Here is a 56,055-nt window from a genome sequence, read left to right on the forward strand (position 1 = left end):
CCGCTCCTCCGTGTTCGTCATGACTCCCATTGTCCTCCTCCGCACGGCCGCGGGGGCCGCCACGGGCCGGGCGGGGGAGGAGTACGGGGAGTCGGCGCCGGGGAGGAACGTCAGGACGCGTCCTTCACCATCCCGCGGACCGAGAGCTGGACGACCAGCGGCCGGTGGTCGCTCCCGGCGTCGTCGCGGTCGTCGACGACCTGGTAGCCCGAGACCTCCCAGCGTCCGGAGAAGAGGACGTGGTCGATCGGGGCGCCGAGCGCGGGCGGGACCGAGGACGGCCAGGTGCCCAGGGCGGCGCCGCCCGCGACGGTCCCCGCGTCGCGGCAGCCGCCCAGCGCGGCCGAGCCCGGCAGCCCGGTCCAGTGGTCGACCGTGGAGTTCAGATCGCCGAGGACCACGACGTCCTCCTCCGCGGAGCAGAGCGCGGAGACCGAGAGCAGATCGCTCCGCCACTCCGCGAGGCGCGAGGGGATCGGCGCCATGGTGTGCACCGCGGCGAGGACGGGGCGCTCGGGAGTGTCGGGGCGTGCGACGAGGGACGGTGTCGATCCGGTGACGACGGCGGCGGTGTCGACGCTGTAGCCGCCGAGCGAGGGGGAGAGCAGCAGGGCCGCCCCGTCGTCGGCGCCCGACCCGGCGTAGTGGAGGGTCATCGACATCCCCTGGGCGCTGAGCGCGTTCACGACGTCCTGCGCGTGCGTCTGCGAGACCTCGAGGAGGGCGATGCCGTCGACCGCGCTCTCCCGGGCGAGCGAGGCGATCGTGTCGACGGGCACGCCGTCGTGCAGCACGTTCCAGGTCGCGAGGCGCACGTCGGCGAGGCGGTGGGCGCGCGGAGCGGCGGAGTCGTAGCCCCGCGCTCCCTGCACTCCCGCGAGCACGAGCGCGAAGACGACGCCGAGCGCCGCGAGGGCCAGCGCGAGGCGCCTGACCGGAGCGACGAGGACCGCGATCACGACCAGGACAGCGGCGAGCCCGACGGCCGCCGCGCCCGTCGCGAGCCGGAACGGCACCAGCTGGGCGAAGGGGGCCTCCCGGGCGATCCCGAAGAAGCCGGGCGCCGCGACCACCAGCAGAGCGATCGCCACGATCACCGCCACCGCGGTCTTCACCAGTCTCGTCCCCATCGCCGCCCAGGCTACTAGGGCATCGGAGGGCTCGCAGGCGGCGCGTCTACGATGAGCGCATGCATGTCGACGGGGGCCGTTACGACCTCCACACCCACTCCGTCGTCTCCGACGGCACCGAGGCTCCGGCCGTCCTGGTGCGGGCCGCGGCCGCGGCCGGGCTCGCCGGAGTGGCGCTCACCGACCACGACACGACCGGCGGCTGGGCCGAGGCGCTCGCCGCGGCCGAGGAGGCGGGCATCGACCTGCTGCCCGGCATGGAGCTCTCCTCCCGCGTCGGCTGGGCCAGCGTCCACGTCCTCGCGTACCTCGTCGATCCGGCGGATCCGGGGCTCGTGGCCGAGACCGCGCGCATCCGCTCGGCCCGCACGCACCGCGCGGAGGCGATCGTCACCGCGATCGCGGCCGACTACGACCTCACCTGGGACGACGTCCTCGCCCAGACCAGCCCGGGCACGACCATCGGGCGTCCGCACATCGCCGACGCGCTCGTCGCCCGCGGCCTGGCCACCGACCGCTCCGCGGCCTTCGCGGGGATCCTCGACTGGCGCGGCGGCTACTACCGCCCGCACTACGCGCCCGACCCGGTCGACGCCGTGCGCCTGGTCCGCGCGGCGGGCGGGGTCCCGGTCATCGCGCACCCGGCCGCGAGCGCCCGCGGGATCGCGGTCGAGTCGATCCTCCCGCAGCTCGTCGACGCCGGCCTGTTCGGCCTCGAGGTCGAGCATCGCGAGAACACGGCCGACGGCAAGCGCCGCCTGCGCGAGCTCGCGGAGCAGTACTCGCTCGTCACCACGGGCTCGAGCGACTACCACGGCACGGGCAAGCCCAACCGCCTGGGCGAGAACACGACCGCGCGCGCGACCGTCGACGCGATCCGCTCCTCCGCCCGCTGAGTCGCGGAGAGCCGCTGACAGGCGGAGAGCCGCCGGATCACCGTGACCGCTGAGGGGCGAGAGCCGCTGAGTCGCGTGGGGACACCGCTGAGTCGCGGGAGAGCCGCTGAGACGCCGGGAGCCCGCCCTCCCGCGACGGATCGCGGGGGGACGGGCTCGGGGCGCGGAGGCTCAGGCCTGCGCGTCGGGGCGCGGCGAGCGGCGGCGCGACCGGGTGCGGCGGCGCGGCTCGCTGTTGCCGTCGTGGTGCTCCTTGCTCTCGCTCGAGGGAGCGGGGCCGGTCTGCTGCGGAGCGGTCGAGTCGGCGGAGTCGGAGCGGGTGCGGCGACGCGGCGGCCGGTCGCCCCGCTCGGAGCGCTCGCCCCGGTCCGGGCGCGCGTCGGCCTTCGCCTCGGCGGGGATCGGGGTCGGCTTCAGCCGTCCCTTGGTCCCCGCGGGGATGTCGAGGTCGGTGTAGAGGTGCGGCGACGACGAGTAGGTCTCGACCGGGTCGGGCTGGCCGAACTCCAGCGCCCGGTTGATGAGGGCCCACTTGTGCAGGTCCTCCCAGTCGACGAAGGTCACCGCGATGCCGGTCTTGCCCGCGCGCCCGGTGCGGCCGACGCGGTGCAGGTAGGTCTGGTCGTCGTCCGGGATCGTGTGGTTGATCACGTGGGTGACGTCGTTCACGTCGATGCCGCGCGCGGCGACGTCGGTGGCGATCAGGATGTCCTTCTTGCCGGCCTTGAACGCCGCCATCGCGCGCTCGCGCTGCTCCTGGTTGAGGTCTCCGTGCACGGCCGCCGCGTTGAAGCCGCGGTCGTTGAGCTCCTCGACGATGCGGGCCGCGGCGCGCTTCGTGCGGGTGAAGATGACGGTCTTGCCGCGGCCCTCGGACTGCAGGATGCGCGCGATGACCTCGTCCTTGTCGAGCGAGTGCGCCCGGTAGACGATGTGCTTGATGTTCGCCTGCGTGATGCCCTCGTCGGGGTCGGTCGCGCGGATGTGGATGGGCTTGTTCATGAAGCGGCGCGCGAGCGCGACGATCGCGCCCGGCATCGTCGCCGAGAAGAGCATGGTGTGGCGGGTGGGCGGCGTCTGCGCGAACAGCTTCTCGATGTCCGAGAGGAAGCCCAGGTCGAGCATCTTGTCGGCCTCGTCGAGGACCATCACCTGCACGTTGGCGAGCGAGAGCAGGCGCTGCCCGGCGAGGTCCAGGAGGCGGCCGGGGGTGCCGACGACGATCTGCGCGCCGGCCTTCAGCTGCTCGATCTGGCCCTCGTAGGCCTTGCCGCCGTAGATCGAGACGATCTTGGTCGGCCGGTTGGAGGCGGCCAGCTCGATGTCCTCGGTGACCTGCACGGCGAGCTCGCGGGTCGGGACGACGATGAGCGCCTTGACGCCCGGCTCCGGGTCGGTGCCGAGGGCCTGGATGAGGGGGAGGCCGAAGCCGAAGGTCTTGCCGGTGCCGGTCTTGGCCTGGCCGATGATGTCCTGCTTCTGCAGGGCCAGGGGGATCGTCTGCTCCTGGATGGGGAACGGCTCGAGGATGCCCTTGGCGGCGAGTGCGGCGACGATGTCGTCGTCGATGTTCAGATCGGAGAAAGTCACGGAGTGAAGCGCCTGTCGTGTCGAACGGTCTACGCCCCTGTACGACTCCGGGCGCAGGGTCACCGATCCAGCGCCGGTGACATCCCGGCGAGTCTACTGCTCCCGGCCCCGCCGGCCCCGGAACCCCGCTCCTCCGGCGCCCTATGCTGAGGAAATGGCTGCCTGGTTCCGACGTCGACGTCCCCTGCTCGAGGTGCCCCGCCTGACGCCCCGCGGGGAGTCGAGCCAGAAGCGCGACCGCGTCGACCTCGCCGACCTCACCCCCGAGGTGCTGCCCTACCTCGGCCAGGTCGCCTACCTCCAGCTCGCGGTGTTCGAGGTGCTGGCGCGCGCCGTCGCCGAGACCGACGACCTCGCGGACAAGGAGGCCATCTCCTCCGCCGCCGGCACGGCGCTCGCGAAGCACCACGCGGTCGTCGCCGAGCTGCGCCGCCGCGACGTGGAGCCCGGCGAGGCCATGACTCCGTTCCGCCCCGCGATCGACACCTTCGAGCGGCTCACCCGCGGTGCGGACCTCCACGAGACGCTGCTCTCGGCGTACATCACGGCGGGCCTGCTCGACGACTTCTTCATCCGCCTCACCGGCGGGCTGCCCACCGACGTGGGGCCGCGCATCGCGCAGACGCTCGGCGCGGACACGGGCGTCGACGGCGTGATCGCGATCCTCCGCCGCGAGATCGCCGCGGACGAGCGCCTGGGCTCGCGCCTGGCCGTCTGGGGCCGCCGCCTGGTGGGCGACACCCTCCTCGTGGCGCGCTCCGCGCTGATGGGGTCGGGCAACCACGACTCCGACGAGTCGCGGATCGAGCCGGTGTTCACCGAGCTCATCGCCTCGCACACGCGCCGGATGGACGCGCTGGGGCTCACGGCCTGACGGTTCCCGGCGTCGCACTGCCCCGGAATCCGGAACGACGGAGGCGCGGAAGTCCGAGGACTCCCGCGCCTCCGGCTCGGATCAGGGGGCGACGCGTCCCGAGAGCATCGCCTGCAGGGAGGCCTCGTCGCGGCGGGCGCGGCTGCGCCCGAGCGAGAGGCCGACCGGAACGACGACCACGGCGGTCGCGACGAGGGACAGGACCCAGATCAGGCCGCCGTCCCACGGCAGGCCCGCCCAGGTCAGTGCGACCCAGACGACTGCGGCGACGAGGCCGCCGATCGCCGGGACCAGCACGGAGCCGTGCAGGTGCCGGTGCGGCAGCCCGTAGCGCGCGGCGAGACCGATCAGGACCCCGAACAGGGTGATGAAGAGGAGCTCCACGACGTGTCCGCCCGGGACGCTCTAGGCGACGAAGCCGACGCGGCGCGACTCCTCGGAGCCGACCTCGACGAAGGCGATGGTGGCGGTCGGGACGATGTAGATCTTGCCCTTCTCGTCGCGGAGGCGGAGGACGGCGGTGCCGGCCTCGAGAGCGGTGGTCACCGTCTTCTCGACCTCGGTCACGGACATCGACGACTCGAAGTTGAGCTCGCGCGGGGTGTTGACCATTCCAATACGGATTTCCACCAGCAGTGCCTTTCGGGAGGGGACGAGGGTGTCAGGATACGGGACCGCGCTCGGACGACCGCGCCGGTTTCGCGGTGAGCGGAGCGGGCTGCCGGGGCTCCCGGCGGGGACGGGCGGGAGTGTCGGACCCGGTGGCTACCGTGGTCGTGTGACCGCTCCCGCGACCCCCGCTCCCTCCACCGCAGCCTCCGTCGGCGAGGCGCTCCCGGGCGAGCCCGCGGTCGTGCTGGACGACTCCCAGCGCGCGGTGCTCGCGCTGCCCGAGGGCCGCAGTGCCGCCGTGCTCGGGGCGCCGGGGACGGGCAAGACCACGACGGTCGTCGAGCTGGTCGCCGAGCGCGTCCTCGAGCGGGGGTACCCGCCCGAGTCGGTCGTGGTGCTCGCGGCCAGCCGCACCGCCGCCACCGCCCTGCGCGACGTGCTCGCCCTGCGGCTGGGAGTGCCGACCCGGGGCCCGCTCGCCCGGACCGCGACCTCGCTCGCGTTCGAGGCGGTCACCTCCTCCGCCAAGGAGCGCGGCCTCGAGCGGCCGACCCTCCTGACCGGCGGCGAGCAGGACGCACTCCTCTCGGAGCTCGTCGAGGGCCACCTCGAGGAGGGGACCGGCCCGCGGTGGCCGGAGGAGTTCAGCCCCGAGGTGCTGCGGCTGCGGACCTTCCGGACCGAGCTCCGCGAGTTCGGGATGCGGGCGACCGAGCACGGGCTCGACTCGGACGCGATCCGCGCCCTCGGGGTCGACGCCGAGCGCGGGGAGTGGAGCGCGGCGGCCGACGTGCTCGACGAGCTGCGCGAGGTGGTCGAGTGGATGGCGCCCCAGGCGGGCACCCGTCTGGACGCGGCGGAGTTCGCGGCCTACGCGGCCGAGGCGATCCGCGCGGGCGAGGGCGGCGAGCGGATCGACGCGCTGCGCCTCGTCGTCGTCGACGACCTCCAGGAGGCGAGCGAGTCGACGCTCGTGCTGCTGCGCGCGCTGACGGAGCGCGGGGTGACCGTGATCGCGCTGGGCGACCCGGACGTGGCGACCAGCGCCTACCGCGGCGCGGCCTCCGACACGCTCGGCCGGTTCGCCGCGAGCATCGGCGCGTCCGACGTCGAGACGCTGGTGCTCGCTCGGGTGCACCGCCACTCGGCCGCGCTGCGGGCGGTCGTGTCGGCGGCGACCGAGCGGATCGGCACCGCGGCGGCCGGCCGGCAGCGGGCGGCGGTCGCGGCTCCGGCCCCCGACGCGGGCCCGGCGCCCGTCCTGGTGCTGCACGCCCCGACGGCGGCGCGGGAGGCGGCGACGGTGGCGCGGCTGCTGCGCGAGCGGCGGCTGCGCGACGGAGTGGCGTGGCGGCGGATGGCGGTCGTCGTCCGCTCCGGAGCCGCGGTCCAGCCGCTGGTGAAGGCGCTCGCGGTGGCGGAGGTGCCGACCCGCTCCGTGCTCGCCGGGCGGGCGCTGCGCGACGATCACGCGGCCCGGGCGCTGCTCGTGCTGGTCGGCGTCGCGATCGGCGAGCGGCCCCTCGACGCGGAGCTCGCGGCGGAGCTGCTGCTCGGCCCGTTCGGCGGGGTCGACCGGCTGGGGCTGCGCAGGCTCCGGCTCGCGCTCCGGGCGGAGGAGCTGGCCGGCGGCGGCATCCGCGCGAGCGACCCGCTGCTGGTCGAGGCCCTCGCAGCGCCCGGCCGATTCGCGACCATCGACTCCGCTCCCGCCCGGCAGGCCGAGCGGCTGGCCGTGACGATCGACCGGGTCCGCCGCCTGCACGAGGAGGGGGGCTCGATCGAGGAGCTCCTGTGGTCGGCGTGGGAGTCCAGCCGCGTCGCGTCCTCCTGGCGCGAGCTCGCCCTCGGCACCGGCCTGACCGCCGCCGAGGCCAACCGCAACCTCGACGGCGTGGTCGCCCTCTTCAGCGCCGCGCGCCGGTTCGTGGAGCGGGCGACCGGGCACTCCGCGATCGGCTTCGTCACCGAGATCCTCGAGGCGGAGGTCCCCGAGGACACTCTCGCTCCGCGCTCCGTCGAGGACGCGGTCCTCATCGGTACGCCCTCCTCCGTCGTCGGCCTCGAGTTCGACGTCGTGGTGGTGGCGCGGCTGCAGGACGGCGTCTGGCCCAACCTCCGCCAGCGCGGCTCGCTGCTCGATCCGGACGGCCTGCTGCGGCACGCCCGCGGCGAGGGCGGACTGCTGCTCGACGCCCGCAAGGCCACTCTCGACGACGAGCTCCGGATGTTCGCCCTGGCCGCCTCGCGCGCTCGGCGGCAGCTGGTGCTCAGCGCCGTCGCGGGCGAGGACGAGACGCCCTCCCTCTTCTTCCGCCTCACCCCGCCGGACGCGCCTCGGCTCGATCCGGCCTCCGCGGTGCCGCTCACGCTGCGCGGGGCGGTGGCGGCGCTGCGCCGGACCGCCACCACACCGGACTCGACCGAGGCTCCCGCCGCCATCCGAGGGCTCAGCGCCCTGGCGCTCGCGGAGGTCCCGGGCGCCGACCCCTCCTCCTGGTCCGGGGTGCTCGAGCCCTCGACCACGGAGCCGCTCTTCGACGTCGGCGACCCCGAGCGTCCCGTCTCCGTCTCGCCGAGCCGCCTCGAGGCCTTCGAGCGGTCCCCTCTGGACTGGTTCGTCGACGCCGTCTCCGGCTCCACGACGAGCACGGCGATGGGGGTCGGCACCCTCGTGCACTGGGTCCTCGAGAACGCCGAGCGGCCCGATCCGCAGGAGCTGTGGGCGGCTCTCGAGTCGCGGTGGCCCGAGCTGGTCTTCGAGTCGCCCTGGCTGGGGGAGCGGCAGAAGCGCGTCACACGGCGGCTGATCGACGGCCTCGCGGGCTATCTCGCCGACTTCGAGCGCGGGGGAGGCGTGGTGCTCGGCCGCGAGCAGCAGTTCGAGCTCGACGTCCCGCCCGCCCGGGTGCGCGGCTCGATCGACCGCGTCGAGCGCGCGGCCGACGGCTCCGTCACGATCGTCGATCTCAAGACGGGCCGCAGCACCCCCCGCAAGGACGACATCGCCGAGCACGCGCAGCTGGGCAGCTACCAGCTCGCCGTCGCCGAAGGGGCGATCGAGGCGGCCGACCCGGCCGACGGGGGAGTCGCGAAGCTGCTCTTCGTGGCGACGGGCGTGCGCGGGAAGCCGTACCGCGAGGTGGTCCAGGAGCGCTTCGGCGAGGAGGAGCTGGAGCGGCTGCGCGAGCGCGTCCGCGCCGCGGCCCTGGGCATGGCGGCGGCGGGCTTCTCGGGCCTGCTCGACGCGACCCCGTTCTCCCCCGGCGACGCCCTGCGGTACCGCATCCACGCGGTACCCGAGGTCCCGGGGGACGGCCTCCTGGCGATCGACGAGGTCGACGAGTCAGAGGACCCGGAGGACTCCGAGGAGCCGGGTCCCGATGCGCCGGCCGATCCATCCGGCCCCGCCGACCCCGACCCCTCCGCCGTCTCCGAGGAGGAGCTGCCGTGATCGACGCCCTGACCATCGCCGAGCGCCTCGACCTGCGTCCGCCCACCGCCGAGCAGCGCGCCGTCATCGAGGCGCCGCTCGAGCCGGCCCTCGTGGTCGCCGGCGCCGGCAGCGGCAAGACCGAGACGATGGCCAACCGCGTCCTCTGGCTCCTCGCGAACGGCCACGCGGCGCCGTCGGAGGTGCTCGGCCTCACCTTCACCCGCAAGGCGGCGGCCGAGCTCGGCGAGCGCATCGGGCGGAGGATCGACCAGCTCGGCGCGGCGGGCCTGCTCCCGCTCGCGCCCGGGCAGTCGGCGCCCGACCCGTTCGAGGCCGCCACCGTCTCGACCTACAACGCCTTCGCGAACACGATCTTCCGCGACAACGCAGCCCTGATCGGCCGCGAGGGGGATGCGACCGTGCTCTCCGAGGCCTCCGCCTGGCATCTCGCGCGGGGAGTCGTGGCCGACACGGCCGATCCGCGCATCCTCGAGGTGGAGGCGGGGATCGACCGGCTGACCGACCTCGTCGTCTCGCTCGCGCACGACCTCGCCGACAACCTCGCCGATCCGGCCGCGGTCGCCGCGTTCGCCGAGGACTTCCTCCGCCTGGGCGAGCTGCCGCGCGGAGGTAGCGGCTCGGGGCTCTACCGCGAGCTCGAGAAGGCGCTGCAGGCCGTGGGCGCGCTGCCGGTGCTGACGGCGCTCGCCGAGCGGTTCCAGGAGGCGAAGGCCGAGCGCGGCTTCGTCGAGTTCTCGGACCAGGTGGCCCTCGCGCTGCGGATCGTCGACCGGGTGCCGCGGATCGTGGACGAGCACCGCGCGAGGTACCGGGTGGTGCTCCTCGACGAGTACCAGGACACCTCCGTGCTGCAGACCCGCCTCCTCTCGCGGCTCTTCGCCGGGCAGGGAGTGATGGCCGTGGGCGACCCGCACCAGTCGATCTACGGCTGGCGCGGTGCGAGCGCCGAGGGGCTCGGCCGCTTCGGCACCGATTTCGGGGGAGCGGGCCGCTTCTCCCTCAGCACGAGCTGGCGCAACGGCCGCCGTGTGCTGACCGCCGCGAACGCGATCGTGGAGCCGCTGTCGGCGAGCAGCGCGGTCGCGGTCGACACGCTGAGCGCGGGGCCTCAGGCCTCCGAGCACCCGGTCGAGCTCACCTTCCCCGAGACGATCGAGGAGGAGGCGGACGACGTCGCCGCCTGGTTCGCCGGGCGGCTGCGCGAGAACGCCGAGCCGCCGTCGGCCGCGGTGCTCTTCCGGGTGCGCGCGCACATGGACCGCTTCGCCGCCGCGCTGGCGAAGCACGGCGTCCGGTACCACATCCTCGGCATCGGGGGCCTGCTGCGGCAGCCCGAGATCGCCGACCTCGTCGCCGCGCTCACCGTCGTCGAGGACCCGGCCGCCGGCAGCGAGCTCGTCCGCCTCCTGGCCGGCGCCCGCTGGCGTCTGGGCGTCCGCGACCTCAAGGCGCTGCGCGACCTCGCCTCGTGGCTCGCGGCGCGCGACCACGCGCACCGGCTGCTCCCGGAGGAGGTGCGCGAGCGGATGCGCGCGTCCGTCACCGAGGGCGAGGGCGGCTCGATCGTCGAGGCCCTCGACTTCATCGCGGCGCGCCGCCCCGGCGACGACGGGCGGATCGACCACTCCGCGCTCGGCGGGTTCAGCGCCGAGGGCCTGCGGCGCCTGCACGAGGCGGGCACCCTGTTCGCCCGGCTGCGCGCCCGGGCCGGGCTCGACCTCCTCGACTTCGTCACCCTGGTCGAGCAGGAGCTGGGCCTGGACATCGAGGTCGAGGCGAACGAGTCGCGCGGGGACGGCCGCGCCAACCTCGAGGCCTTCCGCGAGGCGGTGGCCGGGTACCTGCAGACGGACGACCGCGGCGCCGGCACCGGCTCCTCCCTCCGCGGATTCCTCCGCTGGCTCGTCCTCGCGGACAAGCGCGACGGTCTGGCCCCGCGACCGGAGGACCCGGAGCCGGGGACGGTGCAGCTGCTGACGATCCACGGCTCCAAGGGTCTGGAGTGGGACCTCGTCGCCGTCCCGCGGATGGTCGACGGCGAGCTCCCCGGCACGCCGGTCGAGGGCTTCCGCGGGTGGGTCAGACTGGGCGCGATGCCCTACGCGTTCCGCGGCGACGCCGCCGAGCTCCCCGATCTCGCCTGGCGCGGCTGCAGCACGCAGAAGGAGGTCGTCGACGCGATCGGAGCGTTCGGCGACACCCTCCGCGAGCGCAACGAGGCGGAGGAGCGGCGTCTCGCCTACGTGGCCGTCACGCGGGCGCGTCACCACCTCCTGCTCAGCGGCTCGTGGTGGGCCGGCCAGGCCAAGCCGCGCGGACCGGGCGTCTTCCTCCGCGACCTCGAGGAGGCCGGCACGATCCCGCCGCTGCCGACCGAGCCCGCGAACGAGGAGAACCCGCTCGAGCGGGCCCCGCGCACGTTCCGCTGGCCCCACGATCCGCTCGGCTCCCGCGGCGACCGGGTCCGCGCCGCCGCCGCCCGGGTCCGCAGCGCCGAGCCCGCTCTGCTCGGGGCGCGCGGCGACGACATCCGCCTGCTGCTCGCCGAGCGGGCGGTGCGGCTGGCCGGGGGCGAGCGCACGCCGCTGCCCACCCGCATCCCCGCCTCCCGGTTCAAGGACATCGTCAGCACGCCGGACGAGGTCGCCGCGCAGCTGCGCCGGCCGATGCCGGAGCGCCCCTACCGGCAGACCCGGCTCGGCACGACCTTCCACTCCTGGGTCGAGAACCGCTTCGGCGTCCAGGGCGGGGCGGAGGCGGTCGACACCTTCCCCGACGAGCTCGACGACGCCGGCCCCGCGAGCGTCGAGCAGGAGCGGCTCGACGCCCTGATCGCCACGTTCGAGCGCTCGGAGTGGGCCGACCGGCGCCCGGAGGCGGTCGAGATCGAGATCCACCTCCAGCTCGCCGGCCACGTCGTCGTCTGCAAGCTCGACGCGGTTTACCCGACGGAGGACGGCGTGCAGATCGTCGACTGGAAGACCGGGCGAGCGCCGAAGGACGCTGCCGACCTCGAGCTCAAGCAGTTCCAGCTCGCGCTGTACCGGCTCGCCTACTCGCGCTGGCGGGGGGTGCCGCTCGAGAGCGTCGACGCCGTGTTCTACTTCGTCGCCGATGACCTCGTGCTGCGGCCCGAGCGGTTCTACTCCGAGCGCGAGCTCGCGGAGTCGCTCTCCTCGGCGACGGGAGCGAGCCCGCGGCCGTGAGCGGAGGAGCTCGTGCGGGCTCCCGGCGTGCGGTTGAGCAGCTCCTCGACCTCTGAGACCGCCAGCACCGGGCCGGTGTCGGTCGAGAGGGGCGCGGAGAGGTCGCCGAGCACGCTGTCGACCAGCGTGTCGAGCATGGCGACCGCGTCGTCCACGATGGCGGAGTCGTCGGTCTCGGTGCCGTGCAGCAGCCAGCGGGCGAGCTCGAGCTCGGCGTAGAGCTGGGCGCGCTGGCGGATCGTGCGGTCCACTGCTCCCGCGCGCATCCGGGAGTAGGCGGAGAGCGCCGTCTCGGAGCCCGGGGCGCTCAGCAGCCAGTGCAGGTCGCGGGCCGGGTCGCCGACCCGCAGCGCCGCCCAGCCGAGCACGGCCGCGACGACGTCGCCCGAGCGGAGGAAGGAGTCGGCGGTCATCGAGCCGTTCACCACGGTCGGGTCGAACTGCCAGAGCGCCTCGTCGGAGGAGGCCGACTCCCAGCGCGCGACGAGCGCCGCCGGGACGTGGCCGGTGTCGGCCGCGCGCTCGATCACCGCGACCGTCTCGTTCACGCTGTCGCGCGCGGTCGCGATCGGCAGGCCCGCCTCCTGGACGAACGACACCGGGAGCGAGTGGATCGCCCCGATGGCCCGGCCGATCGAGTCCGCGAGCCCGCTCTGCGCGGCCACGTCGTCGATGAGGACGCGATCTCCCTCGAGGTACTCGTAGACGACCGCGCGGGTGCCGTCGAACGGCGTCTGCCCGACGCTCTCCTGCAGATCGAAGGGCAGGCGGCTGCGGATGCCGGCGGTCAGCGCCCGGAGCGCGACGAGGTCGCCGAGCTGCTCCTGCTCCGCGAGCGCGGACGTGGGAACGCGCACGACGAGGCGGGCGCTCTCGCGCGTCGTCAGCAGGGCGGAGTCGAAGTCGCCGTGCGTCGAGGACGTGAAGGGGCGCGCGGAGCGGACGTCGAGGCCCTCGACGGCCGAGGTGGCCAGCGCGGCTAGAGTGAGATGGGATCTGGCCATGGTTTCCAGGGTAGGCGGCTCGTGCCCGGCCGGCCCGCCGCCACGCGCTGTCCCGCCGATGCCGTCGAAGGCCCGCGACAGCGGTCCTCGCGGCCCCCGTCACGAAATGAGCCCCGGATGTCACTGCCCTTCGCCGATCGCCTCCCGCTCTCGCGACAGGCGGCCGACCGCGACGGCGTCGGACGCTCACGGCCCGCGCTCTTCGACGAGCTGCTCGCCGATCCCGCCACCCGCGTGCTCGTCCTGCACCACGACCGGACCCTGGTCGAGGCCGACCGCCTCCTCCTGCGCCGCCCCGAGGACGTGACCGCCGGAACCCTCCGGATCTACCTCGGCCGCACGCTCGCCGAGGCCCCCGGCGAGCCGGTCGGAACCCCTGTCATCGCGACCGTCCTCACCGACGCGGCCGCCGCCGAGCTCGAGCCCGACGAGGAGCGGTGGAGCGGCCTGCGCCCGATCGCCGAGCGCCTGAGCGACCGCGACGCGGGCCTGTTCACCGAGGCTCTCGCCATCGCGAACTGGCACGCCTCGCACGGCTACTCGCCCCGCAACGGCGACCCGACCGTCGTCGAGCAGGGCGGCTGGGTCCGCCGCTCGCCCACCGACGGCAGCCAGGTCTTCCCGCGCACGGATCCGGCGATCATCGTCTGCGTCCTCGACGCGGACGACCGCCTCCTCCTCGGCTCGAACGCGATGTGGGGCGCCGGCCGCTTCTCCCTGCTCGCCGGCTTCGTCGAGCCGGGCGAGTCGCTCGAGGCCGCCGTGATCCGCGAGATCGGCGAGGAGTCGGGCATGCGCGTCGTCGACCCGCAGTACCTCGGCTCGCAGCCCTGGCCCTTCCCCGCCTCCCTCATGGTCGGCTTCACCGCCCGCCTCGCCGAGGACCAGTCCCCGGAGGATCTGCTCCCGGACGGCGAGGAGATCGTCGAGCTGCGCTGGTTCACCCGGCAGCAGCTGCACGACTCGCTCGAGTCCGTGCTGCTGCCCGGCCGCTCGTCGATCGCCCGCGCGATGATCGAGGACTGGTACGGAGGCGAGCTGGAGAACGGCCCGATCGCGTGACCCTGCTCGACGGACTCGACGAGGGGCAGCGCGAGGCGGCGGAGGCGCTGCTGGGGCCGGTCTGCGTCCTCGCGGGAGCGGGCACGGGCAAGACCCGGACGATCACGCACCGCATCGCGCACGGAGTGGCGACCGGCGTCTACACGCCCGGCCGCGTCATGGCCCTGACCTTCACCAGCCGCGCCGCGGCCGAGCTGCGCTCGCGCCTGCGGGTGCTCGGCGCCGGCGGTGTCCAGGCCCGCACCTTCCACGCCGCCGCCCTCTCGCAGCTCGGCTACTTCTGGCCGCAGCTGGTGGGGGGCACGATGCCCCAGCTGCTCGACGGCAAGGCCCGCCTGCTCGGGCACGCGGCAGAGCGGCTCCGCCTGAAGCTCGACACGGCGACGCTCCGCGACCTCTCGGCCGAGATCGAGTGGCGGAAGGTGTCCGCCCTCTCCCTCGAGCAGTACGCCGTCGCCGCCCGCACGCGCCCCCTGCCCGGACGGCTCACCCTGGAGCAGACGGTCGCGCTCGTGGACGAGTACGAGGGGCTGAAGGACCAGCGCCGCCAGATCGACTTCGAGGACGTCCTGCTCGTGACCGCCGGGATGCTCGAGTCCGAGCCCGCGATGGCGATGCAGGTGCGCGAGCAGTACCGCTTCTTCGTCGTCGACGAGTACCAGGACGTCTCGCCGCTGCAGCAGCGGCTCCTGGAGCTCTGGCTCGGCGACCGGAGCGACCTCTGCGTCGTCGGCGACGCCAGCCAGACCATCTACTCCTTCGCGGGTGCGCGGGCCGACTACCTCCTCGACTTCCCGTCCCGCTGGCCGGCCGCCACCGTGGTGCGCCTGGAGGAGAACTACCGCTCGGCCGTGCCGATCGTGCAGACCGCGAACCGCCTCATGCGGGGCAGGCCCGGCGCCCTCTCGCTCCACGCCGTCGCCGCCGCCGAGGCGCCGGAGCCCGCGATCGACGCCTACCCGGACGACATCGCGGAGGCGCGCGGGATCGCGGCGCGGGTCGCGGCCGACATCGAGGCGGGGGTGCGCCCCTCCGACATCGCGGTCCTCTTCCGCACCAACAGCCAGTCGGCGGTCATCGAGCACGCCCTGCACGAGCGTGGAGTGAGCGCGCACATGCGCGGCGGCAAGCGCTTCTTCGACCTGCCCGAGGTGAAGCAGGCCGTGATGCAGCTGCGCGCGGCGTCCGTGTCGATCAGCGGCGAGCCGCTGTTCAAGTCGGTGAGCGACGTCCTCCGCTCGCTCGGCTGGAGCGCCGAGCCCCCGTCGGCGCCCGGTGCGGTGCGCGACCGGTGGGAGTCGCTGGACACGCTGGCCCGCCTCGTCGACGAGGCCCCTGCCGGATGGACCTTCCGCCAGTTCACCGACGACCTGATCGCACGCCAGCAGGTGCACCACGAGCCGGACCGCGGCGCGGTCACCCTCGCCACGCTGCACTCGGCGAAGGGCCTCGAGTGGGAGTCGGTGCACCTGATGGGGCTCGCCGAGGGCCTGCTGCCGATCTCGTACGCCGCCGGCCTCGAGGCGATCGACGAGGAGCGGCGCCTCCTCTACGTCGGCATCACCCGGGCCCGCCGGCGCCTGCGCCTCTCGTGGGCGCGCTCGACGGTCGGCCGCGTCACGCGGAGGGAGCCGTCGCGCTTCCTCGAAGAGCTCGGCACGCGCACTCGGGGTGCGGCTCCCGCTCCCGCACGGTGAACGCTCCGGAGGCGTCGCTGTAGACCCGCTCGGCCGCGCGGAGCCCTCGCCAGCCCGCGAGGAGCCGCCGCAGCACGGCGTCGGCGGCCGCCACGGCGATCGCCGCGCTCGCGAGCGGCGTGCGGGTGGGGGCTGAGCGGCCGAGCACCTGGATCACGAGGCGCGCGCGATCCGGGTCGAGGTCCATCCGGTCCCGCTCGGCGCAGTGCAGGCACGGTCCGGACCCCGGCTCCACCAGGGGTCCGAGGCGCACCGATTCGTCGCCGAACACCACCGCCAGGTGCGGCACATCGGCCGCGAGCCAGTGCGCGGCGCGGGCGGGGGCGACCGCGAAGTCGGCGATCAGCACGGCGAGGTCCGGCGTCCCGTCGTCGGCGAGCAGCGAGCAGCCCTCGCTCCGGAGCAGCGTGCGCAGTGCGTCCGGTGCCGCGCCCGTCCCCTCGACGACGACCCGCGGTGCCGGGGGAGGGCCGGGCTCGACGCTGCGCAGCAGGACCGGCCGGAGCGCCTCGAGCACCTCGTCGACCCGCGCCTCGCTCGCTCCGGCGCGCGCCGCGATCAGGCGGACGGTGCCGGCGCTGGTGCCCACGCGGAGGGCGTCGAGCAGCAGCTCCTCCGGGTAGCCGACGCCGTCCAGGACCGCGTGCGGCCGGTCGAGGCCGAGCTGCACCGCGGTCGCGGAGCGCCAGAGCAGGGGGAGTCGGGGATCGAGCCGGAGCACCATCCGGCGATCATGGCCGAGACCGGCCCGGCGCCGCGCGAGTTGTCCACAGGCGGGCGCCGGACGGGGGGTCAGACGGGGCGGTCGCCCGTGGGGGAGGAGCCGCGGTCGTCGTCGTCCGGCGAGCCGGCGTCGTCGGTCGTGTCCGGAGCGTCTCCGGAGGCGCCGTCGCCCTCGCGCGGCATCGTGCCGTTCAGCAGGTCCTCCAGCGCGCGGTCCATCTCGTCGGGCTCCGGGGTCTCGCCGCGGGCCTCGGCCGTGAGCCGGGCGACGAGCGCGCTCGGGTCGTCCAGGTCCTCCGAGCCGGGGAGCAGGTCGGGGTGCGACCAGAGGGAGTCGCGGGCCTCGGGCCCGACGGCGTCGGTCACGGCCTGCCACATCGCGGCGGCCTCGCGGAGGCGGCGCGGGCGCAGCTCCAGGCCGACGAGGGTCGCGAAGGCGGATTCGGCCGGCCCGCCGGAGGCGCGGCGGCGGCGGACCGTCTCGGCGATCGCCCCGGCGCTGGGCAGGCGGGTGGTCGCCGCCGCGGTGACGACGTCGACCCATCCCTCGATGAGGGCGAGGACGGTCTCGAGGCGGCCGTGCGCGGCGAGCTGCTCCTCCGTCTTCGGCGGGATGAGCGCGCCGGAGGTCATCGCGTCGCGGAGCTCCTCGGGGTTCGACGGGTCGAAGCCCTCGGCCAGCTCCTCGAGGCGGGTGGTGTCGATGCTGATCCCGCGCGCGAAGTCGGTGATCTGCGAGATGAGGGCGAGACGGAGCCACTTGCCGTGCCGGAAGAGGCGGGCGTGCGCGAGCTCGCGGACCGCCAGGTACAGCTGCACCTGGTCCAGCGGGATGTCGAGGCCCTCGCCGAACGCGGCGACGTTCTGCGGCAGGATCGCCGCGTCGTTCTCCTCCAGCAGCGGGATGCCGATGTCGCCGCCCGAGACGACCTCGGCGGCGAGCTGCCCGACGACCTGGCCCAGCTGCAGGGCGAACAGGGTGCCGCCGATCCCGCGCATCATGCCCTCGGCACCGGCGATCATCGCCTGCATCTCCTCCGGGGCCTGCTCGCGGAGCACGCGGGTCAGCGCGTCCGAGATGCTCAGCGCCACCGGCTCGGCGAGCTGGGTCCAGACCGGCATCGTCAGGGAGATCCACTCGAGGCGGCTGATCGAGCGCGGCGTGCGGCTCAGCTCGGAGACGTACGCGACCTCGTCGAGCCAGAGCGCGGCGACGCCGAAGGCCGCGTCGATCGGAGCCCGCACGGAGTCGGACACCGGCGCGGACTCGGCGCGCGCGAGCTGCTTCGCCTGCTCGAGCGAGAGCGTCCAGTTGACGCCGCCGTCGCCGTTCTGCTGCATCGCGCTCTGCAGCTGCGAGAGCAGGTTCTGCAGGGCCACCGGGTCGTTCGGCAGTCCCGCCGCTCCGGCGAGCTGCGAGGGGTCGACCGGGCCGTTCCCCGAGAGGAACTGCCGCAGCATCTCCCGGAACTCGTCCTCGGAGCCGCCGCCCGCTCGGTCCGCACTGTCGCCATCGGCCATCGGGATCAGCCCTCCGTCGCTCACGTGAATCCGGTCGCCGCACCGCCTCCGCGGCCCTGCACAGGGCGCCGGTTCCGGCGCGACTCCCAGTCGTGCAAGCTACGTTAGCCCGAGCGCCCGGGGCCTCGGCGTGCAGAGCACCGCTCGGGCCCAGCCCGCTTCCGCCCGCCGCGAACATCCCGGCGGAGCCGCTCCACCCGTTGCCAGAAAGGCCCCCGTGTCGCTGTTCTCCGACGACCCGCGCCCCTCCTCCTCCCCGCGCCGCCCGTGGGTCGGACCGGTCGTCCTCCTCTCGGGTGTCGCCGTCGTGGTCGGTCTGGGCGTCGCGCCCGCCCCCTACGTGATCGAGCAGCCCGGCCCCGTGTTCGACACCCTGGGCAGCAGCAAGGACGTGCCCCTCATCTCGATCCCGGACCGCACCACCTATCCCACGGCCGGCACGCTCGACATGCTCACCGTGTCGGTCGTCGGCAACCCGCAGAGCCTGCCCACCTGGGTCGAGGTCGCGAGCGCCTGGTTCGACAGGACCAAGGCGGTCGTCCCGGTCGACGCGATCTTCCCTCCCTCCTCCACGGTCGAGGAGCGCGACGAGGCCAACCAGGCCGAGATGACCGACTCCCAGCAGGAGGCGATCGCCGCCGCGCTCACCGAGCTCGGCTACCCCGTCGAGCAGCGCGTCTCGGTCGTGCAGGTGCCCGAGGGCTCCCCGGCCGAGGGCGTCCTGGAGGCGGGGGACGAGATCCTCGCGGTCGCGGGCACCCCCGTCGCCGACGCGACCGCCCTGCGCGCGACCCTGCAGACCCTCGGCACCGGCTCCCCGGTGCAGGTCAGCATCGAGCGCGAGGGCGTCCGGCAGGAGGTGGAGGTCACGCCGCGCGACTCGAACGGCGCCGCCGTCATCGGCGTCCTCCCCGGAGCGGCCTTCGACTTCCCGTTCGAGGTCGACATCCAGCTGGACGACGTGGGCGGGCCGAGCGCGGGCATGATGTTCGCCCTCGGGATCATCGACAAGCTCACGGAGGGCGAGCTCAACGGCGGGCGGAGCGTCGCCGGGACCGGCACGATCGACGCGGCCGGCGAGGTCGGCGCCATCGGCGGGATCCGCCAGAAGCTCTACGGGGCGGAGGGCGCCGGAGCCGAGTACTTCCTCGCCCCCGCGACCAACTGCAACGAGGTCGTCGGCCACGTCCCCGACGGGCTCGACGTGCTCGCGGTCTCGACCCTCGACGACGCCCTCGCCGCACTGAAGGGCGTCGCCGCGGGCGACACCTCCGGGCTGCCGGACTGCAGCACCGCCGCTCCCCTCGACTGATCCCGCCCGCCGACCCCGGGTCGACGCCCAGGTGAGCCGGACAGCCGTCGCATAGCATGGGTGGCCTCCCCTCACATCTCGACAGCAAGAGGCCCTCACGTGAGTTCCACAGCAACCGAAACCCCGCCGCGGAAGAGACGGAGCGTCCTCGCCGTCACTGTCGTGGTGGTGGCCGTCCTGGTGGTGGCGTTCTTCGTCTTCGCCGGTCTGTACACCGACATCCTCTGGTACGACCAGCTCGGCTTCCTCTCCGTGCTCACGACGCAGTGGGCGGCGGCGGGCGGTCTCTTCGTCATCGGCTTCGTCGCCATGGCGGTGCCGGTGTTCATCAGCCTGATGCTGGCTTACCGCCTCCGGCCGGTCTACGCGAAGCTCAACTCGCAGATCGACCGCTACCAGCAGGTCGTGGAGCCGCTGCGGCGCCTGGCCACCTTCGGGATCCCCGCGGTGCTCGGCCTCTTCGCCGGCGTCTCCTCCGCCACCCGCTGGCAGACGAGCCTCACCTTCTGGAACCGCACGCCCTCGGGCACCACGGATCCGCAGTTCGGCCTCGACACGTCGTTCTACCTCTTCGAGCTGCCCTTCTACCAGAGCATCGTCGGCTTCGCGTCGGCGGTCCTGCTGATCTCGGCGTTCGCGACCCTCGCCACCGGCTACCTCTACGGAGCGATCCGGGTGAACGGCCGCGAGATCCGCATCTCGAAGGCCTCGCGCATCCAGCTGGCGGTCATCGCCGCCCTCTACCTCGCCGTGCAGGCGGTCAGCCTCTGGCTCGACCAGTACGCGACGCTCGCGCAGCAGGGGCCCCGCATCACCGGCGCCACCTACTCCACCGTCAACGCGACGATCCCGGGCCTGCAGATCCTGGCCGGCATCGCGGCGCTGGTCGCGATCCTCTTCGTCGTCACCGCCTTCATCGGCCGCTGGCGCTTCCCGGTCATCGGCACCGCGCTGCTGATCGTGTCGAGCCTGCTCGTCGGCTCCCTCTACCCGTGGATCGTGCAGAAGTTCCAGGTCGAGCCCAACGAGCGCACGCTCGAACAGCCCTTCATCCAGAACAACATCGACATGACGCGCCAGGCCTACGGCGTCAGCGACGTCGACGTCATCCCCTACGACGCGACCACCGACGCGGAGCCGGGTGCCCTGCGCTCGGACGCCGAGACCACCGCGAACATCCGCATCCTCGACCCCGCCGTCGTCACCGACGCGTTCTCGCAGCTGCAGCAGTTCCGCCAGTACTACAAGTTCGGCGACACGCAGAACGCGCTCGACGTCGACCGCTACTCCATCGACGGATCGACGCAGGACGCCGTGGTCGGCGTCCGCGAGCTGAACCTCAACGGCCTCGGCACCAACCAGACCTGGTACAACCAGACGCTGGTCTACACCCACGGCTACGGCCTGGTCGCCGCGTACGGCAACCAGCGCTCGGCGGACGGCGAGCCGGTGTTCATCGAGTCCGGCGTCCCGACCACGGGCGACCTCGGCGACTACGAGCCGCGGATCTACTTCGGCGAGAACTCCCCGCCGTACTCGATCGTGGGCGGCAACGACTCGCGCGACATCGAGCTCGACTACCCCTCGGGCACCGACGGCGCGCAGCAGACCTACACGACCTTCGACGGCGAGGGCGGCCCCGCTCTCGACAACGTCTTCAAGAAGCTCGTCTACGCGATCAAGTTCCAGTCCGAGCAGATCTTCCTCTCGGACGGCGTGAACGACGACTCGCAGATCCTCTACGACCGCGATCCCGTGCAGCGCGTCCAGAAGGTCGCGCCGTACCTCAAGCTCGACTCCGACGCCTACCCGACCGTCGTCGACGGCCGCGTGAAGTGGGTCGTCGACGGGTACACCACCTCGGCCGACTACCCGTACTCGGAGGTGCAGAGCCTCTCGCAGGCGATCGCCGACACGAACACGCAGCAGCAGTTCCCGACCGACGACGTCAACTACATCCGCAACTCGGTGAAGGCGACCGTCGACGCGTACGACGGCAGCGTCACGCTCTACGCGTGGGACACCGAGGACCCGATCCTGCAGACCTGGCAGAAGATCTTCCCGACCACGGTGAAGCCCGTGAGCGACATGTCGGGCGAGCTGCTCAGCCACGTCCGGTACCCGGAGGACCTCTTCAAGGTCCAGCGCGCGGTCCTCGGCACCTACCACGTCACCGACGCGGGCTCCTTCTACTCCCGCGAGGACGCCTGGGCGACGCCGAACGACCCGACGAGCGGAGCCGCGACCACGGCCGCCGCGACCGGCACCAGCCTGCAGCCTCCGTACTACCTGACGCTGCAGACGCCGGATCAGGACGTGCCGTCGTACTCGCTCTACTCGACGTACATCCCGGCGAGCGTCCAGGGCGCGCAGGCCAGCCGCAACGTGCTGACCGGCTACCTCGTGGCCGACTCCGACGCCGGCTCGACGGCGGGCTCCGTGGCCGACGGCTACGGCACGCTCCGCCTGCTCGAGCTGCCGAAGGACGACACGGTGCCCGGCCCCGGCCAGGTGCAGAACGCGTTCACCACCGACCCGACGGTCGCGAACGAGCTGAACATCCTCTCCCGCGGCGACACCACCGTCACGAGGGGCAACCTGCTCACGCTGCCGGTCGGCGGCGGCCTGCTCTACGTCCAGCCGATCTACGTGCGCTCCAACGGAGACACGAGCTTCCCGCTCCTGCAGAAGGTGCTGGTCGCGTTCGGTGACGACATCGCCTTCGAGGACACCCTCGACGCGGCCCTCGACAGCCTCTTCGGCGGCGACTCGGGAGCCGACGCGGGCGACACCGGCACGCCGACGACTCCGGACGCCGGCACCGGCACCTCGGGCGGCGACGCGGGCGGCACGACCGGCGGCACCGGCTCCACGCCGGCCACGGGCGACCAGACGGCGCTGCAGCAGGCGCTGAACGACGCGCGGGACGCACTCACGGCTCGCGAGAACGCCCTCAAGGCGGGCGACCTCACCGCCTTCGCGGCGGCGGACGAGCAGCTGACCGAGGCGCTCTCGCGGGCGCTGCAGGCCGAGGGCGGCCAGTAGCCCGCATGGTGCAGGTCGACCGCGGCGAGCACCTCCGCTCGGGGGAGTGGCTCGAGCTGAACCGCACGTACTGGGAGGAGCGCACCGGCGAGGGTGCGCTCCACCCGGAGCTCGTCACCGCGGCGCTCCTCGACCCCGGGCCGAGGATCCTCCAGCTCGGCTCGGGCGACGGGCTCGACGCGCTCGAGCTCGCCGAGCGCGGCGCCCGCGTGGTGGGCGTCGACTTCTCGATGCCCGCGGTGCGCCGAGCACGCGCCGCCGCCGCGGACAGGGACCTCGCCGGCTCCGCCCGCTTCGTCTGCGCGAACCTCTACGAGCTGCGGCACATGCTGCCGGAGCCCGACTCGTTCGACGTCGTGCTCTGCAGCGCCGGCGTCGTCTCGTGGCTCCCCGACCTGGAGGAGTGGGCGCGGCTGGTGGAGTGGTTCGTCGCCCCCGGCGGAGCGGTGCTCGTCGCCCCGTCGTCGTCCGCTCCCGTCGGCGCCGACGTCCGCACCTGGTCGCGCACCTCGTCCGAGCTCGCAGCCGCCCTGACGGCGATCGGGCTGAGCGTGGACGAGAGCGCCGTGCTGCGCGCCGCCAAGCCCGCCTGAGACCGGAGCCCGCTCCCACCGCCGCGTCGATTTGCATCGGCGCCGGAACGCGTGTAATGTCTCTTCTTGTGCCGCGGGGTGGAGCAGTTCGGTAGCTCGCTGGGCTCATAACCCAGAGGTCGTAGGTTCAAATCCTGCCCCCGCAACAAAGAAATGATCGTTAGAACCCCGGACCTTAAATGGTCCGGGGTTTTTTCGTTCCCAAGGGAAATCACCCTTGGGACGCTCAACCGCCAAAAAGGTGCTCAAACGGGCGTTGGCCGGTTCCTGAGCGATGTCTGGCGCCGATTCGGTGCGACCTCTGTCGAGGATCGGAGCGACCCCTGACGGGTCTTCAAGGTCGTTTGTTCTCACGTCCGAACGAAGGACCCTCTTCCGTTCGCGCGCCAAGTGCAGCTTGAGATCTTCACTCAGCAGGCGCTGCACCGGCTCGGTCAGGTTGCTGCCGACGATCTCGTCATCGAAGACGTAGATGCGCTCGAAGATGCCCTGATTCAGTTCGCGGCGCGTGGCGGTCGGTGCGTTCTCGTAGTAGCGCGCTGGGCTGGCCAGCAGATTGCAGAGGTAATCGAGCCGTTCGAGCACCGTGTCACGGTCCGTGGTGTTTCGTTCGATCAGTGCCTCGGCGGCTGCTCGCGCCGCACCGATCCTCGACTGCTCCTGCTTGAGCTGATCAAGCGCGATGGCGTCGGCGTAGAAGGCCTGCATCAGGCGGTCGCTTTGTGCAGCCAGATCGGCGATGTCACGTTTCGCCTTTGCCTCAGCGCGGTCCTGGTTCGGCAGCAACGTATCCATACGCTCGAGCACGAGGCGGCGGACCTCGGCGAGCCGCGTGTCTGACAACGTCACCGTCGACCAGTGCCGCTCGACGAGGTCTTCCACCATGTGGGTTTGCGTCGCCTTGAACGTGCAGCCGTTCTTGAGGCGCTGACGACCCAGGCAGTAGAAGTAGTCGTAGAGCGTGCCGACGCGGTTGCGCGACTGCTCGAAGGTCAGGAGTTCCCCGCAGTTGCCGCAGTTCAGCGTGCCCTAAGCGCAGGCCGCTCCACTTACTGGCCCCGTCGCGCCCCTGCCTGCCTTTAGGCTCAGGAACGGCCTCCGGCCGCTGCCGCGGGCCGAGCGTGAGTTGGAGCGTCAGGGATCCGCGGCGCCCGGCACGCGCCAGTGCTGCCAGCAGGGTGCGGGTGGTGGTGACCGTTGCACCCGAGTCGAGCGGACGGTGCGGACTGCCTCTAAGCGACAGCCGCGCGGCGGCGTCAGGCGCTTCGTCCCGGTCGAAACGGTCACCGACATGGAAGCCCGGAAGGTGCGGAGCAATGGCATCGAGTACACGGCTGAGGTGGTGCGGGTCGCAGCCGAGCCGCCAGGTGAGCTGATGGCTCGCGCCGCGGGCTTCGAGCGTGACGAACGGGCTGCCGCTGAGCGTGCCGACCGCGGTGAGTGCAGCCGTCACCTGGTCTTCAGTGAGCGGAGTCCGCAGCGCCAGGGAACGCCACTGAACGAAGCGGGCACTCATGACTGGCCCCGCTTCTGCTGATCCTCGATTTGAGCGGCCCGCTCAGCGTCGGCGAGCGCGAGCGCTGCCATGGTGCCCGCGATCTTTTGCAGGTTGGGCTCGCGGCGCAGCACCCCGCGCACCGACAGGTGACGCAGCGAACGGCGACGGGTAGCCCGCCCTTTTCTAGAAATGTTTTTGGACATAGTGAGGAGACCTCTTTTCAGAGTTATGTTGCGAATGATTTTGGGAGTGATGCACGGTCGCATCAACCGCCACTTACTATGTGATGCGACCGTGCATCGGTCAATGGAATTGGCCTATTCCACAACACCGATTGGAAAAGGGATTTCCGGGCTATTACCAGCGCCGTGTCCGGCGATAGATGATCCAGCCGGCCAGGCTGAGGCCGATAGCAACGAGCCCGATCGCGAGCAACGGCAGCCAGATCGCTTCGAGGATGCGGACGATGAGCCAGAGCGCGAGGACGATCAGCAGCGCACCAGTCACGACAGAGCCGATGCTGCGCGGTCGGTGGTCCATACCTATTCCGCGAGGTTTCGCCAGGACTGACCGGCGGCATCGTTCATGGCGCGACGGGCCGCCTCGTAGTCGGTGTCGATGTCGACTTCGGTCCGGACCTGCGCGCGATGCACCTGCTCCTGAGAGCAGTCGTCCGCGATGAGGAGCAGACCGAAGATGAGGACCGCCACGAGCGCCAGCAGCGCCAGCATGAGCAAAAAGCTGGTCATCGCAGGAACTCCTCGATGAGCCGCAGCTCGGCCCGCAGGTCCATGTCACCCTTCGCCAGGTCGTCCGCCAGCTGATCGAGCGAGGCCCAGATCTTCCTGGCGTGTGCGGCATACTCGATGCACAGCCGCGAGCGCTCCGCGTCGTTCAGCCGATTCACCATGGCTAGTACCTCGATCCGAAGTCGCGCTGGTACTGCTCACCCTTGGCGACGAAGCCCAACTCAATACGGGTTAGCACCGCGTTGAGCGTCGGGTCGTTGCCTGCCAGGTTGCGGCGGTGGTTGTCCAGGTCGACCGCCCGGTCCATGAGGTGGGCCGTCACCGCCGCGGCGGCGTCGATCTTGAGCTTCGACTCGCGCGCGTCGTGGACGATCTTGCGCACCGCGGAGGCGTGTGTACGCTCCTCGCGGGTCGGGATGATGCTCTGGGAATGGGAAGCCCAGCGCTCCAGTTCGTTCATGTTTGAACCCCTTTTGGCTCGAACGGGGATGACCGTCATCCCCGTCTTTCAAGGGCACCAAAGAACCGTCTACGAGTTCAGGGACAAACTGGGGCAACTTTCGGGCAGTATTTGGGCATGTCGGAAGCGTCGCTCCACGCATCCCTCGTGGGGGAGCTCAAGGTCATCCGCAAGTTCGGGCTGCACCGCCTGGCGGAACACGTTCACGAGCTACCGACGCTCAGCCGCCTGGCGCTCGACGTCTACGGAGTCGGGACGGCCGACCGCATCGAGAAGCTGCTGCACGAGGCATGGACGAAGCGGGCTGAAGGAGCGCAGGCCACCGCCGTCGGCATCATCCTCGGACTCGAGATGGGGCGACGAGGAGCGCGTCCAGCGGTCCTGCGCGAGGTGGCGGCGACGCGACTCGGCTACGCGTCGGTCGACACTTTCCGCAAGAAGCCGGAGGGTCAAGCCATCGCCTACTTTGCAGACGTAATCGAAAGCTTCTGCATCGACTACCAGCCGGACGCCACTAACGACGAGTACCGCATCAATACAGCCCTCAATGCGGTTATGGCGCTCACGCTGGCTGAGTACACCGAGTTCGCAGCCAGGCTGGCCCGTCGCTTTGCGGCCTATAAAGCCAACCCCCCGCCCCCTGCGGGTGCGGTCAGGACCGATCAAGTTACTTCGCAGAGGAGCCAAAGCCCTTAAGTTCTGTACGTTCTGAAGCGGGCGCTCCGCTCGTCTGGCGCTTATAAATTTCACAAATGTCGGTCGTCAACCATTGACGGGCCGATGAATGATCTTCATACTACGTGGCAAGGAGAAATGGCATGGTGACAGAAGAGCAGCTTGCGGGATGGACCGGTCCGTCGAGCGCAACCGAGCAAGATAAGCAAGAACTGACTGAGCGGATGATTCGCGAGGCAATAAGTGCTCACGAGGCATTCAAGGGCTTCAGCTTCTCAATTTACGCGAAAGGCTCATACGCTAACAATACGAACGTCAAGACAGAAAGCGATGTCGATATTGTAGTTGAATGCGAGGAAGTCGTTTACTGGGAGGAGGTCAGTCCATCCGAGGGTGGTCATCCTGCTAGCGACGCTTACGAGGGAGTCTGGACCCCCGAGTACTTGCGGGAACAAATAAGCGCGGCACTTAGCGCAAAGTTTCCCGGAGCGGTTACATCTGGCACTACAGCGTTTCAAATCACATCGAACACGTCACGCGTCGACGCTGATGTAGTTCCTTGCTTTACATTCCGAGAGTACTTCCCTAGTGGGTACTACCGGCAAGGAACAAAGCTTTTTAAAGTTGGTGGTGGAACCATCGATAATTACCCAAAGTTGCAGCTCAATAATGGCCGAGCAAAGAATACCCGCACAAACAGCTACTACAAGAAAACGGTTCGCATCTTGAAGCGACTAGAGGGCATTCTAGTTGATAAGGGCTTGGCCGACGAGCAGGCTTCATATCTTCTTGAGTGCCTCGTTTATAACTGCCCTGACGAGTATTTCCTTCGTTCGACCTGGCGTGCTGTCATGCAAGCATGCCTCGCTGACATCTATAACTACACGATGCGGCCCGAGCCGACCGAGGATTCGGATCGATGGCTTGAAGGGAACGGCGTGAAGTACCTGTTCCATTTCACGCAGAAGTGGGACCGAGCAAGCGTGCACAAGTTCGCCAATGCAGCATGGAATTACATGGAGTTCGAATGATGGTGAACGGGATTCTTCTCCGTGTCATCATTATCATAGTCTCCGCCGTCTTCGTAGCTGCCGTCTGGTTTACCACGGGACGATTCGAGCCTACTTTCCTTCAGTTCTTCTCTATTGCTGTGCTCGCTTGCTCAGTTTTATTGTTCGTGTGGGACCGATGGGCGTGGAAGCTGAGATTGGCGCAAGCTATACCTGGCGTTACTCGGAACATCGATGGTACTTGGGAGGCTACGCTCGAATCGCTTTGGATCGACGCCCTAACCGGTGAGTCACCTGACCCCAAGACAGTCTACGTTGTAATCAGACAAACCAGTACAAGCGCAACTGTCGCTCTGATTTCGAACGAATCGAAGTCCAAGTCCTCAATTGCAAGAGTAGTGCGTGAGGACGGATCCTGGTTGCTTCACTATCTTTATACGAATGAGCCTCAAATGGGTCTCAGAGAAAAAAGCCCCATTCATCATGGATCGGGAGTGCTTGCTATCGTCGGCAGCCCCGCCAAGCGAATCATCGGAAGCTATTGGACGGACAGAAATTCCAAAGGAAAACTGTCTCTTACGAGGCGCAAGACGACGCACGCAGAGGACTTTGAGCAAGGCGTGGAACTCTTTTCGGTAGGCAAATAAGTATTTCGAGGTTTGAAGATGATAGATAAAAGCAAAATTTCAGCTCCTCTAGTCAAGGTTGTCTATTTCGATGAGGAGTCAGCTTCGGACTTACTGGACATTACGGCTGGTGGAAAAGAGACCTCGTCGAAGGAGAGTGCTAGGGAAAGAACGGCTGAAGTCGAGGCTAAAGCAGGTGCAAAAGCAGCCGCAAAGTTCAATTGGCTACCATTTTTCGGTGGTTCAGCCGAAGCGGGTGCTGCGGCAAGTGCAACCGCCCTCGGACGTAGCATTCTCAACAAAACCCTCTCGAACACAATCTTGACCGACTATCTAGGTAAGGTGCACGAGTTCCAGGGTGTCGAGCGGCTCGAGAATTTCACGCTCTCCGCGCCGAGCGACTCGGCTGCTTACATGAAGATGTTTACGCCCTACCTGGCAATGCTGAAAATCGATGAGCTCCCTGTAAACCTAGCCGAACTCGATAAAGCCTTGCTGTCGGCCAAGGGATATTACGAGTTGCTCGGCCAAACACCCGATGGTAGTAAACTTGTACTGCGATTCAATATTGAGGCTTTCCGAAACAACTACGGTCTCGTGGATCTTGGTCGCATGAAACTCGTCTTCGATGGAGTTCGTGTAGGTAAGGCGTCGGAGAGAAGCCTAGCAATGTCAGCTGAGATGAATCCTAACTCGTCCGTGACGCCGGTCGATGCTTTGGCAATAGTCGATGGTTCAAGCGAAGCGGCTAGTGATCTCCTTGACGTCTACGATGTGATTTTAGCTGGCGTTGAATATGCGGGCTGACACAAAAGTTTCTATCTTTTACGGTCCGCTGTCCTGGTTCGAGGAAAAACTCGGATCGAGCGCTCAGGTTTACTTGCCCGATGCGGTCAGCCAACTCGACGAGCGAAGACGGCGTATTCGGCATGTGGTCGACGGACACGATAGCCAAGCTGAGGAGCTACCAGCTCCACATATCAAACGGCTCGTAGCAATGTCGAGTGACTACGCCAGTTTAAACGAGCATGCTCTGACAAACTTCATCGGTCTTGTGAGGGAGATCAACCCTGAGCGTCTATTTCTGCACAACCCGCCTGCACTGATTGAAGCTCAGCTTGAGCGTGCGCTCGACACAAAGGTAAGGACATATGAATACCCACTGCTAACGCACGAAGCGCTTATCCAATTTAGAGACGGATTTGCGGATCACATAGTCGGACAGGAGGCGGTGCGAGATCGAATGCTCGCTGCGCTCTATCCATTGAGCACCTCACGGCGCACAACACCAGTCGTTTTGATGTTCTTCGGACCTTCAGGGGTGGGTAAAACCGAAACAGCTCAATTCGTTAACGGCTTTAGTGGCGGGCAATTGTTCCGCAAACAATTCTCCATGTACCACAGCGACAAGTTTGCATCATACATTTTTGGTGGCGCGCATTCAGAGGCCTCCTTTGCGCGAGACTTGCTCGAGCGCAGGTCTGGTGTGATCTTGATTGATGAGTTCGACAAGGCTGCGTCAGTATTCCACAGCGCTTTCTACGAGTTTTTTGACGAGGGCGTTTTCGAAGATAAGAACTATCGTGCGCGTCTTGGTCCAGCCCTCATCATTTGCACATCGAACTATGGTTCAGAAGAGGAAATTCGTAGCTCGTTGGGCGATGCGCTGTACTCTCGCTTCGACGCACTGATTCAATTCGCACCGCTCTCAGCAGACGAAATCAAAGTGGTGGTGGGTCGTCTCGTGGATAGCCGCTTCGAGTCGCTCACGAATGACGAGGCTAGCTTGCTGGACGCTACAGAGATCAAGGAGCTGATGAACGCTCGGGCAACCGGAGTTGGCAATGTCCGCAAATTAGGCAAGCTAGTCAATGAGGTTATTTCGCTTCTCCTGGTGCGAGCCGTGCTGAGTGCGGAGGACACAAGATGACCGATGAACACATAACTCCGCCGGCATCTTCGGACCTTTTTATCTCTTATGCATGGACGTCGGACGGTCACCGGGAATGGGTACGTCTCCTGGCCAGCGCGCTTCGGCTACTTGGATATTCGGTGCTCATCGACGACCGGCTCGAGTATGGAGACAGTCTGAGCGGGTTCATGAGAGAAGCCGTACACGCCGCTCATGTACTGATGATTGTGGACGAGAACTACGTGGAACGGGCGGACAACTTGCCCGACTCCGGTGTAGGAATCGAGAACAAGTGGATTCAAGAGGCGCGTGATGACAGAGACTCCGGTTGGCTTTCGACGATCTTCGTACACAATCCCGCTTTCAAGCTGCCCAACTGGTTGCAGCGTGAGCAGCCAAAGGGTTTCAACTTTAATGCTGATGTCGTGGATGGCAACTTTCCCGGCGTTGCACAAATCGACGAGTTGTGGCGGTGGATAGAAGGCTTACCCGCAGACCGGTCGGTAAGCATCCCTCTAGCCGTGTTGAAGGACCGGAGTGTCCGTCTTGAGCGCATCGCTCGGCTACGTGATCCTGGATCATGGGCGAATCCCGCTTTGAGTGGACGCGAGAAGTTTATCTATGGTGACAGCCCTAGCGGCACGTTTACCATTGGCGCTGGCGAGTACAGGTTTGAGTTGTACGTCAGCTCGGGTGGTCCGGACCTTGTGTACGTCATGAAGGACCCGATCGAAGCAGTAGGGCTCATCACGGCGCCATCTTGGACGCCTGCAACGATTGGTTCGTTCATAAGGCCTGGCCGTGTTGCTCGTCCGGTAATCGGACAGTCGGTAGTTCTGATGAACAAAGTTGGCAACTTGTGCGTAGTCACGATCGAGGAGATCCAGGAGGAGGTAAACGGCGACCCGTTTGTTGCCGCCCACATCGTTTTCAAATACGAGGTCATGCAAGGCATTTAATAGTGACGACCCCCTCGCGGTCTCATTTCGATGCCAGCATCTCTTAGTACTCGTAGCACCGTCGACTTCACTACGGCAGCCTGGGCTGCGACTTCACGCGTACTCATGCCCTGGGCATACAGCCGAATGATGCGGTCGGAACGTCGATCGGTGATCCGCTGTCGCTTGTACTCTCTGGTAGTTGCGGGTCTTGATTCGAGCGGGTCATAGCTTAGGGTGTTGGTTTTCGCACGCGCGAGGACAACAAGAAAGCGAAAGCCGGTCCTGAGAAGGGCCGGCTTTCGTCGTTAACACAGGTCGCGGACGTGCTGCCCGCGGCTGACAGTGCGCGGGCGGAGACCTCAGTCGCCCTCGATCACGCTCAGCACGTTGCCCGCCGGATCGCGGAACCAGCAGATCGTCGGCCCGTGGCCGCGCATCACTCCGTCCGCATCGGTCGGCAGCGACGGGTCGTCGTAGATCGCCGTGGTGACGCCTGCCGCGTGCAGCTCGGCGACCGCCGCGTCGACGTCCTCCACCGAGAAGTTCAGGATCGTGAACGACGCCGTCTCGTGGTCCGGCTTCGGGTACGCGATCGCGCGGCCTCCGCCCGGCAGCCGGATGTCGAGGATCCCCATCGCGTTCAGCTCGACCTCGAGCCCGAGCACTCCGCCGTAGAAGGCCCGCGCCGCTTCCACGTCGTCCACGCTGAAGCCGCTGAAGGCCCTCTCGCTCCGGATCATCGCCGTCCTCCGTCCCGCGGCCGCACCGTCGCGCCCGCTCCGCTCCGGACGCTACTCCGGTCGCCCGTCCGCGTCACCGTCGGATCCGCCCGCGGCGCCGCCGACCGCGAGCCGGTCTCGCGCGACCCGCATCCGCGGATCGGCCTCCCGACGCTCCGCGCCGACGCGTGTGCCGGACCGGCCCGCACGTTAGGCTCGACCCCGATGCGAGGGGTGCTGCTGTGAGGTACGAACGCGGGGACGACGGCTCGAACGAGGGGCTCGGCGACCGCCCGACCCGGCGGAGCCCGCGGCAGGCGCCGCACGCGCTGCCCGCGGCACGCGTCGCCACTCCGGTCCTCACGCCCGTCCGCCCCGTGCGGCGCCGCCGGGGCCGTGTCTTCCGTGCGACCGTCAGCACGGTCGCCCTCGCCGCCATCGCGGGCCTCGTGGCGGTCTCCGCGCTCCCCGCCTACTCCTTCGACCCGGCACCCGATTCGCAGGCCGCCGTCGAGGCCGCCGCCCGCGTGCAGGCGCTCGGCAACCAGAAGCTCACCGTCGCGCCGACCGCGGTCCAGGAGCAGGTCATCCGCGACTCCTTCACCGCACCGACCCAGGCCCAGCTCGACGAGGCGGCCGCCCAGGCGCGCGCCCTCGCCGCCGCCGAGCAGGCCGCCCGCGACGCCGAGACCGCCCGCCTCGCCCAGGAGGCGCAGGCCGCGGCAGGCACGACCGGCGCGGACGGCGCCGCCGCAGGCAGCGGCGGCACCAGCACCTCGGTCACGCCCCGCGAGGAGGGCGACGACTACCCCTGGCGCGACCAGCTCACCGACGACCAGGGCGGCGGCCTCTCGCCGCTGCGGTACTACTACCGCGAGTGCGTCGACTTCGTCGCCTGGCGGATCAATCGCGACCAGGGCTCGACGAGCGCACCCTTCAAGTGGACCTGGGGCAACATGACCCCGGGCGGAGGCAGCGCCTACGCGTGGGCCGGCCAGTGGGCCTCACACGGCTGGGTGACCAGCAGCACGCCCGTCCCCGGCGCGGTCGCCTGGTTCACCGGCAACCACGTCGCCTACGTGCAGGCCGTCAACTCCGACGGCACGGTCTCGCTCGAGGAGTACAACTGGGGCAACGACCACGCGTACCACAAGCGCACCATCCCGGCCTCCCAGGTCGCCCTCTTCCTCTACCCGCCGAGCTGATGACCGGCGCCGTCGGCATGGCCGTGGCGCAGTTCGCCCCCTCGACGGACCGGGAGGCGAACATCGCGACGATCGAGCGCCTGGCCCGGATCGCCGCCGAGCGCGGCGCGAGCATGGTGGTGCTGCCGGAGTACAGCTCCGCCTTCACCGATCCGCTCGGGCCCGAGCTGGTCGCGGCGGGCGAGGCGCTCGACGGCCCGTTCGTCACGGCTCTCGCGGCCCTCGCGCGCGAGCTCCGGATCCACCTCGTGGCGGGCATGGTCGAGGCGGTGGACGGGCGCCGCATCGCGAACACGCTCGTCGCGCTCGACCCCGAGGGCGCGCTCGTGGCCCGCTACCGCAAGCTGCACCTGTACGACGCCTTCGGCCAGACCGAGTCGGAGTGGGTCGCCGCGGGGGAGATCGCCGCACCCGAGACGTTCGAGGTCGGCGGCCTCGTCGTCGGGCTGCAGACCTGCTACGACCTGCGCTTCCCGGAGGTCAGCCGCTGGCTGGTCGACGCCGGGGTCGACGTCATCGCGGCACCGGCCGAGTGGGTGCGCGGCCCGCTCAAGGAGGCGCACTGGCGGACGCTGGTCACCGCCCGCGCGCTCGAGAACACGGTGTACCTCGTCGCAGCCGACCAGACCCCGCCGATCGGGGTCGGCACGAGCATGATCGTCGATCCGATGGGCGTCGAGACCGTCACCCTCGGCGAGGTCGAGGATGTCGCCGTCGCCTGGGTCTCGCGCGAGCGGATCGACGCGGCGCGCGCGAAGAACCCCGCTCTGGCGCTGCGGCGCTTCCGGGTGCTGCCGCTCTGACCGCCGCCCCCGGCCCGACGGCGCCGGGCGTCCGACCGAATCCGCTGAGGCCGGCTCCTCAGCGCGCCATGCGGGCGAGGCCCGCGACCGCGGTCTCCAGCACCTCGAACCGCTTGCAGAAGGCGAAGCGGACGAGCGAGCGGTAGGGAGCGGCGTCCTCGGGGCGGCAGAACGCCGACACGGGCACCGCCACCACTCCCGCGAGATCCGGGAGCGCCCGGCAGAGCGCGACCCCGTCGTCGTAGCCGAGCGGTGCCGCGTCCGCGACGACGAAGTAGCCGCCCGAGGAGGGCGCGACGCCGAAGCCCGCAGCAGCCAGGCCCGCCGACAGCAGGTCCTTCTTGGCCGCAAGAGTCTGCGCCGCGCCGGTGAAGAAGGCGTCCGGGAGCCCGAGCCCGAGGGCGACGGCCCCCTGGAACGGCGAGCCGCTGACGTAGGTGAGGAACTGCTTCACGGCGAGGACGGCCGTGATCAGCTCGCGCGGGCCCGTCACCCAGCCGATCTTCCAGCCCGTGGTGCTGAAGGTCTTGCCCGCCGAGGAGACGGACAGCGTCCGCTCGAAGGCTCCGGGAAGGGAGGCCAGCGGGACGTGCGGGGTGTCGAAGCGCAGGTGCTCGTAGACCTCGTCCGTCAGGATCACGGCGTCGTGCCGCTCGGCGAGCCGCACGATCAGCTCGCGGGTCTCGGCCGGGAGGACGGCACCGGTCGGGTTGTGCGGGTCGTTCACCAGGATGACGCGCGTGCGGTCGCTCACTGCGGCGGTCAGCTCGTCGTGGTCGACCGCGAAGGAGGGGCCGCGCAGGAGCACGGTGCGATGCACCCCTCCGGCGAGGGCGATCAGGGCTCCGTAGGCGTCGTAGTGGGGAGTGAAGGTGACGACCTCGTCGCCCGGCTCGAGCAGGGCCAGCAGAGCCGCGGCCAGGGCCTCGGTGGCGCCCGTGGTGACGAGGACCTCGCCGTCGGGGTCGAGGGAGATCCCGGAGAAGCGCAGCCGGTGCGCGGCGATCGCCTCGCGCAGGACGGGGAAGCCGGGACCCGGCGGGTACTGGTTGAGCCCGGACGCGATGGCGTCGCGCGCGGCGTCGAGGATCTCGCGCGGGCCGTCCTCGTCCGGGAAGCCCTGGCCGAGGTTCACCGCTCCGGTGCGCAGGGCGAGCGCGCTCATCTCGCTGAAGACGGTGGCGGCGACCTCGCCACCGGGGCCGAGGAGGCCGGCGCCCGCCGCGGCGCGGGACCAGGATCCGGGAATGCTCACGTGCCCAGTGTGCCCGCTCGAGCAGTCCGGCCGGTTTCATTTCCCGCTCGCAGGCCCGTCATAAGAAACCCCCAGGTACGATCGCCAAGCTATCCCCGCTTGGAAGGAGCAGCACCCATGACCGAGAGTCACGAGGGTCCTCGTCAGCCGGAGGAACCCACCACGCCGACGGAGTCCGGCGCCCGAGAGGCGACCGAGCGCACCCCCGGCGAGAGCTCCGGAGCGTCGTCCTCGACCACCGGGCCCACCGAGCCGATCCACCGGGGCGGAGCGCACCGCGAGAGCGAGAACCCGACCGTCCCCTACCCCTCCTCCTCGGCCACCCAGCCGCCGTACACGCCGAACGCGACGGCCGGCAACGAGGCGCAGCCCGTCTCCCAGCCGGCCCGCTACGGGCAGTACGCGCCGCCCGCGGCGAACACCCTGCACGGCTCCGAGGAGCCGCCCTCCTCGAGCCCCTTCGGCCCGGGCGCCGAGTACACCCCCGCCCCCACCGCCACGAAGCGCCGAGCCGGAGTGGGCGTCGTCGCGGCGCTCGCCATCGGCGCGGTCGTGGGCGGAGTCGCGGGAGCGGGCGTGTTCGGCCTCTGGTCCGCCTCCAACGGCGGCGGGACCCGCGTGGTCTCCGCCGGCGGCTCGCAGACGATCACGGTCAACAACGCCGAGGACGCGACGACCGCCACCGCGGTCGCCGCCAAGGCCACTCCGAGCGTCGTCACCATCGCGGTGAGCGGCAGCTCGTCCGCCGGCACCGGCTCCGGCATCGTGCTCTCGAAGGACGGCTACGTCCTGACCAACACCCACGTGGTCACCCTCGACGGCGAGATCGCGAACGGCACTGTCTCGGTCACGACCAGCGACGGCCGGATCTTCGACGCGACCGTCGTCGGCACCGACCCGACCCTCGACCTCGCCGTCATCAAGCTGACCGGCGCGACCGACCTCAGCCCGATGACGTTCGCGGACTCCACCAAGATCAACGTCGGCGACACGGCGGTCGCCATCGGCGCCCCGCTCGGCCTCTCCGGCACCGTGACCGACGGCATCGTCAGCGCGCTCAACCGCAGCATCCAGGTCGCCTCCTCGGCGGCTCCGGACGACTCGGGCGACAGCTTGAGCGGCGGCACCGAGAGCCCGTTCAACTTCGACATCCCGGGCCAGCAGGCGCCGACCCAGGCGAAGAGCACCATCTCGCTGCCCGTCATCCAGACCGACGCGGCGATCAACCCGGGCAACTCCGGCGGCGCGCTGCTCGACAGCGACGGCGAGCTGATCGGCGTGAACGTCGCGATCGCGAGCGCCGGCCAGTCCTCCTCGAGCGGCCAGTCCGGCAACATCGGAGTCGGATTCGCGATCCCCAGCGCGATCGCCGAGCGCATCGCGAAGGAGATCATCGCGAACGGCTCCGCCTCGCACGGCCTGCTCGGCGCGAGCGTCTCCGACTCGACCGCGGACGTCCTCGGCGCCCGCATCGAGGAGGTCTCCGGAGGCGGTGCCGCGCAGGCGGCCGGTCTCGCCAAGGGCGACATCATCACCGCGATCGACAGCACTCCGATCACGAGCGCGTCCGACCTCACCGCGCAGGTCCGCGCGCAGGCCGCGAACGCCGCGGTCGAGCTGACCTACGTCCGCAACGGCCAGAGCTACCAGGCGAAGGCGACGCTCGGCCAGATGGCCGCCGGCTGACCCTCCGCCGCCGCGCACAGCCCCTCGAGGATCCGTCCCCGGGGGGCTGTGCTCCGCCACCGCGCACAGCCCCTCGAGGATCCGTTCCCGGGGGGCTGTTCCGCGTCCGGGCCCGGCCCGGGGCGCGGCGCTCCCCGCTGGTAGGGTGGTGGATCCCTGCGCCCGCGCTCCTCCCGCACGAACTGGACCCATGCAGCACGAGATCCCGGAAGACGACCTCTCCGACCTGCCCGGCGTCTCCTACGTCATGCCCGTCCTCAACGAGGTCGCCCACGTGCGCGCCGCGGTCGACTCGCTGCTGCATCAGGACTACACCGGCCCCTTCGACGTCGTCCTCGCCGTCGCCCCGAGCATCGACGGCACGGAGCAGCTCGTCGCCGAGCTGAGCGCGGCCGACCCGCGGATCCGCGTCGTGCCGAACGAGGTCGGCTCCACTCCTGCGGGCCTCAACGCCGCGATCCGCGCCTCGCGCCACCCGGTCGTCGTCCGGGTCGACGCGCACTCCGTCCTGCCGCCCGAGTACGCGCGCACGGCGGTCGAGGCGCTGCAGCGCTCCGGAGCGGCGAACGTCGGCGGAGTGATGGCGGCGGAGGGCCTCACCCCGTTCCAGCGCGCGGTCGCCCGGGCCTACGGCTCCCGCATCGGGCTGGGCGGCACGCCCCACCACGTGGGAGGCGAGGAGGGCCCGGCCGACACGGTGTACCTCGGCGTCTTCCGCCGCTCCGCCCTCGAGCGCGCCGGCCTGTTCGACGAGCGCTTCAAGCGCGGGCAGGACTGGGAGCTGAACCGGCGGCTGCGCGAGCGCGGCGAGGTCGTCTGGTTCACTCCGCGCCTCACCGTCACCTACCGGCCGCGGCCCTCGATGCGCGCGCTGCTCCGGCAGTTCCTCTCGACCGGGATGTGGCGCGGCGAGCTCACCCGGATGTTCCCGGCCTCGCGGTCGCTGCGCTACTTCGCTCCGCCCGTGCTCGTCGCGATGCTCGCGATCGGGCTGCTCGTCGGGCTGGCGGGAGTCGTCCAGGCGCTCGCCGGAGCCGCGCCCTGGCTCCTGCTCGGGTTCGCGGTGCCCGCCGCCTACCTCCTCCTGGTGGCGGCGGCCACTCTCGTGGTCGCGCGGCCGGACGGCGCGCGTGCGATGCTGTGGTTCGCCGTGGTCATCCCGGCGGTCCACGTGGCCTGGGGGACCGGCTTCGTGCTCGGCTTCGCCGGGCTGACCAGCAACATCTCCGCCCACCGCCACCAGCCGCGGTCCGACTCGCCGAGGGGCGCATGACCACGACGACGAGACCCCGCTCCATCGCCGAACTGCGCGCCGTCGCGCAGCCCCCGGAGGTGCGCGGGCGCCGCAACGCCGAGCACTGGACGGCGTCGCTCTACCTGCGCCGCTTCTCGCCCTACCTGACCTGGCTGCTGCTGAAGACCTCGATCTCGGCGAACGGCGTCACCGGGCTGATGATCCTGGTCGGCTGGAGCGCGGCGGCAGCCCTCCTGATCCCGGGCATCGCCGGAGCGGCGCTGGCGCTGCTCCTCGGCCAGCTGCAGATGCTGGTGGACTGCTGCGATGGCGAGGTCGCGCGCTGGCGCCGCATGTCCTCGCCGGCGGGCGTGTTCCTCGACAAGGTCGGGCACTACACGACCGAGGCGCTGATCCCGATCGCGCTCGGACTGCGGGCGGCGGGCGTCCCGTTCGAGGCGCCGGCGGACTTCCTCTGGACGACGATCGGCTTCGCCCTGGCCCTGGTGATCGTCCTCAACAAGGCGCTCAACGACATGGTGCACGTGGCGCGCGCGAACGCCGGTCTCACGAAGCTGGCGGACACGAAGGGCGAGGCGGTGCCGTCCTCGTCCGGACTGGCGGGGCTTCGCCGCGCGGCCCGCTTCCTGCCCTTCCACCGCCTCTACCACTCCGTCGAGCTGACGATGCTGGCCTTCGCGACCGCCCTCGTGGGCCTCGTCGTCGGAGCGGGCACGGCCGACCGGGTCCTCGTCGGGGCGCTGCTGCCGCTCGCCCTCCTCGCCCTGGTCGGCCACTTCGTCGCGATCATGGCGTCCAAGCGTGTCCGCTCCTGAGCCGCGGGTCGGCGTCGTCGTCCTGACGCAGGGGACCCGGCCCGACGACCTCGCCGCGGGGCTGGCCGGCGTCCTCGCGCAGGAGGGCGTCGAGCTGGACGTCGTCTGCGTCGGCAACGGCTGGGAGCCCGACGGCCTGCCCGAGGGAGTGCGCGCCCTGGCGCTGCCCGAGAACCTCGGCATCCCCGCGGGCCGGAACGCCGGAGTCGACGCCGTCGCGGGGGAGTACCTCTTCTTCCTCGACGACGACGCCCGGATCCCGTCTCCCCACTTCCTCGTCGACGCGATCGCGCTGCTCGCCTCGAACCGCCGCATCGGCCTGGTGCAGCCCCGCGTCGACAGCACGGACGGCACGCCGAGCCCAAGGCGCTGGATCCCGCGGATCCTCAAGGGCGACCCCCGCCGCTCCGGCCCCGTCTTCTCGGTCTGGGAGGGAGCGGTCGTGCTGCGGCGCGACGTGTTCGCCCGGACGGGCGGCTGGGCGGCTCCGTTCTTCTACGCCCACGAGGGCATCGAGCTGGCCTGGCGGGTCTGGGACACGGGTCGCACCGCCTGGTACGCGGGAGAGCTCGTCGCCCAGCACCCGGTCATCCAGCCGACCCGTCACGCCGACTACTACCGGCTGAACGCGCGCAACCGCGTCTGGCTCGCCCGCCGCAATCTCGCCGCACCTCTGGCGCTCGTCTACGTGGGGTCCTGGACCGCGATCCAGTGCCTCCGCTGGCGGCGCGACCCGGCCGCCCTGCGCGCCTGGTTCGCCGGCTGGCGGGAGGGATGGCGCTCGGGTCCGGGCGGCCGGCGCGTCCTCTCGGCCCGCACGGTGCTCCGGATGGCGTTCGCCGGGCGTCCGCCGATCGTCTAGCATCGGGGAATCCGCCCCCGCCGGGGCCCCCGAAAGGACGACGGTGTTCGATTCGACCCAGCTCTCCCCGCCCGAGCGCGCCGAGGCGGAGGCGACCCCTGCCGGACCGGACCTCCTGACGGCGGTCCGTGAGCGCCTCGGCGCCGTCGACGACGAGTTCTCCGGCCGCCTCGACGAGCACCTCCCGCGCCTGGTCGATCTGCTCGCCACGGTGTACGCCGGCCGCGACGACCTCGAGGACCAGCTGGTCGCGATCGTCGAGCTCGCCGCCGCCTCCTGGGAGGAGCGGCCCGAGGAGCTCCGCGCGCTCGACCGCGCCCGCGAGCAGCACCCGACCTGGTTCCTCTCGAACAAGGCTCTGGGCGGGGTCTGCTACGTCGACCGCTACGCGGGCGACCTCGAGGGGCTGCGCGCCGAGATCCCGTACCTCCGCGAGATCGGCCTGAACTACCTGCACCTGATGCCGCTCTTCGATGCGCCCGAGGGCGAGTCGGACGGGGGCTACGCGGTCTCGAGCTACCGGCGCGTGCGGCCGGACCTCGGCGACATGGAGCAGCTCCGCGGGCTGGCCTCCGAGCTGCGTGAGCAGGGCATCGCACTCGTGGTCGACTTCGTCTTCAACCACACCTCGAACGAGCACGAGTGGGCGCAGCGCGCGCTCGCCGGCGAGCAGCGCTTCGAGGACTACTACTGGATCTACCCGGACCGGGAGCAGCCCGACGCCTTCGAGCGCACGACGCGCGAGATCTTCCCGGACGACCATCCCGGCTCCTTCGTTCAGCTGGAGGACGGGCGCTGGGTCTGGGCCACGTTCCACCGCTACCAGTGGGACCTCAACTACTCCAACCCCGAGGTGTTCCGGGCGATGGCGGGAGAGATGCTCTTCCTCGCCAATCAGGGCGTCGACGCCCTGAGGATGGACGCGGTCGCGTTCATCTGGAAGGAGCTCGGCACCACCTGCGAGTCGCAGCCGCAGGCGCACCTGCTGCTGCGCGCGTTCAACGAGGTCTGCCGCCTGGCCGCTCCGGCGCTGCTGTTCAAGTCCGAGGCGATCGTGCACCCCGACGAGGTGATCGAGTACATCGACGTCGAGGAGTGCCAGCTCTCGTACAACCCGCTGCAGATGGCGCTCACCTGGGAGGCGCTCGCCACCCGCGACGTCCGTCTCCTCTCGCAGGCCCTCGAGCGCCGGCACGCCCTCCCCGAGGGCACGGCCTGGGTCAACTACGTGCGCGGGCACGACGACATCGGCTGGACCTTCGCCGACGAGGACGCCGCCGAGCTCGGGATCGACGCGGCCGGCCACCGCCGGTTCCTCAACGACTTCTACACGGACCGGTTCGACGGCACGTTCGCCCGCGGAGTGCCGTTCCAGGAGAATCCGCGCACCGGCGACCGCCGCGTCTCGGGCACCACCGCGTCCCTCGCCGGAGTGGAGGCGGGCGACGCCTACGGGATCGACCGCGTGCTGCTCGCGCACTCGATCGCCCTGAGCACCGGCGGGCTGCCGCTGCTCTACCTCGGCGACGAGGTCGGCCAGCTCAACGACCACGGCTACCTCGACGACCCGACGACGGCCGGGGACTCGCGCTGGGTGAACCGTCCCCGCCGCCCCGCGGAGCGCTACGACGAGCGCGAGGTCCCGGGGACGGCCGCGAGCGAGGTCTTCGGCGGGCTGCTGCACCTCATCGCCGTGCGCAAGGCCGTGCCGATGTTCGCGGGCACCGAGCTGAGCGTCTTCGACCCGGTCAACGACCACGTGCTCGGCTACCAGCGCCCCGGCGACGGGGAGTCGGTGCTCGTGCTCGCGAACGTGTCGGACGAGGTCCAGGAGGTCGCGGCCGAGCGGTTCGGCGGGTTCGCCGCGGAGGCGGTCGACCTGGTCACCGAGATCGCGGTCGACCTGCGCGAGGGCTTCCGTCTCGCTCCGCTGCAGTTCGTCTGGCTGAGGGTGACCCCGGCCTGATCGGACCGCGCGAGGCCCTCGGCGCGGGGGCCGTCGCCGGTACCCTGGGGCGGATGACTCCCGCTCCCCGCGCCCTCCTCGTCCGCCTCCGCACCGACGCGCGACTCGCGCGCAAGGTGGGCGGCGAGCTGCTCGCGGCCCGCCGGGCCCGCCACGCGGTGGCCCGGCTGCTCGCGGAGCGCGGGCCGCTGCCCGAGGGCCGGTTCGAGATCGGCGTCTACTTCGCCGACGGCGACATCAACCTGTACCAGCTGCGGCAGTGGTACCGGCCGCTGGCCGAGCTGGCGGAGACGCACCCGGTCGTGCTGCTCAGCCGCAACGCCGGCGCCGCGGAGGTGCTGCTGCGCGAGAGCCCGGTTCCCGTCGCCTACGTCCGCTCCGTCGCCGACCTCGAGAGCACCATCGCGAGCCAGCCGCTGCGGATCGTGCTCTACGTCAACCAGAACGCCCGCAACTTCCAGATGATGCGCTACGGGCGCCGCTGGCACGTCTTCGTCAACCACGGCGAGAGCGACAAGATGTACATGACGACGAACCAGTTCAAGGCGTACGACTACAGCATGATCGCCGGGGACGCCGCCCTGGCCCGGCTGCGCCGCGTGCTCTGGGACTACGACTTCGACAGGCGCGCCCTCGCCATCGGCCGTCCTCAGGCGGACCACTTCGCCGGCGCCGTGCCGTTCACGCCCGACGAGCGCCGCGTGGTGCTCTACGCGCCGACCTGGGAGGGCGACCGCCCCGCCGCGGGCTACGGCTCGATCCGGAGCCACGGCACGGCCCTCGTGCGCGGGCTCCTGGCCGACCCGCGGTTCCGGCTCGTCTACCGCCCGCATCCCCGCAGCGGCGCGGTCGACTCCGACTACGCCGCGGCCGACCGGGCGATCGTCGCGATGATCGCCGCCGCCAACGCCGCCGATCCGCGAGCCGGTCACGTGCACGACACCGGTGCCGAGCTCGGCTGGCAGCTCGCCGCCGCCGACCTCGCGATCCTCGACGTGTCGGCGATGGTCTACGACCGGCTGGCCACGGGGCGCCCGCTGCTGGTCACCCGGCCCGTCAGCGCCGAGGCCGAGGTCGACGAGAGCGGCTACCTCGGCGACGCGGAGTGGCTGCACGCCGAGGACGCCTCCGCGATCATCGCGCGGATCGACAGCGCCGAGCACGATCCGGAGTCGGTCGAGCGGCTGGAGCGCTGGGTGCACCGCTACTTCGGCGACACGTCGCCCGGAGCGGCCACGCGGCGCTTCCACGAGGCGATCGAGCACCTGCTCACCGAGTGGGAGCGGCACGCCGCTCTGCACCGGGGCGACGGCGCGGTCGACGACCACGATCCGGAGGGCTGAGCGGGCGGGAGCACCGCTCGAACGGCCGCGTCAAGGGTGGGCCGGTCGCCGGGCGGCCTCCCGGTGCCCCGCTACGCTCGTCCCATGATGACCCCGCGCGCCTTCGCCCGCTCCCGCCGGCGCCGGTCGGCACCCGCCCAGCCCGCGGTCGAGCCGGACATCGTGGTCTCCGCCGACCCGGAGAAGCCGGTCTTCACGATCCGCTCCTTCCGCATCGGCCTGTTCGGCGCGCTCGGCGTGCTGGTGGCGCTCGTCCTGGGCGGCCTCGTCGTGCAGCTGGGCACGGTGCTGACCTACATCTTCGTGGCGCTGTTCTTCGCGCTCGGCCTCGATCCGCTGGTCTCCTGGCTCGAGAGCAAGCGCCTGCCGAGGCCGCTCGCGATCACGGCGGTCTTCGCCGCGGTGGTGCTGATCTTCGCCGGCCTGCTGGTCTACATCATCCCGATCCTGGTCGAGCAGCTGACGATGTTCGTCACGAGCGCCCCGCAGATCGTCACCGACATCGCCTCGCAGCAGTGGGTGCTCGACCTCGAGCAGCAGCTGCGCGGCGTGATCGACATCGACGAGCTGATCGAGAGCGTCCAGAGCTTCATCGGCAACCCCAACAACCTGCTCTCGCTCGGCGGCGGACTGATCGCGGTCGGGACCGGGATCGCCAGCGGCGTGACCGGCGCCGTCATCGTGCTGATCCTGACGCTGTACTTCCTCGCGTCGCTGCGCTCGATGAAGGCCGTCGCCTACCGCTTCGCCCCCGCCTCGCACCGCGCGAAGGCGCACGAGGTCGGCGACGAGATCACCGGCGCCGTGGGCCGATACGTGGTCGGCCAGGTCTCGCTCGCCGGCGTGAACGGCGTGCTCACGTTCATCCTGCTGCTCTCGATCGGCGCCCCGGTGCCGGCGCTGCTGGCCTGCGTCGCGTTCCTCGGCTCCCTGATCCCGCTGGTCGGCACGCTCTCGGGCGCCGTGATCATCTCGCTCGCCTGCCTCCTGGCCTCGCCGCTGACCGCGCTGGTCGCCGCGATCTACTACCTCGTCTACATGCAGGTCGAGGCGTACCTCCTCAGCCCCCGCATCATGAACAAGGCCGTCTCGGTCCCCGGTGCGGTCGTCGTGATCGCGGCGGTGGCGGGCGGCACCATCGCGGGCGTGCTCGGCGCCCTGGTCGCGATCCCGGTCGCGGCCTCGGTGATCATCGTCGTGCAGAAGGTCGTCTTCCCCCGTCAGGACGCCAAGTAGCGGACCGCACCGCGACGGCCGGTCCGCTCAGCGCCAGGGCGGCACCGCGCCGTCGACCGCAGCGCTGAAGCGGCGGACCGACTCCGGGACCGCGACGCCCTCCTCCGCCGGCACCGGCGCGAGCGTGCGGGTGACCAGCGGCACGACGCCCGCCCAGACCCCGGCCTCCGGCTCGTCGCCCGCTCCGTGCGCGCGCACCTTCAGGCTCGCCTCGGCCAGGGGGAGGCGCAGCACCAGCGTCGCCGCGATCTCGCGGTCGGTGCTCGGCCGCACCTCCTCGTTGCGCCCCGGCAGGAGGCGTGCCACCAGCAGGTCGAGGGCCCGCGCCTTCTCCTCGCCCTCCAGCGCCTCGGCTCGGCCGATCACCATCGCCGAGCGGTAGTTCATCGAGCTGTCGAAGGTGGAGCGGGCGACGACCAGTCCGTCGACCAGCGTGACCGAGGCGGTGAGGAGCGAGTGCCGCGCCGCCTGCCGCAGCAGTCCTCCGCCGCTCGACCCGTGCAGCAGGAGGGAGTCGCCGTCGCGGGCGAAGAGGATCGGCAGCACGATCGCGGCGCCGTCCCGCACGACGGCGACGTGGGCGACGAGCGCCTCGTCGAGCAGGGCGTGCAGCTCGGCGGGATCGGTGCGCTGGCGGTCGCGGAGACGGGAGACGCGGGTGCGGTCGGTGACGGGGAGGCTGTCCATGTCGGAATCGTCCCGCGCCGACTGGATCTGCCAGGATGCCACTGGGCCGCGATCGGAGTGGTCCAGAGCGGAGCGGTCGATGGCGTCGGGCGATCTGGAGATCCCGCTCCTCCTCGGGCCGTCGCCGCGCGGCTCGGTCCGCGCCGGGCTCGCCGAGGCGCTGCGCCAGGCGGTGCTGGAGGGGCGCTACCGGGCGGGCGATCCGATCCCGTCGAGCCGCGTGCTCGCCGAGCGGCTCGGCGTCTCGCGGGGCTCCGTCGTCGCCGCGGTGGATCAGCTGGTGGGGGAGGGCTACCTCGTCGCCCACCCGCGCGCAGCGGTGACGGTCGCCTCCGACGGACTGCTGGCGCCGGCGCCGCAGGAGCCGCGGCCGGAGTCCCGGGAGACCGTCGTCCCGCCCGCCGCGGCGGACCTGAGGCCGGGCCGGCCGGACACCCGCGCCCTCGACACCCCGGAGTGGCGGGCCGCCTGGCGCCTGGCGCTCGCCTCGCCGCCCTCGGCGCCTCCTCGGGGTTCCGGGGACCCGGCCCTGCGGGAGCAGATCGCCGAGCAGCTGCGCCGGTCCCGCGGCGTCGACGTGCAGGCGTCGGACGTGGTGGTGACCAGCGGCACCGCGGGCGCCGTCGCGCTCCTGGCCCGCGCCGCCTCGGCCTCGCTCGGACGCGAGGTGCGCGTCGCCGTCGAGGACCCCGGCTACCCGGCCGTCCGGCGCCGCCTGCGCGCCGACGGGCACGAGGTCGTCGGCGTCCCGGTGCGCGGCGACGGCATCGACCTCGACGCTCTCGCGAGCTCCGGCGCGGACGTGGTCGTCGTCACTCCGTCGCACCAGTACCCGACCGGAGGCAGGCTCGCCCTCGCCGAGCGCCTGGAGCTGGTGCGCCGCGCGTCGGCCGGCCCCCTGCTCGTGGTGGAGGACGACTACGACAGCGAGTTCCGCTACGTCGGCGCCCCGCTGCCCGCGCTCGCCTCGCTCGACTCCGGCGGCGGAGTCGCCCATGTCGGGTCGTTCTCGAAGACCGTCTCGCCGTGGCTCCGCATCGCCTACCTGGCCGTTCCGCCGGCGTCCTGGCTCCGCGGGGCGCTGGCCGGCCTCGACGACGAGAAGGACGCCTCCGCCTCGGGTCCGACGCAGGCGGCGCTCGCGCAGTTCATGGCGAGCGGGGCGTTCCGGAGGCATCTCACGCGCTCGAGACGGCGCTACGCCCACCGCCGTGAGCTGGTCCACGCCTTCGGGGAGTCGGTGCCGTGGGGGCGCGCGAGCGGACTCGACGGGGGTCTGCACGTCGTCCTCTCCCTGCCCGCGCCTCTGGACGCGCACGCCGTCGCGGCCGCGCTGCTCCGGGAGGGACTGCTCGTCGCCACTCTGCACGAGTACGCCCTGTCGGGACGGGCCGCGACCGAGGCGCTGGTCCTCGGCTACGGCCATGTCGGCGACCTCGAGCTCGCTGCGGCGCTGGACCTCGTCGACCGGACCGTCCGCGCGCTCGCCGCCGGGGCCGTCCGTGGTATCCCTGGAGGATGACCCGCGACTCCGCCCTGCACATCACCGACGATCCCGACGCCGACGCGCTGCTCAGCCGCGACCCGCTGGCACTGCTGATCGGGATGCTCCTCGACCAGCAGGTCGCGATGGAGACGGCCTTCTCCGGGCCCCGCAAGATCGAGGAGCGCCTCGAGGCGGAGGGCGCCTCGTTCGACGCCGCGTCGATCGCGGGCTTCGACGAGGACGCGTTCTCGGAGCTCTGCCGGACTCCGCCCGCGATCCACCGCTACCCGGCGAGCATGGCGGGGCGCGTGCAGGTCCTCTGCCGCGCTCTGGTCGACGACTGGGACGGCGACGCCGCGGCTGTCTGGACGCGGGACGAGCCCGACGGCCGCACGGTACTCGCGCGTCTGAAGGCGCTGCCCGGCTTCGGCGAGCAGAAGGCGCGGATCTTCCTCGCCCTGCTCGGCAAGCAGCGCGGATTCTCGGGGGAGGGCTGGCGCTCGGCCGCGGGCGCGTACGGAGAGGAGGGCGCCTTCCGCTCCGTCGCCGACATCGTCTCTCCGGAGTCGCTGACGAAGGTCCGCGCCACCAAGCAGGCCGCGAAGGCCGCCGCCAAGGCGGAGAAGTAGGGCCGGGGGCGGCGGCCGGATGGATCGAGCGCTCGACGACGGTTCCGGTCGCCGTCTCCGCAGTCGCAGGCCGAGCAGCCTGACCCGATGATCCCCGCCGCCACCGCCCGGCTGCGCTTCCGCGAGATGACCGCCGAGGACCTCCCCGACATGGCGGACCTGCTCGGCGACCCGGTCGTGATGCGGTACTACCCCGCGCCGAAGGACCGCGAGCAGGCAGCCGCCTGGATCGAGTGGAACCGGCGCAACTACCGCGAGCACGGCTTCGGGCTGTGGATCGTCGAGACCCTCGACGGCGAGTTCGTCGGCGACTGCGGGTTGACCTGGCAGCGCGTCGACGGCGGGATCGAGCTCGAGGTCGGCTACCACGTGCGGGCCGGTCTGCACGGCCGCGGCTACGCCACCGAGGCGGCTGCGGCCTGCCGCGACCTCGCGCTCGCCCACCGCCTCGCGGGACGACTCGTGGCGCTCGTGCACCCGGACAACGCCGCCTCGAGGCGCGTCGCCGAGAAGACCGGCCTCCGCGTGATCGCCGAGGACCGCGACGGCGGCGGACTCGTCCGCACCGTGCTCGGGATGCCGCTCGTCGGGCCCGGGTGCCGGCCTCGGGAACGCTGACCGATCGCCTCCGACGGCTCCGGACCACAGCGCGCGGCCCGCGCCGAGCAGGATGGTCTGAGCTAGATCCGGTCCTCCAGCGCCGCGATCAGCGCCGCGCGGTCCTCACGGAGGATCGAGGCCCCGCCCCCCGGCACGGTCCGCACCTCGACGCCGCGGCCGGCGAGGACGCCGCCCAGCGAGCCGTGGCCCAGCGGGTCCTCAGGCATCACGGCGAGCGTCGGCACGGGGAACGTCTCGGGGGCCTCGGCCGCACCCCGTGCCGTCAGCCCGCCGGCGGAGTCCTGCTCCCAGAGCGCGTGGGCCGACACGTCGAGCTCGATCTGCTCGTCCGTCCAGATCGGGTGGCGGTGGCGGAGGGAGTCGGCGTCGCCCTTCTCGACGTGCGCGACCGAGCCGCCGCGGTGGAGCGCGCTCGTCAGTCCCCGGGCGTCCGAGAACGCGGGGTCGAGCAGGACGAGCCGGTCGGCGCCGTACTCGGGGGCGAGCCGGGCGGCGACGACGGCGCCGAGGCCGTGGCCGATGACGAGGTCGGGGGTCTGCAGCACCGAGGCGCGGACGTCCGACGCCCAGCGCTCCGGCGAGTACACGGGCGACGCCGGCGAGCCGCCGTGACCGGCGAGATCGGGGGCCACCACGCGGTAGCCGTGCTCGTGCAGCGTCGGGACCAGGGCGTACCAGATCCGGGAGTCGGAGCCGAGGCCGTGGAGGAGTAGCGCCGTCCGCTCGCCCGTTCCGCCGTAGTCGCGGACGAACAGCGCCAGCGGCTTGGCCGGCGCGGCGGCCAGCGCCTTCCGCTCGGCACGGGTCGGCTCGAGCACGAGGGTGTTGCCGAACGCCTGCGGTGCCGGCCCGAACGCGTCGCGCGCGCTCTGGATCACCTTGCGGCCCAGCATCGCGTTGCCGACGCCGCCCAGTGCCGCTCCGATCCCGAACGGCATCGCCCGGCCGACCAGGCCCGCGCCCTGCTGGGCGAGGAAGTGCTTGGCGAAGGACTTCTTCGCGCGGTCCGCCAGCTCGCCCACGAGGAAGGACGGCAGGCCCTTCGTGACCACGGAGCCCCAGTACTGGTTGAGGCCGCTGCCCCCGCCGACGGCCTGCCCGGCCACCTGGCGCACCATCTCGCTGCCGGAGGAGCCCATCATCAGCGTGAGCACGAGGGCCCGCGCGCGGTCCGGGTCCTCGAGCGGGATCCCGTGCACCTCCGTCACCGACTGCGCGAAGAGCGCGCTCGCCTCCAGGAACCCCGCCGCTCCCGCGCCGGAGAGGGCCACCGAGGCGGCCGTGCCGATGCCGGGGACGACGGCGGTCGCCCCGATCGCCGCGCCTCCCGCGGCCACGCTCGAGAGGTACTGCCGCTCGAGCGACGTGATGATCTGGTCCGGAGTCGCCCCGGGACGCCGGCGCCGCAGCAGGCGGATGTTCGCCAGCACGGCCGGGCGCTGCACCGCGAGGAGCCGGTCGAGCAGCTTCGCCAACTGCGCGTTCTCGGAGCCGTCGGCCTGCTCCACCTCGCCGGCCCTCTCCACGGCGCGCTCGCGCTTGCGGTCCTTCTGGGCCATGTCGTGCACTCCTGCGTCCTCGGGCGCCGCGTGCGGGAGGGGTCAGTCGTCGGAGACGGTGCCCTGGACGGGCGGGCCCTCGGCCGGCGCCGTGCTGCTCCGCGGTGTCGGCGCGTAGTCCTCAGCGTAACGCGCGAGCACCTCCTCGATCGGCGCGTCCAGCACCAGGCGGCCCTTGTCCAGGTAGAGGCCGCGCGTGCAGAAGCGGCGGAGGTCGCGCTCGTTGTGCGAGACGAAGAAGAGGGTGCGGCCGGAGGCGAGCAGCTCCTCGATCCGCGCGTAGCACTTCTCGCGGAACGCCCTGTCGCCGACCGCGAGCACCTCGTCCACCAGGATGATCGGCTCCTCGAGCCGCGACACGACGGAGAAGGCGATCCGCACCTTCATCCCGCTCGAGAGGTGCTTGTAGGGGGTGTCGAGGAAGTCGCCGATCTCGGCGAACTCGATGATCGAGTCGAAGCGCGCGTCGACCTCGCGCTTGGACATCCCGTGGAGACCCGCGGTCAGGTAGACGTTCTCGCGGACGCTCAGGTCGGCCACGAAGCCGCCGGTGATCTCGATGAGCGGAGCGACGCCCCCGCGCACCTCCACCGCGCCCTCGTCCGGCAGCACCACGCCGGCGACGAGCTTGAGCAGCGTCGACTTCCCCTGACCGTTCCGGCCGACGACACCGATCGCCTCGCCCGCCCGCACCTGCACGTCGAGCCCGCGCAGCGCCCAGAACTCGCCGGGCCGCGAGCGGCGGGAGCGGCCGGCGAAGAGGTCCTTGAAGGAGCGGCGGCCCCGCCGGTTGCGGCGGAAGCGGATCCCGAGGCCGCGGCACTCGATGACCACCGGGGCGTCGGCCATCACAGCTCCTTCAGCACCGCGCGCTCGGAGCGGCGGAAGACGACGAGGCCCAGCGCCAGCACGAGCACCGAGAGGCCCGCGGAGGCGAGAATGAGCGGGACGTCGAGCTCGCTCTCGAAGAACGCGGAGCGGTAGAGGGCGAAGATCCCGCTGAGCGGGTTGAGCGCCGCGAGCGGCCGGATCTGCTCCGGCAGGTTGGCCGTGGAGTAGATGATCGGCGACGCGTAGAAGAGGAACCGGAGCACGAGCTTCACGGCCCGCTCCAGATCTCGGAAGAAAACCACGAGCGGGGCCACCAGCAGACCCACGCCGAGCGTGAGCACCGCCTGCAGCAGGATCGCCACGGGGAACAGCAGCGCCGCCCAGGTCAGGTGCGCGCCGGCGATCACGGCGAAGAGCACCAGCACCGGCAGGCTCGCCACGAACTCGATGCCCTTCGAGAGCACGATCCGCCCGACCCAGATGGTCCGCGGGATCGACGTCGACCGCACCAGCTTCGCCTCGCGGAGGAACGCGCGGGTCGCGTCGGAGGTCGCCTGGTTGAACCACATCCACGGCAGAAGGCCCGCGAGCAGGAAGACGATGTACGGGTCCTCGCCGACGGTCCGCCGGAAGACGACGGTGAAGACGAAGAAGTAGATGCCCGACATGATGAGCGGGTCGAGAACCGACCAGACGTAGCCGAGCGCGCTCGTGGCGTACCGGACGGTGAGGTCGCGCCTGGTGAGCAGCCAGAGGGAGTGACGGTAGCGCCAGGCCCGGGAGCGCCGGTGGCGCAGGGCCGTCTCGGTCGCGAGGGTGTCGGCCGTGCTCACTGCGCGACTCCTCCCGTCGGCTCCGCTCGAGCCGGGGGAGGAGCCGGGAGCGTCAGACGAAGAGGTTCGCGCGCTCGAGGTCCTCGGCGAAGTCCACCTCGACGGCGTAGAGGTCGGAGATGTCCATCGGCTCGACGAGCAGGCGGTCCTGCTCGATCGCCAACTCTATGCCACGCTCGAAGTAGTCCTGGGCGTCGACCCGGGCGAGCTGGCGCACCAGCGCGGCCTTGTCGGAGGCGGACACGTAGTTGATCCCGACCGCCTCGCCGAGGCCGCCGCGCACCGTCTTGGAGAGCTCCTGAATGAAGCCCTCGGCGCTCGTCGTGTACTTGACCTCCTCGTCCGACACCTTCGAGGTGTTGACGGTGACGAAGGAGACGTCCTTCGCGATCAGCGCGGCCGCCCGGTCGAGGATGCGCGGGTCGAAGACGACGTCGCCGTTCATCCAGAGCACGCCGCCCTGCCCGCTCGCCTGCAGCGCGCGGAGGAGGCTCTTGGAGGTGTTGGTCTGGTCGTACTGCTCGTTGTAGACGAACGTCGCCGAGGGGAAGGCCTCGATGATGTGCTCGAGCTTGTAGCCGACGACGATGCTCACCGGGACCTTCGTGCCGAAGGCGTGGTGGATGTTGTCGAACTGCTGCTGCATGATCGTGCGCCCGTCGCTGAGCGGCGTGAGCGGCTTGGGGAGCGAGCGGCCGAGCCGGCTGCCCATCCCTGCGGCGAGGATGACGACGGTGGCGGGGCTGCTGCTCGTCGAACCTGTGTGCATCATCGTGTGTTCTCCTCGAATTAACCGCTGCGTCTCGATCTGATCGACTCCTCGGGTAGAGACCTAGTGTACAGTTCACGCCCCCCGGGGCCAGGGTGGTTGACCTCTCGCCGTGTCGCCGGGTGTCGGCGCGGGCGCCGGGGGCCTGCGGGCGAGTTGGTACCGTAGCCGGATGACGTCCGTGACGAACGCCGAGCCCGCTGAGGGTGCCGCGGATCCGGACGGCGCCTCGCCCGTCGTCTTCGAGCTGCACCAGCTGACCCGGACCTTCGGGAGGACGGTGGCGGTCGACCGCATCGACCTGGCCGTCCGCGCGGGGACCTTCTACGGGATCATCGGCCCGAACGGCGCGGGCAAGACCACCACGCTCTCGATGATGACGGGCCTTCTGCGACCCGACACCGGCCGCGTCCTCGTGCACGGCGTCGACGTCTGGAAGGACCCGTCGGCCGCGAAGCCGCTGATCGGGGTCCTGCCCGACCGCCTCCGGCTGTTCGACCGGCTCACCGGCGCCCAGTTCCTCGCCTACTCCGCCGCGCTGCGCGGCATCGACCTCGCCACGGCGAAGCAGCGCACGGTCGAGCTGGCCGAGGCGCTCGGCCTCTCCGACGCGCTGGAGCGCCTGATCTCGGACTACTCCGCGGGGATGGCGAAGAAGGTCGCCCTCGCGGCGGCGATGATCCACGCCCCGCGCGTGCTGGTCCTCGACGAGCCGTTCGAGTCGGTGGACCCGGTCTCCTCGGCCGCCGTGATCACCGTGCTGCGCCGCTTCGTCGAGGGCGGCGGCACCGTCGTCCTCTCCAGCCACGGGCTCGACTTCATCGAGCGCGTCTGCGACGACGTGGCCGTGATCGTCGGCGGGCGCGTGCTCGCCTCCGGGACGGTCGCGGAGGTCGCCGGCACCGCGACGCTGGAGGAGCGCTTCCTCGAGCTCGCGGGCGGCAAGCAGATCGCCGAGGGGCTGCAGTGGCTGCACGACTTCTCCGGCTGAGGATCGACGTCCTCCTGGGCGCGTTCCGCTCCGGGCCCGCGCGCTCGGCCGGCGCCGTCCTGGGCGTGGTCGTGGTCGTCGCGGTGACGGCCCTGCTGATCGGGGCGATCGGCGCTCTGCGCTCCTCCGACGCGGCGGCGGGCGCTCTCGTGACCGCCGGCGGCCTCGTCTCCGTCGGCTTCCTGGTGCTGCCCTTCCTGCTCGGCCCGCTCGACCCGATGGATCCGCGCGCGTTCCGCCTCTTCGGCCTTCCGCCGCTCCGCCTCGCCGGGGCGCTCGCCCTGGCCGGCCTCGTCTCTGTCCCCACGCTCGCCCTGCTGGTGGTCGGGCTCGCGAGCGCGCCGCTCGCCCCGGGCGCAGGCGCCTTCGCCGTGGTCGGCCCGCTCCTCGCGGTGGCGACGGCCTCCCTGTTCGCGCGGATCGGCCTCGCCGCCTCCGCCGCCCTCGTCCCCTCCCGGACCGCCCGCGAGCTGCTGGCCGTCCTCGGCCTGGTGCTGATGCTGGGCGGTCCCGCAGCCCTCGGCGCCGCCGCGCTGGTCGACACGGGGGACACCCCGGTGCTCGAGCGCTGGGGCGCGGCGATGGGGGCCACTCCGTTCGGTGCGGCGTGGATGATCGCCCCGGCCGCCCGGACCGGCGACGCGCTCGGCCCGCTCCTGCTGGCCCTGGCGACGCTCGTCGCGGCGGGCGCGCTCTGGTGGCTCGTCGTCCGCCTGCTGACGGAGCGCCCCGAGCGCACGCACCGGCCGCCGCGCGGCCTCCGGCTGGGCTGGTTCGACGTCCTCGGCTCGACCCGGACCGGCGCGATCGCGGCGCGCAGCATCACCTACTGGCTCCGGGATCCGCGCTACCAGGCGTCGCTCGTCGCCGTGCCGGTGCTGCCGGTCGCGGCCCTGCTGCTGCTCGCGGTCGTCGGCGTCCCCTTCCCGCTGCTCTCGCTGCTCCCGGTCCCGCTGATCGCGCTGTTCCTCGGCTGGTTCCTGCACAACGACGTCGCCTACGACGGCTCGGCGTTCTGGCTCCACGTGGCCGCGGGCGTCCGCGGCTGGTCGGACCGGCTCGGCCGCGCCTTCCCGACCCTCCTGCTCGGCGTGCCGGTCGTCGTGCTCGGCTCGCTGATCAGCAGCGCGACCTCGGGGCTCCCCGATGCGCTGCCCGTCGTGCTCGCGGTGAACACCTGCCTCCTGCTCGTCCCCGCCGGCGTCGCCAGCGCCGTCTCGGCACGGCTCGCCTATCCGGCTCCGCGCCCGGGCGACAGCGCGTTCACGCAGCCCCAGGCCCCCGGAGCCAGCGGCGCCGGTCCGCAGTCCCTCGCGTTCGGCCTGGGGCTGCTCCTCTCGGCTCCGGCCGTGGTGCTCGGCGTCCGCGCCCTGTTCGTCGACCCGGAGGCGGCGGGCGACGCCGTGCTCGTCGGCTTCGGCAGCGCCGTGGTCGTCTTCGCCCTCGGCGTGCTCCTCGGCGGCCGGCTGTTCGAGCGCCGCGCGACCGAGCTGGTCGCATTCACCAGCCGCTACTAGCGCCGCCCGATCCGGAGCGCACGGCCGCGGGCCCGGGCTCCGCGCGTAGGATCGTCGGCATGATTCCGCGCGTCCAGAACAGCAGCACCGACCCCCTCGAGGGAGGCGGAGGAACCGCCACGCTCGACCGCGAGCTCGAGGAGCTCCTCAACCAGGAGTCCATCGAGCCGGGCGACCACGAGCGCTTCTCCCACTACGTGCCGAAGGACAAGATCCTCGAGAGCGCCATCACCGGCAAGCCGGTCCGCGCGCTCTGCGGCAAGAAGTGGCTCCCGGGCCGCGACCCGGAGAAGTTCCCGGTGTGCCCGGCCTGCAAGGAGATCTACGCGAAGATGAAGTGAGCGCCCGCCCGCTCACTCGTAGCGGGTCGGGATGACGGGCTCGCCGCGGCCGAGCCGGAGCGCGTCGATCGGCAGCTCGAGGACCGCGTTGGCGTGGTGCGCGCGGGCTGCCGCCACTCCCTCGATGCCGAGGTGCTCGGGGCGGATCGTCCCGTCCTCGATCAGGGGGACGAGCAGCGCCCGCTCGCCCTCGCCGACGGCGCCCTCGGGGCCGGCGCCCACGTGCACGACCTCGGCCTCGGCGATCCCGTCGTCGGAGAGCAGACGGCCGGCGGCCTTCCGTCCGCCGATCGACGCCTTCGAGACCGACTTCTTCGCCACCGCGACCCACTCGCCCGCGTCGTCCTCGTGCGCGACCAGCTTGTAGACCATGCCCGCCGTCGGGTGGCCCGAGCCCGTCGCCACCGAGGTGCCGACGCCGTAGGAGTCGACCGGTGAGGCCGCGAGCGCGGCGATCCCGTACTCGTCGAGGTCGTTGGTGACGGTGATGCGCGTGCCGGTCGCGCCGAGCGCGTCCAGCTGCTGCCGGACGGCGGCCACCTGCTGGGGGAGGTCGCCGGAGTCGATGCGCACAGCGCCGAGGCCGGTGCCGGCGACGCGGACCGCCAGGTCGACGGCGGCTGTCACGTCGTAGGTGTCCACCAGGAGGGTCGTGCCGGGGCCGAGCGCGGCGACCTGCGCGCGGAACGCCTCCTCCTCCGAGTCGTGGAGGAGGGTGAAGGAGTGCGCGGAGGTGCCCATCGTGGGCACGCCGAAGCTGCGGCCCGCCTCCAGGTTCGAGGAGGCGCCGAATCCGGCGATGTAGGCGGCGCGAGCGGCCGCGACGGCGGACCGCTCACCGGCGCGGCGCGAGCCCATCTCGGCGAGCGGTCGCCCGTCGGCGGCCGAGACCATCCGCGCGGCGGCGCTCGCCACGGCGCTGTCGTGGTTGAGGACGCTGAGCACCAGGGTCTCCAGCAGCACGCCGTCGGCGAAGGGCGCCTCGACGATGAGCACGGGGGAGCCCGGGAGGTAGACCTCGCCCTCGCGGTAGCCCCAGACGTCGCCCCGGAAGCGGTAGTCGGCGAGCCAGTCCAGCGTGCGGGAGTCGACGACGCGGTTCTCGCGGAGCCAGGACAGCTCGTCGTCGCCGAAGCGGAAGCGCGAGATCAGCTCGAGGAGCCGGCCGGTGCCCGCGAGCACGCCATAGCGGCGTCCGGGCGGGAGGCTCCGGGCGAACACCTCGAACATGCAGCGGCGGTCGGCGGTGCCGCTGCCGAGGGCGCCCTCGACCATCGTGAGCTCGTACCGGTCGGTGAGGAAGGCCGTGGAGTCCATCCGCTCAGTGTTCCACGGCCGCCCCCGCGCGGCCCAGGCGCGGGTGCCGGGGCTTGCGCACGCCGCCGGGCCCGGGAACGGCGTGCGGCCGGGACCGGGCCGCAGGGCGCGGGTAGGCTGTTCCTCCGTGACGGACGCACCGCTGGGCATCTTCGACTCCGGAGTCGGCGGGCTCACCGTCGCCCGCTCCGTGATCGACCAGCTGCAGAACGAGTCGATCGTCTACCTCGGCGACACCGCGCACTCGCCCTACGGGCCCAAGCCGCTCGCCGACGTCCGCGCCTACGCCCTCGACACCCTCGACACGCTGGTCGATCAGGGCGCCAAGCTGCTCGTCATCGCCTGCAACACCGCCTCGGCCGCGATGATGCGCGACGCCCGCGAGCGCTACACGCTCGGCCGCGGCATCCCGGTGATCGAGGTCATCCAGCCCGCCGTCCGCAGCGCTGTCCGCGACACGCGCAACCGCCGCGTCGGCGTGATCGGCACGGTCGGGACGATCCGCTCCCGCGCCTACGACGACGCCTTCGTCGCCGCGCCCGACCTGCAGCTGTTCACCGCCGCCTGCCCGCGCTTCGTCGAGTTCGTCGAGGCGGGCGTCACCTGGAGCGACGAGCTGCTCGCGGTGGCGGAGGTGTACCTCGCGCCGCTCAAGGCCGCGGGGGTCGACACGCTCGTCCTCGGCTGCACGCACTACCCGCTGCTGCGCGGTGCCATCGCGTACGTGATGGGGCCG

At 71.3% G+C, this 56,055-nt stretch carries 53 protein-coding genes and 1 tRNA gene (1 of these 54 only partly in view); 33 read left to right on the plus strand and 21 right to left on the minus strand.

Annotation, left to right across the window (positions count from 1 at the left end):
* Positions 1-110: 110 nt before the first annotated feature.
* On the minus strand, positions 111-1,130 hold the full coding sequence (locus C5C10_RS03415; RefSeq protein WP_104256196.1) for an endonuclease/exonuclease/phosphatase family protein: 1,020 nt from the start codon (positions 1,128-1,130) through the stop codon (positions 111-113).
* 59 nt (positions 1,131-1,189) lie between these two features.
* Between C5C10_RS03415 and C5C10_RS03420 the strand changes: the two genes are divergently transcribed.
* Entirely contained in the window at positions 1,190-2,026 is an 837-nt protein-coding gene (locus C5C10_RS03420; RefSeq protein WP_104224845.1) for a PHP domain-containing protein, read from the plus strand.
* A gap of 171 nt (positions 2,027-2,197) precedes the next feature.
* Here the strand turns inward: C5C10_RS03420 and C5C10_RS03425 are convergent, their stop codons facing one another.
* The gene (locus C5C10_RS03425) at positions 2,198-3,616 is read right to left on the minus strand and encodes a DEAD/DEAH box helicase (RefSeq protein ID WP_104328518.1); all 1,419 of its coding nucleotides are present in this window, start codon (positions 3,614-3,616) and stop codon (positions 2,198-2,200) included.
* Between the two features lie 154 nt (positions 3,617-3,770).
* On the opposite strand from C5C10_RS03425, the gene C5C10_RS03430 reads away from it, so the two are divergent.
* Positions 3,771-4,490, plus strand: coding sequence for a ferritin-like fold-containing protein (locus tag C5C10_RS03430; protein WP_104224843.1), 720 nt, complete (start codon positions 3,771-3,773; stop codon positions 4,488-4,490).
* An 81-nt stretch (positions 4,491-4,571) separates the two neighbouring features.
* Here C5C10_RS03430 and C5C10_RS03435 read toward each other — a convergent pair whose 3' ends face one another.
* Positions 4,572-4,874, minus strand: coding sequence for a hypothetical protein (locus tag C5C10_RS03435; RefSeq protein ID WP_104226942.1), 303 nt, complete (start codon positions 4,872-4,874; stop codon positions 4,572-4,574).
* A 21-nt stretch (positions 4,875-4,895) separates the two neighbouring features.
* Positions 4,896-5,120: a DUF3107 domain-containing protein gene (locus C5C10_RS03440; RefSeq protein WP_104224841.1), complete on the minus strand. Its 225-nt coding sequence runs from the start codon at positions 5,118-5,120 to the stop codon at positions 4,896-4,898.
* 148 nt (positions 5,121-5,268) lie between these two features.
* Between C5C10_RS03440 and C5C10_RS03445 the strand changes: the two genes are divergently transcribed.
* Together C5C10_RS03445 and C5C10_RS03450 are read left to right on the plus strand one after the other, a co-directional pair.
* Positions 5,269-8,556, plus strand: coding sequence for an ATP-dependent DNA helicase (locus C5C10_RS03445; protein WP_104328519.1), 3,288 nt, complete (start codon positions 5,269-5,271; stop codon positions 8,554-8,556).
* Positions 8,553-11,765 carry an ATP-dependent DNA helicase gene (locus C5C10_RS03450; protein ID WP_104328520.1) on the plus strand — a complete coding sequence of 1,071 codons (3,213 nt, stop codon included), beginning with the start codon at positions 8,553-8,555 and terminating at the stop codon, positions 11,763-11,765. The genes C5C10_RS03445 and C5C10_RS03450 overlap by 4 nt, the downstream gene beginning before the upstream one ends.
* Here C5C10_RS03450 and C5C10_RS03455 read toward each other — a convergent pair.
* On the minus strand, positions 11,702-12,769 hold the full coding sequence (locus C5C10_RS03455; protein ID WP_104328521.1) for a phosphotransferase: 1,068 nt from the start codon (positions 12,767-12,769) through the stop codon (positions 11,702-11,704). The two genes, C5C10_RS03450 and C5C10_RS03455, sit on opposite strands and share 64 nt — an antisense overlap.
* A 117-nt stretch (positions 12,770-12,886) precedes the next feature.
* Here C5C10_RS03455 and nudC point away from each other — a divergent pair, with 117 nt between their 5' ends.
* Positions 12,887-13,831 (plus strand): NAD(+) diphosphatase, encoded by a 945-nt coding sequence (nudC, locus tag C5C10_RS03460; RefSeq protein ID WP_104328522.1) that lies wholly within the window; start codon positions 12,887-12,889, stop codon positions 13,829-13,831.
* A complete protein-coding gene (locus C5C10_RS03465) occupies positions 13,828-15,528 on the plus strand; it encodes an ATP-dependent helicase (protein WP_104224836.1) in 1,701 nt (566 codons plus the stop codon). Before nudC ends, C5C10_RS03465 begins: the two co-directional genes overlap by 4 nt.
* On the opposite strand, the gene C5C10_RS03470 is transcribed toward C5C10_RS03465, so the two are convergent.
* The gene (locus C5C10_RS03470) at positions 15,449-16,252 is read right to left on the minus strand and encodes a hypothetical protein (RefSeq protein ID WP_104224835.1); all 804 of its coding nucleotides are present in this window, start codon (positions 16,250-16,252) and stop codon (positions 15,449-15,451) included. The genes C5C10_RS03465 and C5C10_RS03470 overlap by 80 nt on opposite strands.
* Before the next feature lie 68 nt (positions 16,253-16,320).
* Positions 16,321-17,772, minus strand: a complete 1,452-nt coding sequence (locus C5C10_RS03475) for a zinc-dependent metalloprotease (RefSeq protein ID WP_104238192.1) — start codon at positions 17,770-17,772, stop codon at positions 16,321-16,323.
* Between the two features lie 217 nt (positions 17,773-17,989).
* Between C5C10_RS03475 and C5C10_RS03480 the strand changes: the two genes are divergently transcribed.
* From C5C10_RS03480 to C5C10_RS03500, 5 genes are all read left to right on the plus strand, one after another.
* Positions 17,990-19,084, plus strand: coding sequence for a PDZ domain-containing protein (locus C5C10_RS03480; protein WP_104328523.1), 1,095 nt, complete (start codon positions 17,990-17,992; stop codon positions 19,082-19,084).
* Positions 19,085-19,183: 99 nt separating this feature from the next.
* Positions 19,184-22,129, plus strand: a complete 2,946-nt coding sequence (locus tag C5C10_RS03485) for a UPF0182 family protein (protein ID WP_181073376.1) — start codon at positions 19,184-19,186, stop codon at positions 22,127-22,129.
* A gap of 5 nt (positions 22,130-22,134) precedes the next feature.
* Positions 22,135-22,722: a bifunctional 2-polyprenyl-6-hydroxyphenol methylase/3-demethylubiquinol 3-O-methyltransferase UbiG gene (locus C5C10_RS03490; protein ID WP_104328524.1), complete on the plus strand. Its 588-nt coding sequence runs from the start codon at positions 22,135-22,137 to the stop codon at positions 22,720-22,722.
* A 72-nt stretch (positions 22,723-22,794) separates the two neighbouring features.
* Positions 22,795-22,868, plus strand: a tRNA-Met gene (locus C5C10_RS03495).
* Positions 22,869-23,112: 244 nt separating this feature from the next.
* The gene (locus C5C10_RS03500; protein ID WP_104328525.1) at positions 23,113-23,562 is read left to right on the plus strand and encodes a hypothetical protein; all 450 of its coding nucleotides are present in this window, start codon (positions 23,113-23,115) and stop codon (positions 23,560-23,562) included.
* 672 nt (positions 23,563-24,234) lie between these two features.
* Here the strand turns inward: C5C10_RS03500 and C5C10_RS17515 are convergent.
* From C5C10_RS17515 to C5C10_RS03515, 5 genes are all read right to left on the minus strand, one after another.
* Positions 24,235-24,423: a hypothetical protein gene (locus tag C5C10_RS17515; RefSeq protein ID WP_146082099.1), complete on the minus strand. Its 189-nt coding sequence runs from the start codon at positions 24,421-24,423 to the stop codon at positions 24,235-24,237.
* Positions 24,424-24,577: 154 nt separating this feature from the next.
* A complete protein-coding gene (locus C5C10_RS17730) occupies positions 24,578-24,760 on the minus strand; it encodes a hypothetical protein (RefSeq protein WP_104328526.1) in 183 nt (60 codons plus the stop codon).
* Between the two features lie 2 nt (positions 24,761-24,762).
* Positions 24,763-24,969 (minus strand): hypothetical protein, encoded by a 207-nt coding sequence (locus C5C10_RS03510; protein WP_104328527.1) that lies wholly within the window; start codon positions 24,967-24,969, stop codon positions 24,763-24,765.
* Positions 24,966-25,130, minus strand: a complete 165-nt coding sequence (locus C5C10_RS17735) for a hypothetical protein (protein ID WP_181073377.1) — start codon at positions 25,128-25,130, stop codon at positions 24,966-24,968. The genes C5C10_RS03510 and C5C10_RS17735 overlap by 4 nt, the downstream gene beginning before the upstream one ends.
* A gap of 2 nt (positions 25,131-25,132) precedes the next feature.
* A complete protein-coding gene (locus C5C10_RS03515; protein WP_104328528.1) occupies positions 25,133-25,429 on the minus strand; it encodes a hypothetical protein in 297 nt (98 codons plus the stop codon).
* Positions 25,430-25,546: 117 nt separating this feature from the next.
* Here C5C10_RS03515 and C5C10_RS03520 point away from each other — a divergent pair, with 117 nt between their 5' ends.
* From C5C10_RS03520 to C5C10_RS03540, 6 genes are all read left to right on the plus strand, one after another.
* Positions 25,547-26,125 (plus strand): hypothetical protein, encoded by a 579-nt coding sequence (locus tag C5C10_RS03520; RefSeq protein ID WP_104328529.1) that lies wholly within the window; start codon positions 25,547-25,549, stop codon positions 26,123-26,125.
* Between the two features lie 122 nt (positions 26,126-26,247).
* Positions 26,248-27,135, plus strand: coding sequence for a nucleotidyltransferase (locus tag C5C10_RS03525; RefSeq protein WP_104328530.1), 888 nt, complete (start codon positions 26,248-26,250; stop codon positions 27,133-27,135).
* On the plus strand, positions 27,135-27,761 hold the full coding sequence (locus C5C10_RS18410) for a hypothetical protein (RefSeq protein WP_374953338.1): 627 nt from the start codon (positions 27,135-27,137) through the stop codon (positions 27,759-27,761). Before C5C10_RS03525 ends, C5C10_RS18410 begins: the two co-directional genes overlap by 1 nt.
* Before the next feature lie 18 nt (positions 27,762-27,779).
* Positions 27,780-28,547 (plus strand): DUF6414 family protein, encoded by a 768-nt coding sequence (locus C5C10_RS03530; protein ID WP_104328531.1) that lies wholly within the window; start codon positions 27,780-27,782, stop codon positions 28,545-28,547.
* Positions 28,537-29,670, plus strand: a complete 1,134-nt coding sequence (locus tag C5C10_RS03535; RefSeq protein ID WP_104328532.1) for an AAA family ATPase — start codon at positions 28,537-28,539, stop codon at positions 29,668-29,670. The genes C5C10_RS03530 and C5C10_RS03535 overlap by 11 nt, the downstream gene beginning before the upstream one ends.
* Entirely contained in the window at positions 29,667-30,611 is a 945-nt protein-coding gene (locus C5C10_RS03540; protein WP_104328533.1) for a TIR domain-containing protein, read from the plus strand. Before C5C10_RS03535 ends, C5C10_RS03540 begins: the two co-directional genes overlap by 4 nt.
* Here C5C10_RS03540 and C5C10_RS18415 read toward each other — a convergent pair.
* Together C5C10_RS18415 and C5C10_RS03545 are read right to left on the minus strand one after the other, a co-directional pair.
* The gene (locus C5C10_RS18415; protein ID WP_146082100.1) at positions 30,608-30,766 is read right to left on the minus strand and encodes a helix-turn-helix domain-containing protein; all 159 of its coding nucleotides are present in this window, start codon (positions 30,764-30,766) and stop codon (positions 30,608-30,610) included. The genes C5C10_RS03540 and C5C10_RS18415 overlap by 4 nt on opposite strands.
* A gap of 186 nt (positions 30,767-30,952) precedes the next feature.
* Positions 30,953-31,333: a VOC family protein gene (locus C5C10_RS03545; RefSeq protein ID WP_104328534.1), complete on the minus strand. Its 381-nt coding sequence runs from the start codon at positions 31,331-31,333 to the stop codon at positions 30,953-30,955.
* A gap of 221 nt (positions 31,334-31,554) precedes the next feature.
* On the opposite strand from C5C10_RS03545, the gene C5C10_RS03550 reads away from it, so the two are divergent.
* Together C5C10_RS03550 and C5C10_RS03555 are read left to right on the plus strand one after the other, a co-directional pair.
* The gene (locus tag C5C10_RS03550) at positions 31,555-32,517 is read left to right on the plus strand and encodes a CHAP domain-containing protein (RefSeq protein ID WP_104328535.1); all 963 of its coding nucleotides are present in this window, start codon (positions 31,555-31,557) and stop codon (positions 32,515-32,517) included.
* Positions 32,517-33,320 (plus strand): carbon-nitrogen hydrolase family protein, encoded by an 804-nt coding sequence (locus C5C10_RS03555; RefSeq protein WP_104257272.1) that lies wholly within the window; start codon positions 32,517-32,519, stop codon positions 33,318-33,320. The genes C5C10_RS03550 and C5C10_RS03555 overlap by 1 nt, the downstream gene beginning before the upstream one ends.
* 58 nt (positions 33,321-33,378) lie before the next feature.
* Here C5C10_RS03555 and C5C10_RS03560 read toward each other — a convergent pair whose 3' ends face one another.
* Positions 33,379-34,575 carry an aminotransferase class I/II-fold pyridoxal phosphate-dependent enzyme gene (locus C5C10_RS03560; RefSeq protein ID WP_104308145.1) on the minus strand — a complete coding sequence of 399 codons (1,197 nt, stop codon included), beginning with the start codon at positions 34,573-34,575 and terminating at the stop codon, positions 33,379-33,381.
* A 117-nt stretch (positions 34,576-34,692) separates the two neighbouring features.
* Here C5C10_RS03560 and C5C10_RS03565 point away from each other — a divergent pair, with 117 nt between their 5' ends.
* From C5C10_RS03565 to C5C10_RS03595, 7 genes are all read left to right on the plus strand, one after another.
* Entirely contained in the window at positions 34,693-36,261 is a 1,569-nt protein-coding gene (locus C5C10_RS03565; RefSeq protein ID WP_104328536.1) for a S1C family serine protease, read from the plus strand.
* 190 nt (positions 36,262-36,451) lie between these two features.
* Positions 36,452-37,534: a glycosyltransferase family 2 protein gene (locus C5C10_RS03570; RefSeq protein ID WP_181027226.1), complete on the plus strand. Its 1,083-nt coding sequence runs from the start codon at positions 36,452-36,454 to the stop codon at positions 37,532-37,534.
* Positions 37,531-38,331: a CDP-alcohol phosphatidyltransferase family protein gene (locus tag C5C10_RS03575; RefSeq protein WP_104328537.1), complete on the plus strand. Its 801-nt coding sequence runs from the start codon at positions 37,531-37,533 to the stop codon at positions 38,329-38,331. The genes C5C10_RS03570 and C5C10_RS03575 overlap by 4 nt, the downstream gene beginning before the upstream one ends.
* Positions 38,318-39,193: a glycosyltransferase family 2 protein gene (locus tag C5C10_RS03580; RefSeq protein WP_104328538.1), complete on the plus strand. Its 876-nt coding sequence runs from the start codon at positions 38,318-38,320 to the stop codon at positions 39,191-39,193. Before C5C10_RS03575 ends, C5C10_RS03580 begins: the two co-directional genes overlap by 14 nt.
* Before the next feature lie 115 nt (positions 39,194-39,308).
* A complete protein-coding gene (locus C5C10_RS03585; protein ID WP_104328584.1) occupies positions 39,309-41,159 on the plus strand; it encodes an amylosucrase in 1,851 nt (616 codons plus the stop codon).
* 53 nt (positions 41,160-41,212) lie between these two features.
* The gene (locus C5C10_RS03590) at positions 41,213-42,502 is read left to right on the plus strand and encodes a hypothetical protein (RefSeq protein ID WP_258060387.1); all 1,290 of its coding nucleotides are present in this window, start codon (positions 41,213-41,215) and stop codon (positions 42,500-42,502) included.
* A gap of 84 nt (positions 42,503-42,586) precedes the next feature.
* Positions 42,587-43,738: an AI-2E family transporter gene (locus tag C5C10_RS03595; protein WP_244229611.1), complete on the plus strand. Its 1,152-nt coding sequence runs from the start codon at positions 42,587-42,589 to the stop codon at positions 43,736-43,738.
* Between the two features lie 27 nt (positions 43,739-43,765).
* Here the strand turns inward: C5C10_RS03595 and C5C10_RS03600 are convergent, their stop codons facing one another.
* A complete protein-coding gene (locus C5C10_RS03600; RefSeq protein WP_104328539.1) occupies positions 43,766-44,425 on the minus strand; it encodes a pyridoxamine 5'-phosphate oxidase family protein in 660 nt (219 codons plus the stop codon).
* Between the two features lie 79 nt (positions 44,426-44,504).
* Between C5C10_RS03600 and C5C10_RS03605 the strand changes: the two genes are divergently transcribed.
* The 3 genes from C5C10_RS03605 to C5C10_RS03615 all read left to right on the plus strand — a co-directional run bounded on the left by C5C10_RS03605 (position 44,505) and on the right by C5C10_RS03615 (position 47,158).
* Positions 44,505-45,947 carry a PLP-dependent aminotransferase family protein gene (locus tag C5C10_RS03605; protein WP_181073380.1) on the plus strand — a complete coding sequence of 481 codons (1,443 nt, stop codon included), beginning with the start codon at positions 44,505-44,507 and terminating at the stop codon, positions 45,945-45,947.
* Entirely contained in the window at positions 45,944-46,540 is a 597-nt protein-coding gene (locus C5C10_RS03610) for an HhH-GPD-type base excision DNA repair protein (RefSeq protein WP_104223574.1), read from the plus strand. The genes C5C10_RS03605 and C5C10_RS03610 overlap by 4 nt, the downstream gene beginning before the upstream one ends.
* A gap of 87 nt (positions 46,541-46,627) precedes the next feature.
* Positions 46,628-47,158, plus strand: a complete 531-nt coding sequence (locus tag C5C10_RS03615) for a GNAT family N-acetyltransferase (RefSeq protein WP_104328541.1) — start codon at positions 46,628-46,630, stop codon at positions 47,156-47,158.
* 62 nt (positions 47,159-47,220) lie between these two features.
* Here the strand turns inward: C5C10_RS03615 and C5C10_RS03620 are convergent, their stop codons facing one another.
* Genes C5C10_RS03620 through C5C10_RS03635 form a run of 4 tightly spaced genes read right to left on the minus strand, consistent with a single transcriptional unit; the run spans position 47,221 to position 51,153 of the window.
* Positions 47,221-48,720 carry an alpha/beta hydrolase gene (locus C5C10_RS03620; protein ID WP_104328542.1) on the minus strand — a complete coding sequence of 500 codons (1,500 nt, stop codon included), beginning with the start codon at positions 48,718-48,720 and terminating at the stop codon, positions 47,221-47,223.
* Positions 48,721-48,762: 42 nt separating this feature from the next.
* Positions 48,763-49,569, minus strand: coding sequence for an ABC transporter ATP-binding protein (locus C5C10_RS03625; RefSeq protein WP_104223571.1), 807 nt, complete (start codon positions 49,567-49,569; stop codon positions 48,763-48,765).
* Positions 49,569-50,384, minus strand: a complete 816-nt coding sequence (locus tag C5C10_RS03630) for an ABC transporter permease (RefSeq protein WP_374953337.1) — start codon at positions 50,382-50,384, stop codon at positions 49,569-49,571. Before C5C10_RS03630 ends, C5C10_RS03625 begins: the two co-directional genes overlap by 1 nt.
* A 52-nt stretch (positions 50,385-50,436) precedes the next feature.
* Positions 50,437-51,153 carry an NTP transferase domain-containing protein gene (locus C5C10_RS03635; RefSeq protein WP_104226983.1) on the minus strand — a complete coding sequence of 239 codons (717 nt, stop codon included), beginning with the start codon at positions 51,151-51,153 and terminating at the stop codon, positions 50,437-50,439.
* Between the two features lie 172 nt (positions 51,154-51,325).
* Here C5C10_RS03635 and C5C10_RS03640 point away from each other — a divergent pair, with 172 nt between their 5' ends.
* Genes C5C10_RS03640 through C5C10_RS03650 form a run of 3 tightly spaced genes read left to right on the plus strand, consistent with a single transcriptional unit; the run spans position 51,326 to position 54,002 of the window.
* Entirely contained in the window at positions 51,326-52,144 is an 819-nt protein-coding gene (locus C5C10_RS03640) for an ABC transporter ATP-binding protein (protein ID WP_104223570.1), read from the plus strand.
* Positions 52,120-53,661, plus strand: coding sequence for an ABC transporter permease (locus C5C10_RS03645; RefSeq protein WP_104328543.1), 1,542 nt, complete (start codon positions 52,120-52,122; stop codon positions 53,659-53,661). Before C5C10_RS03640 ends, C5C10_RS03645 begins: the two co-directional genes overlap by 25 nt.
* 59 nt (positions 53,662-53,720) lie before the next feature.
* On the plus strand, positions 53,721-54,002 hold the full coding sequence (locus C5C10_RS03650; RefSeq protein ID WP_104223568.1) for a DUF3039 domain-containing protein: 282 nt from the start codon (positions 53,721-53,723) through the stop codon (positions 54,000-54,002).
* A gap of 12 nt (positions 54,003-54,014) precedes the next feature.
* On the opposite strand, the gene C5C10_RS03655 is transcribed toward C5C10_RS03650, so the two are convergent.
* Entirely contained in the window at positions 54,015-55,319 is a 1,305-nt protein-coding gene (locus C5C10_RS03655; protein WP_104262681.1) for a nicotinate phosphoribosyltransferase, read from the minus strand.
* 127 nt (positions 55,320-55,446) lie between these two features.
* On the opposite strand from C5C10_RS03655, the gene murI reads away from it, so the two are divergent.
* Positions 55,447-56,055: the 5' portion of a glutamate racemase gene (gene murI, locus C5C10_RS03660; protein WP_104328544.1), read on the plus strand. 258 nt of this gene lie beyond the right edge of the window; 609 of the gene's 867 nt are visible here — the first part of the coding sequence; its start codon is at positions 55,447-55,449; the stop codon falls past the right edge of the window.

Origin of the sequence: Rathayibacter sp. AY1A3 (assembly GCF_002930975.1) — a bacterium.
Taxonomy (GTDB): Bacteria; Actinomycetota; Actinomycetes; order Actinomycetales; family Microbacteriaceae; genus Rathayibacter.

Bases quoted from the DNA above. Each gene is read 5' to 3' on its own strand.
- C5C10_RS03510 (WP_104328527.1), bottom strand. From the start codon at position 24,969: ATGACCAGCTTTTTGCTCATGCTGGCGCTGCTGGCGCTCGTGGCGGTC.
- C5C10_RS03650 (WP_104223568.1), top strand. From the start codon at position 53,721: ATGATTCCGCGCGTCCAGAACAGCAGCACCGACCCCCTCGAGGGAGGC.
- C5C10_RS03475 (WP_104238192.1), bottom strand. From the start codon at position 17,772: ATGGCCGATGGCGACAGTGCGGACCGAGCGGGCGGCGGCTCCGAGGAC.
- C5C10_RS03530 (WP_104328531.1), top strand. From the start codon at position 27,780: ATGATAGATAAAAGCAAAATTTCAGCTCCTCTAGTCAAGGTTGTCTAT.
- C5C10_RS03545 (WP_104328534.1), bottom strand. From the start codon at position 31,333: ATGATCCGGAGCGAGAGGGCCTTCAGCGGCTTCAGCGTGGACGACGTG.
- C5C10_RS03590 (WP_258060387.1), top strand. From the start codon at position 41,213: ATGACTCCCGCTCCCCGCGCCCTCCTCGTCCGCCTCCGCACCGACGCG.
- nudC (WP_104328522.1), top strand. From the start codon at position 12,887: ATGTCACTGCCCTTCGCCGATCGCCTCCCGCTCTCGCGACAGGCGGCC.
- C5C10_RS03565 (WP_104328536.1), top strand. From the start codon at position 34,693: ATGACCGAGAGTCACGAGGGTCCTCGTCAGCCGGAGGAACCCACCACG.
- C5C10_RS03595 (WP_244229611.1), top strand. From the start codon at position 42,587: ATGATGACCCCGCGCGCCTTCGCCCGCTCCCGCCGGCGCCGGTCGGCA.
- C5C10_RS03540 (WP_104328533.1), top strand. From the start codon at position 29,667: ATGACCGATGAACACATAACTCCGCCGGCATCTTCGGACCTTTTTATC.
- C5C10_RS18410 (WP_374953338.1), top strand. From the start codon at position 27,135: ATGGTGAACGGGATTCTTCTCCGTGTCATCATTATCATAGTCTCCGCC.
- C5C10_RS03635 (WP_104226983.1), bottom strand. From the start codon at position 51,153: ATGCACACAGGTTCGACGAGCAGCAGCCCCGCCACCGTCGTCATCCTC.
- C5C10_RS03570 (WP_181027226.1), top strand. From the start codon at position 36,452: ATGCAGCACGAGATCCCGGAAGACGACCTCTCCGACCTGCCCGGCGTC.
- C5C10_RS03515 (WP_104328528.1), bottom strand. From the start codon at position 25,429: ATGAACGAACTGGAGCGCTGGGCTTCCCATTCCCAGAGCATCATCCCG.
- C5C10_RS17515 (WP_146082099.1), bottom strand. From the start codon at position 24,423: ATGTCCAAAAACATTTCTAGAAAAGGGCGGGCTACCCGTCGCCGTTCG.
- C5C10_RS17730 (WP_104328526.1), bottom strand. From the start codon at position 24,760: ATGGACCACCGACCGCGCAGCATCGGCTCTGTCGTGACTGGTGCGCTG.
- C5C10_RS03535 (WP_104328532.1), top strand. From the start codon at position 28,537: ATGCGGGCTGACACAAAAGTTTCTATCTTTTACGGTCCGCTGTCCTGG.
- C5C10_RS03625 (WP_104223571.1), bottom strand. From the start codon at position 49,569: ATGGCCGACGCCCCGGTGGTCATCGAGTGCCGCGGCCTCGGGATCCGC.
- C5C10_RS03615 (WP_104328541.1), top strand. From the start codon at position 46,628: ATGATCCCCGCCGCCACCGCCCGGCTGCGCTTCCGCGAGATGACCGCC.
- C5C10_RS03420 (WP_104224845.1), top strand. From the start codon at position 1,190: ATGCATGTCGACGGGGGCCGTTACGACCTCCACACCCACTCCGTCGTC.
- C5C10_RS03600 (WP_104328539.1), bottom strand. From the start codon at position 44,425: ATGGACAGCCTCCCCGTCACCGACCGCACCCGCGTCTCCCGTCTCCGC.
- C5C10_RS03415 (WP_104256196.1), bottom strand. From the start codon at position 1,130: ATGGGGACGAGACTGGTGAAGACCGCGGTGGCGGTGATCGTGGCGATC.
- C5C10_RS03620 (WP_104328542.1), bottom strand. From the start codon at position 48,720: ATGGCCCAGAAGGACCGCAAGCGCGAGCGCGCCGTGGAGAGGGCCGGC.
- C5C10_RS03520 (WP_104328529.1), top strand. From the start codon at position 25,547: ATGTCGGAAGCGTCGCTCCACGCATCCCTCGTGGGGGAGCTCAAGGTC.
- C5C10_RS03490 (WP_104328524.1), top strand. From the start codon at position 22,135: ATGGTGCAGGTCGACCGCGGCGAGCACCTCCGCTCGGGGGAGTGGCTC.
- C5C10_RS17735 (WP_181073377.1), bottom strand. From the start codon at position 25,130: ATGGTGAATCGGCTGAACGACGCGGAGCGCTCGCGGCTGTGCATCGAG.
- C5C10_RS03575 (WP_104328537.1), top strand. From the start codon at position 37,531: ATGACCACGACGACGAGACCCCGCTCCATCGCCGAACTGCGCGCCGTC.
- C5C10_RS03610 (WP_104223574.1), top strand. From the start codon at position 45,944: ATGACCCGCGACTCCGCCCTGCACATCACCGACGATCCCGACGCCGAC.
- C5C10_RS03655 (WP_104262681.1), bottom strand. From the start codon at position 55,319: ATGGACTCCACGGCCTTCCTCACCGACCGGTACGAGCTCACGATGGTC.
- C5C10_RS03430 (WP_104224843.1), top strand. From the start codon at position 3,771: ATGGCTGCCTGGTTCCGACGTCGACGTCCCCTGCTCGAGGTGCCCCGC.
- C5C10_RS03555 (WP_104257272.1), top strand. From the start codon at position 32,517: ATGACCGGCGCCGTCGGCATGGCCGTGGCGCAGTTCGCCCCCTCGACG.
- C5C10_RS03525 (WP_104328530.1), top strand. From the start codon at position 26,248: ATGGTGACAGAAGAGCAGCTTGCGGGATGGACCGGTCCGTCGAGCGCA.
- C5C10_RS03470 (WP_104224835.1), bottom strand. From the start codon at position 16,252: ATGGTGCTCCGGCTCGATCCCCGACTCCCCCTGCTCTGGCGCTCCGCG.
- C5C10_RS03640 (WP_104223570.1), top strand. From the start codon at position 51,326: ATGACGTCCGTGACGAACGCCGAGCCCGCTGAGGGTGCCGCGGATCCG.
- C5C10_RS03605 (WP_181073380.1), top strand. From the start codon at position 44,505: ATGGCGTCGGGCGATCTGGAGATCCCGCTCCTCCTCGGGCCGTCGCCG.
- C5C10_RS03455 (WP_104328521.1), bottom strand. From the start codon at position 12,769: ATGGCCAGATCCCATCTCACTCTAGCCGCGCTGGCCACCTCGGCCGTC.